At 48.8% G+C, this 57,671-nt stretch carries 35 protein-coding genes (2 of these 35 running past the window's edge); 17 read left to right on the top strand and 18 right to left on the bottom strand.

Annotated features, from left to right (window positions below):
• Both Enr17x_RS19545 and Enr17x_RS19540 read left to right on the top strand, forming a co-directional pair.
• Positions 1 to 1,198, top strand: partial view of an efflux RND transporter permease subunit gene (locus Enr17x_RS19545; protein WP_145311400.1) — the 3' portion only. It extends 1,031 nt beyond the left edge of the window; the window shows 1,198 of its 2,229 coding nt (coding positions 1,032-2,229); its start codon lies beyond the left edge, outside the window; its stop codon occupies positions 1,196 to 1,198.
• Between the two features lie 255 nt (positions 1,199 to 1,453).
• A complete protein-coding gene (locus Enr17x_RS19540; protein ID WP_145311399.1) occupies positions 1,454 to 2,587 on the top strand; it encodes an SDR family oxidoreductase in 1,134 nt (377 codons plus the stop codon).
• On the opposite strand, the gene nusB is transcribed toward Enr17x_RS19540, so the two are convergent.
• From nusB to polA, 5 genes are all read right to left on the bottom strand, one after another.
• The gene (nusB, locus tag Enr17x_RS19535) at positions 2,580 to 3,122 is read right to left on the bottom strand and encodes a transcription antitermination factor NusB (protein ID WP_145311398.1); all 543 of its coding nucleotides are present in this window, start codon (positions 3,120 to 3,122) and stop codon (positions 2,580 to 2,582) included. The genes Enr17x_RS19540 and nusB overlap by 8 nt on opposite strands.
• Before the next feature lie 76 nt (positions 3,123 to 3,198).
• The gene (gene ribH, locus Enr17x_RS19530) at positions 3,199 to 3,681 is read right to left on the bottom strand and encodes a 6,7-dimethyl-8-ribityllumazine synthase (RefSeq protein ID WP_145311397.1); all 483 of its coding nucleotides are present in this window, start codon (positions 3,679 to 3,681) and stop codon (positions 3,199 to 3,201) included.
• A 155-nt stretch (positions 3,682 to 3,836) separates the two neighbouring features.
• The gene (gene rho / locus Enr17x_RS19525; protein ID WP_145311396.1) at positions 3,837 to 5,270 is read right to left on the bottom strand and encodes a transcription termination factor Rho; all 1,434 of its coding nucleotides are present in this window, start codon (positions 5,268 to 5,270) and stop codon (positions 3,837 to 3,839) included.
• Positions 5,271 to 5,486: 216 nt separating this feature from the next.
• Positions 5,487 to 6,131: a dephospho-CoA kinase gene (gene coaE, locus Enr17x_RS19520; RefSeq protein ID WP_145311395.1), complete on the bottom strand. Its 645-nt coding sequence runs from the start codon at positions 6,129 to 6,131 to the stop codon at positions 5,487 to 5,489.
• A 298-nt stretch (positions 6,132 to 6,429) separates the two neighbouring features.
• Positions 6,430 to 9,126, bottom strand: a complete 2,697-nt coding sequence (polA, locus tag Enr17x_RS19515; RefSeq protein WP_145311394.1) for a DNA polymerase I — start codon at positions 9,124 to 9,126, stop codon at positions 6,430 to 6,432.
• Positions 9,127 to 9,612: 486 nt separating this feature from the next.
• Here polA and Enr17x_RS19510 point away from each other — a divergent pair, with 486 nt between their 5' ends.
• Complete coding sequence (locus Enr17x_RS19510; protein ID WP_145311393.1) at positions 9,613 to 11,109, top strand: coiled-coil domain-containing protein; 1,497 nt, start codon at positions 9,613 to 9,615, stop codon at positions 11,107 to 11,109.
• A gap of 84 nt (positions 11,110 to 11,193) precedes the next feature.
• Here Enr17x_RS19510 and Enr17x_RS19505 read toward each other — a convergent pair whose 3' ends face one another.
• Positions 11,194 to 12,963 carry a DEAD/DEAH box helicase gene (locus Enr17x_RS19505; protein WP_145311392.1) on the bottom strand — a complete coding sequence of 590 codons (1,770 nt, stop codon included), beginning with the start codon at positions 12,961 to 12,963 and terminating at the stop codon, positions 11,194 to 11,196.
• 539 nt (positions 12,964 to 13,502) lie between these two features.
• Here Enr17x_RS19505 and Enr17x_RS19500 point away from each other — a divergent pair.
• Complete coding sequence (locus tag Enr17x_RS19500; protein WP_145311391.1) at positions 13,503 to 15,551, top strand: prolyl oligopeptidase family serine peptidase; 2,049 nt, start codon at positions 13,503 to 13,505, stop codon at positions 15,549 to 15,551.
• 143 nt (positions 15,552 to 15,694) lie between these two features.
• Entirely contained in the window at positions 15,695 to 17,059 is a 1,365-nt protein-coding gene (locus tag Enr17x_RS19495) for a sulfatase-like hydrolase/transferase (protein WP_145311390.1), read from the top strand.
• A gap of 30 nt (positions 17,060 to 17,089) precedes the next feature.
• On the opposite strand, the gene Enr17x_RS19490 is transcribed toward Enr17x_RS19495, so the two are convergent.
• Both Enr17x_RS19490 and trpD read right to left on the bottom strand, forming a co-directional pair.
• On the bottom strand, positions 17,090 to 17,563 hold the full coding sequence (locus Enr17x_RS19490) for a DUF2203 domain-containing protein (RefSeq protein WP_145311389.1): 474 nt from the start codon (positions 17,561 to 17,563) through the stop codon (positions 17,090 to 17,092).
• A gap of 181 nt (positions 17,564 to 17,744) precedes the next feature.
• Positions 17,745 to 18,776: an anthranilate phosphoribosyltransferase gene (trpD, locus tag Enr17x_RS19485; protein WP_145311388.1), complete on the bottom strand. Its 1,032-nt coding sequence runs from the start codon at positions 18,774 to 18,776 to the stop codon at positions 17,745 to 17,747.
• 294 nt (positions 18,777 to 19,070) lie between these two features.
• Between trpD and Enr17x_RS19480 the strand changes: the two genes are divergently transcribed.
• The 7 genes from Enr17x_RS19480 (at position 19,071) to Enr17x_RS19450 (ending at position 27,214) form a co-directional block, all read left to right on the top strand.
• The gene (locus Enr17x_RS19480; RefSeq protein WP_145311387.1) at positions 19,071 to 20,216 is read left to right on the top strand and encodes a hypothetical protein; all 1,146 of its coding nucleotides are present in this window, start codon (positions 19,071 to 19,073) and stop codon (positions 20,214 to 20,216) included.
• A 60-nt stretch (positions 20,217 to 20,276) separates the two neighbouring features.
• Positions 20,277 to 21,485: an outer membrane protein assembly factor BamB family protein gene (locus Enr17x_RS19475; RefSeq protein ID WP_145311386.1), complete on the top strand. Its 1,209-nt coding sequence runs from the start codon at positions 20,277 to 20,279 to the stop codon at positions 21,483 to 21,485.
• Positions 21,486 to 21,535: 50 nt separating this feature from the next.
• On the top strand, positions 21,536 to 21,931 hold the full coding sequence (gene crcB / locus Enr17x_RS19470) for a fluoride efflux transporter CrcB (protein ID WP_145311385.1): 396 nt from the start codon (positions 21,536 to 21,538) through the stop codon (positions 21,929 to 21,931).
• Between the two features lie 251 nt (positions 21,932 to 22,182).
• Entirely contained in the window at positions 22,183 to 22,695 is a 513-nt protein-coding gene (locus Enr17x_RS19465; protein ID WP_145311384.1) for a TIGR03546 family protein, read from the top strand.
• Positions 22,692 to 24,428, top strand: coding sequence for a TIGR03545 family protein (locus Enr17x_RS19460; protein WP_145311383.1), 1,737 nt, complete (start codon positions 22,692 to 22,694; stop codon positions 24,426 to 24,428). Before Enr17x_RS19465 ends, Enr17x_RS19460 begins: the two co-directional genes overlap by 4 nt.
• 437 nt (positions 24,429 to 24,865) lie before the next feature.
• A complete protein-coding gene (locus Enr17x_RS19455) occupies positions 24,866 to 26,032 on the top strand; it encodes a M24 family metallopeptidase (RefSeq protein WP_145311382.1) in 1,167 nt (388 codons plus the stop codon).
• A gap of 135 nt (positions 26,033 to 26,167) precedes the next feature.
• On the top strand, positions 26,168 to 27,214 hold the full coding sequence (locus Enr17x_RS19450) for a cation diffusion facilitator family transporter (protein ID WP_232100783.1): 1,047 nt from the start codon (positions 26,168 to 26,170) through the stop codon (positions 27,212 to 27,214).
• 39 nt (positions 27,215 to 27,253) lie between these two features.
• Here Enr17x_RS19450 and Enr17x_RS19445 read toward each other — a convergent pair whose 3' ends face one another.
• A complete protein-coding gene (locus tag Enr17x_RS19445) occupies positions 27,254 to 28,687 on the bottom strand; it encodes a porin (RefSeq protein WP_145311381.1) in 1,434 nt (477 codons plus the stop codon).
• Positions 28,688 to 29,517: 830 nt separating this feature from the next.
• On the opposite strand from Enr17x_RS19445, the gene Enr17x_RS19440 reads away from it, so the two are divergent.
• The 3 genes from Enr17x_RS19440 to Enr17x_RS19430 all read left to right on the top strand — a co-directional run bounded on the left by Enr17x_RS19440 (position 29,518) and on the right by Enr17x_RS19430 (position 46,830).
• Positions 29,518 to 42,825 (top strand): beta strand repeat-containing protein, encoded by a 13,308-nt coding sequence (locus Enr17x_RS19440; protein WP_145311380.1) that lies wholly within the window; start codon positions 29,518 to 29,520, stop codon positions 42,823 to 42,825.
• A gap of 379 nt (positions 42,826 to 43,204) precedes the next feature.
• Positions 43,205 to 43,555 (top strand): DUF3467 domain-containing protein, encoded by a 351-nt coding sequence (locus Enr17x_RS19435; protein WP_145311379.1) that lies wholly within the window; start codon positions 43,205 to 43,207, stop codon positions 43,553 to 43,555.
• 407 nt (positions 43,556 to 43,962) lie between these two features.
• A complete protein-coding gene (locus Enr17x_RS19430) occupies positions 43,963 to 46,830 on the top strand; it encodes a 2-oxoglutarate dehydrogenase E1 component (protein WP_145311378.1) in 2,868 nt (955 codons plus the stop codon).
• A gap of 9 nt (positions 46,831 to 46,839) precedes the next feature.
• On the opposite strand, the gene fhcD is transcribed toward Enr17x_RS19430, so the two are convergent.
• The 4 genes from fhcD to surE all read right to left on the bottom strand — a co-directional run bounded on the left by fhcD (position 46,840) and on the right by surE (position 51,509).
• Positions 46,840 to 47,766: a formylmethanofuran--tetrahydromethanopterin N-formyltransferase gene (gene fhcD, locus Enr17x_RS19425; RefSeq protein WP_198000682.1), complete on the bottom strand. Its 927-nt coding sequence runs from the start codon at positions 47,764 to 47,766 to the stop codon at positions 46,840 to 46,842.
• Between the two features lie 78 nt (positions 47,767 to 47,844).
• The gene (locus Enr17x_RS19420) at positions 47,845 to 48,516 is read right to left on the bottom strand and encodes a response regulator transcription factor (RefSeq protein WP_145311377.1); all 672 of its coding nucleotides are present in this window, start codon (positions 48,514 to 48,516) and stop codon (positions 47,845 to 47,847) included.
• A complete protein-coding gene (locus Enr17x_RS19415) occupies positions 48,491 to 50,539 on the bottom strand; it encodes a PAS domain S-box protein (RefSeq protein ID WP_145311376.1) in 2,049 nt (682 codons plus the stop codon). Before Enr17x_RS19415 ends, Enr17x_RS19420 begins: the two co-directional genes overlap by 26 nt.
• A 166-nt stretch (positions 50,540 to 50,705) precedes the next feature.
• Positions 50,706 to 51,509, bottom strand: a complete 804-nt coding sequence (gene surE, locus Enr17x_RS19410; RefSeq protein ID WP_145311375.1) for a 5'/3'-nucleotidase SurE — start codon at positions 51,507 to 51,509, stop codon at positions 50,706 to 50,708.
• Positions 51,510 to 51,611: 102 nt separating this feature from the next.
• Between surE and Enr17x_RS19405 the strand changes: the two genes are divergently transcribed.
• Complete coding sequence (locus Enr17x_RS19405; RefSeq protein WP_145311374.1) at positions 51,612 to 52,247, top strand: nucleotidyltransferase family protein; 636 nt, start codon at positions 51,612 to 51,614, stop codon at positions 52,245 to 52,247.
• Positions 52,248 to 52,654: 407 nt separating this feature from the next.
• The gene (locus Enr17x_RS19400) at positions 52,655 to 53,986 is read left to right on the top strand and encodes a hypothetical protein (RefSeq protein ID WP_145311373.1); all 1,332 of its coding nucleotides are present in this window, start codon (positions 52,655 to 52,657) and stop codon (positions 53,984 to 53,986) included.
• 166 nt (positions 53,987 to 54,152) lie between these two features.
• Here Enr17x_RS19400 and Enr17x_RS19395 read toward each other — a convergent pair whose 3' ends face one another.
• The 5 genes from Enr17x_RS19395 to Enr17x_RS19375 all read right to left on the bottom strand — a co-directional run.
• Positions 54,153 to 54,488: a hypothetical protein gene (locus tag Enr17x_RS19395; RefSeq protein ID WP_390620949.1), complete on the bottom strand. Its 336-nt coding sequence runs from the start codon at positions 54,486 to 54,488 to the stop codon at positions 54,153 to 54,155.
• 413 nt (positions 54,489 to 54,901) lie between these two features.
• Positions 54,902 to 55,240: a hypothetical protein gene (locus Enr17x_RS19390; RefSeq protein ID WP_145311372.1), complete on the bottom strand. Its 339-nt coding sequence runs from the start codon at positions 55,238 to 55,240 to the stop codon at positions 54,902 to 54,904.
• A gap of 80 nt (positions 55,241 to 55,320) precedes the next feature.
• The gene (locus Enr17x_RS19385; protein WP_145311371.1) at positions 55,321 to 55,650 is read right to left on the bottom strand and encodes a hypothetical protein; all 330 of its coding nucleotides are present in this window, start codon (positions 55,648 to 55,650) and stop codon (positions 55,321 to 55,323) included.
• Positions 55,651 to 56,496: 846 nt separating this feature from the next.
• Entirely contained in the window at positions 56,497 to 56,826 is a 330-nt protein-coding gene (locus tag Enr17x_RS19380) for a hypothetical protein (RefSeq protein WP_145311370.1), read from the bottom strand.
• Positions 56,827 to 57,525: 699 nt separating this feature from the next.
• A protein-coding gene (locus Enr17x_RS19375) for a hypothetical protein (RefSeq protein WP_315853002.1) crosses the window boundary here: on the bottom strand, positions 57,526 to 57,671 show its 3' end. The gene runs 169 nt beyond the window's last position; 146 of the gene's 315 nt are visible here — the last part of the coding sequence; its start codon lies beyond the right edge, outside the window; the stop codon is at positions 57,526 to 57,528.

The following is a 57,671-nucleotide window of genomic DNA, read 5'->3' as shown; positions in this document are numbered from 1 at the left end:
AGGAGCAAGTCGCTGGGATTTCAAACGCTGTGCGAACTGGCTCATTGATCATTCTGGCCGCGTTTCCCTGGCGACGATTGTTCTCGTGCTGGTTACGGGAGTCGGGCTCTTTAGCCTCCGGACAAAAATCGATCCACTTGATTTCCTGCCGGCTGAAGGCAGAGTGATTCAGGACGTGCGTGCGGTACAGGAGAACCTGACCGAACTGGATTCAATCGAAGTCATTGTCGATTTTGGTGAGGAAGAGATTCCCTTCATTCAGAAAATCGATCGGGTTCGCAAGCTGGAAAAAACAATCCAACAACATCCTGCTGTTCGGCATACCATGTCTCTGGGAAGTTTTTTCCCGAACGAGTTTCCGGAAAGTCCGTTTGAGACAGCACGTCTGTTATCGCATGCCCAATCGGCTCACGGTGAAAATGATTTTGTTTCCGATGGTGAACGACTCTGGAGAATTTCCGCTCGAATCAGTAGCGGTGCTGATCTGCCTCAAGATATGATTTATGATCAGCTTACAGCAATGATTGATGATCCGGATGTGATTCTGACAGGTGTTGCTCCTCTACTGAGACGGGCACAAAATCAGATCTTCATCGGATTCTGGGAAAGCTTCTCGATGGCGTTTCTGATTATCACCGTGGTCATGATTGTTTCACTGCGTTCGATCAAGGCTGGTCTGGTGGCGATGGTGCCTAACCTGACTCCCATTTGTATTGTGTTCGGGATCTTAGGCTGGTACCAGATTCCAATCGATATCGGAATTATGATGACGGCCAGTATCGCCCTGGGTATCGCCGTCGATGGAACCTTTCATTTCCTGGTTCGGTATCAGAGCCAATATCGACTGACTAAGAATTCAGCGCAGTCCTCTCGCGATTCACTGCTGATGACCGGAGAGCCTATTTTCACAGCCGCTGTGATTACAGGGGCGGGAATGTTGGCTTTGACCTTAAGCAATTTTGTGCCCACCGCGCGGTTTGGATATATGATGACCTCACTTTTGGGAGCAGCTCTGGTGGGAGATCTGATCTTACTTCCCTGTCTGCTGGCGTTACGGCCGCAGAATTCAGAAGAGAGTGAATCCACTGATCACAATGACAGCGATCGGCAGCAGCAAGGGCGGCATCCTGTTGCCCCGCATTTCCTCAAGCAGGATCATCTCGGAACGAAAGGTCAGTCAGAGAAAGCAGTTGCATAAAGTCTTTCTCTGGAAAACAGGTAATTGCTCCTGCAAACTCTCGGCTTTTCGGTATCCCCTAGATTGATATATGAAGCCAGTTCATTATCATTGATTTTCCCCAACTCAGTCAGCGTCCTCTTTTTGTTTCCTTCCAAGCTGATTCTGTCTCGATACGAAACACAGCAGACGAAGATTTTAAGGGGACAGGTGGAGCAATAATTTCAGGTTAAACGACCTCAACTTTTTATTAATTGAAACACAGCGGAATTCAAAATGGGATATCATCTGATAACAGGTGCTACAGGATTACTGGGACGATATTTAATTCGAGACTTAGCCTCTGCGGGCGTCCCGCTGGCGGTTCTAGTCCGTCCCACACGACGGATGACCGTCGATCAGCGTATCGACATGATCATGGCCTTTTGGGATGATCATTTAGGACGTGAACTACCGCGGCCTGTTGTGCTGGAAGGGAACATTAATGAAGAAAACCTGGGGTTGAGCCAAGAGCAGCTGGAATGGGCGACTGAGAATGTTGACCGGATCATTCACTCCGCCGCCAGCCTTTCATTTTATAGCACCAGTCATGAAAGCGAGCCCTGGCGTTCCAATGTGGGCGGTGTGAAAAAGGTTCTTGAGTTCTGTAAGACAGCGAACATCAAAAAAATGGACCATGTCTCGACTGCCTATGTCTGTGGTTTACGCACGGGCCGAATTATGGAGTCAGACGTTGATGTCGGACAGGAATCCGGCAATGATTATGAACGCAGTAAACTGGATGCCGAGTTGCTGGTGCGGAGTGCCGATCATATTGAGTCGCTGACGGTCTTTCGGCCCGCGATTATCATCGGCGATTCGAAAACCGGATTCACGAACACCTTTCACGGGTTCTATGCCGCTTTACAACTGGGGCATACGTTAACTCAGATGCAGACCCCCGATGAAACAGGACGTCTCTATGCCAACTCTCGTTTTACTCTTGATGGCGATGAATCAAAGAATCTGATTCCCGTTGACTGGGTTTCTGCAGTGATGTCATACATTATTACACACCCCAAACATCATGAGAAAACGTATCACCTGACTCCGTTACATCCGGTTCAGTCCAGACTGGTGCATGATGTACTGGAAGCGACCTGTAATTTTTATGGGTCTATTTTTGCTGGTGCAGGTGTCGAGTTGACAGATCCGACCGAAGCAGAGCGGCTGTTCTATGATCATATCCGCGTGTATAATTCTTATTGGCGAGATGATCCGGTGTTTGACAGCACGAATACTCAGACCGCAGCGCCACATTTACCCTGTCCGCACGTTGATCGTGAGTTATTAACACGACTTTCGCAGGCAGCCATCGACATGAATTTCAGCTGGAATGACCGTACGCCTCATCGGTTTGGCGTTAAGTAGACCAGGGATTCTTCGATTTGCGATAGGGAGATGGAGCACGGGGCGCCATTTCGTCTTTGGCGGGGGGAGCAGCTTCCGGTTCCTGCTTTTCAGCCGGGGGTGGTTCAAGTTGCTCTGCTGCTGATTGCTCTGGTGCTTCCGGTTGATGTAATAATTTGTCGAGAATTCCATTCACAAACTGTGAGGACTGGGCGCTGCCAAACTCGCGTGCCAATTCTACTGCTTCATCAATCACGACAGGCGACGGAGTGTCAGTGTGAAGTAATTCATAGGCACCCAGTCTGAGGATATTACGATCCGTCACCGCCATCCGCTTGAGAGACCAGTTTTCGGCGACACGAACAATATGCTCATCAAGCTGTGGTTTATATTCCATCACCCCAGAAAATAACTCCCAGGCGAAAGTGCGGGTCGTTTTATTGCGACCATGTTCGTCTATCATAGTATGAATGTCCCCTGCAGAAATACCGGGGTTGAGATCAATTTGATAGAGCATTTGCACGACTAACGTTCGTGCCTGTTTTCGGAGAGACATGAGAGCATCACTAACACAGTTGGAGGATATATAAATCAGAGTTTTTCACGACTCTGGTTATGACATTACAGCGTGACTATGACGGATTCTGATCGATTGACTGAAGCAGGTTAATCATCTCAATCGCAGCCAGCACCGCTTCACTCCCTTTATTACCAACTTTTCCGCCGGCGCGATCCAGCGCCTGCTCCATTGTTTCACAAGTCAGAACTCCAAACAGCACAGGTACGCCACTTTCCTGACTGCTGCGCATAATTCCTGCTGCCACCTGATGATTGATATAATCGTGGTGCATCGTACTTCCCTGGATGACTGCACCCAGACAACAGACGGCCTGGTAGCGTCCACTTTTAGCCAGTCGATCTGCAATCAGAGGTAACTCGAACGAACCGGGAACCCAGACGACAGAAACGTTTTCTTCCGAACCACCGTGGCGACGCACCGTTTCCAAAGCGCCCTCCAGCAGGCGGCGGGTAATCAGTTCGTTCCAGCGGGAAACTACGATCGCAAATTTTGCGTCGCGGGCCAGTAAATCGCCTTCAATCAGTTTGTGGTTCATCGAAGTAGTAACTTAATTTAAATGGGAAACGGAAAAACAGACCAGTGAGATGATCGCTGGTCATTCAGGAATGAGAATCGCAGGCATAGCGATTCTGAATCAATTTAGTTTGATTCACGTATGTTTGGAATCCGGGGATCAGGGTTTCAATTACATTACCCCAGATTCATACTCAATAAAAATTCTTCATTGGTTTTGGTGCGACGCATCCGGTTGGTCAGCAGTTCCATGGCATCCACAGGGTTCATATCGTTGAGTACGCGTCTGAGGATCCAGACTCTGCGGAGTTCTTCTTCATCCATTAACAGTTCTTCGCGTCGTGTTCCGGATCGATTCACGTCAATCGCAGGCCAGATCCGTTTTTCGACCATTCTACGATCCAGGTGCAGTTCGGTATTACCGGTTCCTTTGAATTCTTCGAAGATCACTTCGTCCATGCGGCTGCCTGTATCAACCAGGGCTGTGGCGACAATGGTCAGGCTGCCCCCCTCTTCCACATTACGAGCGGCACCGAAGAACCGTTTGGGGTGTTGCAGCGCGTTGGCATCGACACCACCAGACAGGATCTTACCAGAATGTGGGACTTCCGTGTTCCAGGCACGTGCCAATCGGGTAATGGAATCCAGGAAGATGACGACGTCTTCGCCGTATTCGACCATCCGCTTGGCTTTTTCAATCACCATTTCCGATACCTGAATATGACGGCTCGGCGGTTCATCAAACGTACTGCTGACGACTTCGCAGCGATCTCCGCCGACCTGGCGTTCCATGTCGGTGACTTCTTCCGGTCGTTCGTCAATCAGCAGGATAAAGACATACGCACCGGGATGACTCCCCAGCACACATTTTGCCATTTCCTGCAGCATGACTGTTTTACCGGCGCGAGGCGGAGAAACAATCAAACCACGTTGCCCCATTCCGACGGGAGCTACGAGGTCGACAATCCGCGTACTTAAATTACCGGCAGGCGAAGAAAGTCGGAGACGTTCTTTCGGGTGAAGTGGTGTCAGATCGTCAAAGAAAACTTTGGTCGTCAGGATTTCAGGATCACAGCCATTAACGGCTTCGACGCGGAGTAACGCAAAATAACGTTCGTTTTCTTTAGGGGGGCGAATCTGGCCGGCCACGATTGCACCGGTTCGTAAACCAAAGCGGCGGATCTGGCTGGGAGAGACATAAATGTCATCCGGGCAGGGCAGATAGTGATAATCGGGGCTGCGCAGAAATCCAAATCCATCCGGCAGAATCTCCAGCGTGCCTTCACCAAACATCAGGCCGTTGACTTTGGTACGCTCTTTCAGAATCTTGAAGATCAGATCCTGTTTTTTGAGTCCCGTGTATTCGGTCAGATTTTCTTCTTTGGCCAATTGCATGAGATCTTTCATCGTCAGCCGCTGCAGATCGGCGATATGAATCTCACTCTGCTTGATTTTCTCATAGCGTTCATCGGCGGCTCTGGTAATCGCCGATTCGCGTTGATGGCGCGTTTCAACTTTTTCCCGCTTCGCCTTGGGGTCTACCTCTTCGATATTTTTTGAAGCCACAGGTCCGTCATTTTCAGAAGTCTGAAGTTTAATGGATTTGGCCATAGTGATAACTTTCCGAATTACAAAAATAGTGAGATGAAATAGCGTGGAGTTCTTGAATCAATTGAGATGTGTTGAACGCGAAGGTGAAATTAACCTTTGGAAGGTTGTCAAAATAAGTGAAAAGCATCGGTAGATGTTTATGATACGATCTGGGATGAGCCTGCTTTGAAATTCTCGTCTGAACTCAAAGATGTTACTGGAACATCCTGAGCCCGGTCATTTGTCTAATTTATTTCGTTTTAATAAGTCGTCGATGAATCTGGACAACGCAAGTCCGGCAGCATCCAGATCCTGGTCATTTTGAATCACACCGTTTGCGAGTTTTCGTTTTTCTGAGAGGGGCAGTTGGTGGTTTTCCCGTTTCGTTAATTCTGCTGACGACCAGCCTCGGTTCTGAGTCACCCTGTTGAAGCGTTGTTCGAAGGGGCATTCAATAAATACGATCTGATCGCACAAATCTTTCCAGCCCGCTTCCAAAATCACAGCCGCGTCAACCAGGATTGCATCGACCTGTCCTTCAGACCGGGCCAACAAAATTTCCTGCTCAAGTCTCCGATGGATTTCGGGGTGGACTATTTCTTCCAGTTTTTCTAATGATTCCTGATGTTGTTTCTCGTCTCCAAAAACAAGTTTGGCAAGCTTGGAACGGACGATTTCTCCATGTGAATTGAACACCGCAGTTCCAAACTGCTCTCGAATTTTCTGCTGAACTTCTGGAAATATTAGTATCTCATGTCCGATTTGATCGGCATCAATTACCTTTACAGATCGCAAAGTTTTGACTTTATGGGCTACCGCACTTTTGCCAGACCCGATCCCTCCGATCAGCGCAATTGTGGGAATGAATGTATGACAAGACACAAGATGGTTAAAACAACTTGCATTGGTGGAAAATGGTTTTCTTACACATTCCTTCGCAACAGAAACTTACCACACAGGAGGTTTATGATTGCTGAATCCCTTAGCAACTGGTAGATGAGACACATGGGCGTGCATTAATATCGTTACCGATAGCATGCTGGTTGTCAACAAAAAAAAGGAAACTTCGCTATTTTCCCCTTAAAATTGTACATTTCAGTGCGACGACTCTTCCTCAAATATCAGGGGCAATTGATCTGTCGCAGAGCAGATACGGATTTCTGATATAATCATCATAGATTCAGGCCTCCAGTGGAGTCTGTTCGAGCCAGTTTAAACCGGTTGAGATATCGACAATTAACGGGACTTCCAGTTCCATTGCTGCCTCCATTTCGACACGAACCAGTTGGCTCAAGGATCCGAGCTCGGCGACGGGGACTTCAAAAACGAGTTCGTCATGAATCTGCATTAACAGACGTCCCGGATGTTGTTCCTGCTTCAGCCGTTCGCTCAAATTGATCATCGCCTGCTTAATCAAGTCGGCCGCTGATCCCTGAATCACGGTGTTGATGGCGGTTCGCTCGGGCATGTTCAATTGCTTCTGAATGCCTGCACGCACTCCCTGGATATCCCGCTTTCTGCCACAAATCGTCCGCACGAAATGATTCTTCGCACAGTCTTCCAGAATTTGATCCAGAAATTTCCGAACGCCGCTGTAACGATCAAAGTAATCGTCAATGAAACCAGCCGCTTCGGATTGCGGGATGCCGATTGCTTCCGATAATCCAAACGGGCTTTGTCCATAGATCACACCAAAGTTCACTGCTTTCGCGGTACGTCGCATGTCACTGTCTACTTCGTCATGAGAGACGCGAAAGATATCAGAGGCAACGGCAGTATGAATGTCGGCACCTTCACGGAATGCCTGGCTGAGCGCTTCGTCCTGACTCAGGTGTGCCAGGACCCGTAATTCGATTTGAGAATAATCGGCACACAGCAGGTGCCAGTCTTCGTTTTCCGGAATAAAGGCTTTGCGTATCTGTCGGCCTTCTTCTGTTCGGATGGGGATGTTCTGCAGGTTCGGGTCGCTGGAACTTAATCGGCCTGTTGCAGCGACTACCTGATTGAAGCTGGCATGAATCCGCCCCGTTTCCGGATTAACGAGATCGGGCAGGGCATCCAGATAGGTGCTTTTCAATTTTGATAGATGTCGATGTTCGGTGATCCTGGCCGGCAGTTCATGCAACGGCGCTAACTTCTCAAGCACACTCTGGTCAGTACTGGGGCCGGTTTTGGTTTTCTTGAAGACAGGCAGATTCAACTCTTCAAACAAAACTGTGCGCAGCTGCAGCGGAGAAGCGATGTTGAATTCATGACCGGCAATTTCATAGATCTCGCTGATCAGTTCGGTCAGGCGTTCCTGAAGCTGCTCACTCTGCTGCTTTAATTCGACTTTATCTACTTTGATGCCTGTGAATTCCATCTCTGCCAGAATCGGAATTAAGGGACGTTCGAGGTCCCAGTAGAGATCCCACAGACCTTCATGCTTGAGTTTTTCTTTCAGAATGCGTGAGAGTTGCCAGGCGATATCGGCGTCTTCCACCGCATATTCGGCTACTTTTTCAACATCGACTTCAAACATTTTTTTCTGCTGTTTTCCCGAGCCAATCAAATCCGAGATCGGGATCATCGTGTGCTGTAGATAGCGTTCGGCGAGTTTATCCAGGCTATGTCCGCGTTCGCCGGCACTCAACAGATAGCTGGCGACCATCGGATCAATGCTGACTCCCTGCAGAAACACGCCCACTCGCATCAGCACAACCATGTCATATTTGATGTTCTGGTTAGTGATCTGAATTTCCGGATCTTCGAGAAGGGGCTTCATCTGTTCGAGAACATATACTGGATCAAGGGCTTTTTGACCAGCGGGGCCTTCCACGGGGATGTAGTAGCCCTGGTTTTTCTGCCAACTGATGGCCCAGCCCACTATTTCGGCCTCGGCTGGTTTTAAACCTGTCGTTTCCAGATCGACGCAAAATTCATCCTGCTGCTTCAGCAGTGCCATAAATTTTTCGAATGCCGGTTTGGTGTCGATTGTTTCCTGGATTCGTTCTTCGGCAACCTGCGGTTCGCTCTTGTGGGTGAAATCTTCCTTCATTTCATCAGCGAAGCGGCGGAAACCAAATTCGAGAAAGAGTTCGCGCAATCGATCACGATCGGGGTGTGTCAAACGCGAGTCTTCCCAGTCCACTTCCAGTTCCAGATCAGTATTCAGTGTGACCAGTTCGCGGGACATGCGTGCCTGATCAGCAAATTCCTTCAGGTTTTTCTGCAGTTTGGGGCCTTTCGCCTGATCGGCATTGGCCAGCACATTTTCCAGGGAGCCGAATTGCTCAATCAAGGTCTGTGCTTTTTTAGGACCGACCAGAGGAACACCGGGAATATTATCAACACTGTCTCCCACCAGTGACTGGAAGTCGATCACCTGTTCCGGGCGAATGCCCCAGTCCTCTTCGACCGCATCCGCGTCCATGAACTTGTTTTTACGAATATTATAGAGCTTTACGGCATCGTTGATCAGCTGGCGGGCGTCTTTATCATTGGTCACAATGACCGACTCAATTCCCTTTTCCTTCGCTTTTCGGGCAATCGTGGCGAAGACATCGTCTGCTTCCCAGCCGGGGCAATCAATGACCGGTACCTGAAATCCCTGAACCACATCCATAATGTGGGGGATCTGAGGCTTGAGATCCTCGGGCATTTCACTGCGGTTTGCCTTATACTCCGGATAGATCTCGTTTCTGGTTCCCGGACCACTCGAGTCCATGGCGAAGATTAAGTAGTCGGGAGAATGGGTTTTAATGATATTTAGGATATCGCGGGTGATGCCAAAAATGGCATTGGTGGGCTGACCAGTGGGGCTGGTCATGGGCGGTACAGCATGAAAAACCTGAAATACCAGAGAAAACGTATCAATGATGTAAAGTGTTTCTTTCATAAAGATTTAGCTTTACCTGAAATTCTGAAAAGAGATTGCCGAAGTTGGAAACATGTGGAGGTTAACACCACAGTTCGACTGCAGAGTCAGGCTCATTATTGAAGAGACAGGCCCGGATCGCCATCTTTAAGGAAGTCGAACTCAAAACTCGTTGAAATCTTTTATCTGTCTCGGCTGCTTTGGTCGTATGACTGATAGTTTGTGTACTTTTCTGGAGAGGTCAACCCTGCCAGCGATCGTAAAACCAATTGACAGCACAAGACATAGAATGAGAAAGCTTCTTGACACTGCTTTTTCAGCATTTAAAATGGATTGCAGGCAGGATGCCGGTTCTTCAGAATTTTCAGATTCAATTCATCTGTCTTTCCTGTAGTGATTCATGGCTGATTCAGAGCGACGCTAAACTGGTTTTACACATCAGACGATTACCGTCACGGTGCAATCTGCACCTGATTGTCACTTGAAAATCCTTAAGGTTTAAAAATCATGGCTGCCAGTAAACCAACTGCTGTTCACTTTTCACTCATCTTCTTTGTCATGACCACATTGATTGGTGGCGTTGCCGCTTTTCTGGGTTATAAAGATCTGGGAGAAGCGAATGCAAAGTTGGATCAGGCCCAGAAGGACTCGCAGCGGGATAGTGCCGCGGTCCGCAAGCTGGACGAAGAACTGCAGGCACTCAAAAAACTGATCGGCAATGAGCAGGACGATATCGGTCTGGATAATAAAACTCCCAATACTGTCATTGGGGCCACCGAGCAGGATATCAAAACTCATGCAGCTGTTCTGGCTGAGCCAACCATTAAGAATACATTGATCAAGATGTCTGGTCAGCTGAATCAGACTAAAACACAACTCGCACAGGAGCAGACAGCCAAAAATGAGCTGGAAGCAAGATTCCTTGCCTTAAAAGGGGAGTTGGATAAAGTCGTCGATGAGCACAAAAAGGCCCGAGATGGTTCTGAAAAAGACTTGGCTGATACACAGAAAATCAAAGAAGAAGAGGTTTCTGCCAAGGATCAGCAAATTGCGGCTCTGCAGAGAGAAAATGAAGAGATCCTGATCGAACTCGATCAATTGCGTGAAACCGACGCCAAAAAGATTAAAGATCTCGAAAACAAAAACAATCGTTACGCCGGTCTGGTTGACACACTTCGTAGCCGCCTGGATCAGGTACAGAAAGTCAGCTTCGAAAAGCCAGATGGAGTTGTTCGCACCGTGGATAACAGCACGGGCGTTGTCTGGATCAACCTGGGAGAAGCCGATCGCCTTCCCAAACGGATGACATTCAGTGTTTACCGTAAATCCCATCAGGGAATTGGCCGTGGTGAAGAAGACATCATTGGTGCCATTGAAGTGACTAAAATTCTTGGACCGCATCTTTCAGAAGCGCGTATTGTCGGCGATGACATTTACCAGCCTATCAGCCCCGGCGATCCGATTTATACGCCGCTCTGGGGAGTGGGACGACCGGAAACATTCGCCATTTCCGGTATCATCGATCTGGATGGAGACGGCAAATCGGATATGGATCTGCTGCGTGGCATCATTGAAAACGCCAATGCCAAGATCGACAATGAAGTCACAGAAGATGGAGAGCGGCTCGGAAACGGGTTGACCGTTCACACCAAATTCCTCGTGATTGGTGAAACTCCCAATGTGGACGAAGCGAAGACCGATGAGCAACGTGACAAAATGCTGGAACTCATTTCCAAGATGAAAGAAATCAAGGAAGAAGCTCGTCTGAAAGCCGTTCGCGTCGTTGGGATTAACGACTTCTTGAGCTATATCGGCTATAAGCCACAACGTCGTCTGTTTGTTCCTGGTTCCGGTGTACCTTCTAAAATCAAGTTAGGTGCTAAGAAAACAGGCGTGAATGATGTTTCGTCGGGGACTGTTTCTCAGGTCTTCACTCGTAGCAAGCGCCTCAAACAGCAGACGTCCTCAGGCCAGACAAGCAAGGCATTTGGAAACAACAAGTAATAACGAAATCCAAACACAAAAACCGCGGCCGTGAATCACGACCGCGGTTTTTTTATGGTCTGGTCAAGCAGTAAACGACAGAGATCAAACTCGCTGTTGTTTGTGCTTATGCTTGCCTTTGAAGCGTTTGCGTTTGACTGGTGCGCCCGCTTGTTCGAACCGCGAGATTCGTAATTGCTGGCCAGAGACCCAAACGGTTTTCAATGATTGGAAAATATCCCGAGGCATGCCTTCCGGTAGATCAACCGTACTGTAATCATCAAAGATATTGATCCGGCCAATGTACTGGCTATCCAGTTCGGCTTCATTGGCAATCGCACCGACAATATTGCCTGGTTTGACGCCATGACTGTGACCGACCTGAATGCGAAAGCGTTCCATGCCTTCTTCTGGTGCATCTTCGGTTTTTCTGTTGCGGGGACGTTCTTTGTCTTTCTGGAAGCGACGTTCCGGTCTTTCTGGACGTTCGGAATGAGAATGGTCTCTTCCTGGTCCAGATGATGTTTCCCGTTGTTTTCGGGGAGGAGCCTCGGTTAAGAATAGTGGGCGTTTCCCCTGATACATACAGGCAAGGGCAGCTGCGATCTGAAGTTCAGTGTTACCAGATTCGGTCTGATGTTCAGCCAGCAGCTTCTGAAACAGTTCAAAATCGGGCCCCTTCATGGCCTTCGTGATCGATTCTTTGAAACGCTCTTGTCGGCGTTCATTGATTTTGCTGATCGCAGGCAGATCCATTCGCTCGATTTTATGCTTGATCGCACGTTCGATTGTCTGCAGTGAGCGCGTTTCACGGGGAGAAACGAAAGTGATTGCTTCACCCGTACGACCTGCACGACCCGTACGACCGATACGATGCACATAAGCTTCTGAGTCGCCTGGTAAATCGTAATTGATGACGTGGCTGATGCGAGTCACGTCTAACCCGCGAGCCGCAACGTCGGTTGCGATGACAATGTTTACATGGCCCGCTTTGAGCCGGCCTACAGTTCGCTCTCGTTGTTTCTGAGCAATATCTCCATTCAAAGGAGCAGCGAGAAATCCGCGCGACTCCAGTTTTTCAGACAACTCCGTCGTAATCGTCTTGGTTCGCACAAAGACAATGACGCCGTCCACTTCTTCCGCTTCCAGAATACGGGTCAAAGCATCCAGTTTGTGATGACCTTTCGCCAGCCAATACCGTTGATTAATGGTATCTGCGGTTCTGGTTTTGACTTTGACGGTGATTTCTTCCGGAGACTGCAAGTAGGTTACAGCAATGCGGCGGATGGCTTCGGGCATAGTCGCCGAAAACAGGGCGGTTTGATGCTTTGGAGGCATCTGTTCCAGAATCCATTCCACATCATCAATAAAGCCCATTCGCAGCATTTCGTCGGCTTCATCCAGTACCAGGCAACGCAAATCCTCCATTTTGAGTGTGCCACGACGCATATGGTCCATCACACGGCCGGGGGTTCCCACGACAACGTGTACACCCCGTTTTAGAGGCTGTAACTGGCTTTTAAAGTCAGCGCCACCGTAGATCGGAAGGACCTGCAGACCTTTCAGTTTCGAGCCATATTGCTTAAATGACTCAGAAACCTGAATTGCCAGTTCCCGTGTGGGGGCCAGCACCAAAAGTTGAGGTGCTTTGACTTCCAGATCGATTTTCGAAAGTAAAGGGAGTGCAAATGCGGCGGTTTTACCTGTACCAGTTTGGGCCTGGCCAACCAGGTCACGTCCTTCCAGCAGGTGGGGAATCGTCTGTGCCTGAATGGGAGTTGGGGTCTGATATCCCAGCGCTTCCAGTGAATCCAGGACGGGCTGGCAGAGCGCTAAATCCGTAAATTTTGCCTGTGATGGGGCATCCGTTGACATACATTGAACCTTTCGACGAACCTTCAGCCGGGAGGCTGGGCGTATACGTCGTGTTAAAAATAGAAATTGCTCGTGCGAAAAAAGATACAGGTGAGAGTCGGCCATTCCGGACTCAGGGATTCATTTTCAGGTTACTACCTGAAAAGAGCTCTCCTCGAAGCTCTGCTTCGTATCACCCAACTGCTACCCTTGATAGCGGAACCCCGATCAGGGAATTCGGCAAAAAGTAGCCAAAACAACACGAAAAGAACCGCAAACAGCGTATTCTTTATAAAAGAGATTCTGGAGATCAGTCAAAATTGAATCAGGGTTTCATCCAGTGAACCTGATATTTTTTGACTACTCAACGTCGGGAATTATACCAATGCCTCGGTTTAATTGCACGTCCCCTTTTCAGTATTTCGAAGAATATCTGATTTCTCAGGAGGTTCTTCAGGAAAAAAATGACAAATTTATTCTGATCTCTTAAGACGGACTCAAGTTTTCATCTACAATATCGACAGACCCAATCATAGCCCCTTCCTGAACGGAGTTTTAATATGGATTCAGTGAATCGCCCTGCAGAGAACAATACAAATCAGGAAGAGGCTTTGCTCTGGCTGGAGGAGATTGAAGGCGAACAGGCTCTGAACTGGGTCATGCAGCAGAATGACACGACTTTAAAGGCCCTCACCAGTGACCCCCGCTATCAGGAGTACGAGCAGGAAGCCCTGGAGATTCTGACCGCCTCCGATCGTATTACCTATGGAACTCTGCGGGGGGATTTTGTCTATAACTTCTGGCGAGACAAAGAACACGTACGCGGCATCTGGCGGCGAACAAGTCTCAAAAAATTCAGAAGCAAACAGCGAGACTGGGAAACTCTGCTGGATATCGATCAACTGGCGAAAGACGAAAACGAGAACTGGATTTATAAAGGCGTCGATTGTCTGGCCCCTGACTATGATCGTTGTATCATCGAGCTGGCCCCCGGAGGAACAGACACTGCCGTCTATCGTGAGTTTGATATTCCCTCCCGCTCTTTTGTCAAAGAAGGGTTTGAAGTACCGCTGGCGAAAACCAATCTCTGCTGGGAGAACCAGGATCAACTACTGATCGCCACCGATTGGGGCGAAGGGAGTTTGAACACGTCTGGTTATGCTCGTATCCTCAAACGCTGGAAACGGGGAGCGCCTCTCTCTGCAGCCGAAACACTGCTGGAAACAGGCATGGAAGAAACCTTTATTTATCCCGTCGATCTCCACCACGGCGACCGGCAGGTCTGTTTTGTCTTGCGTGGACACGACTTTTATCATTTCAGTTTCTATCTTGTTTTAGAGACAGGCGATTTAAAACAACTGCCGCTTCCAGAGAAGGCCAGTATATCAGGGCTGTTTCAGAGTCAGGTGCTGGTCGAATTAAAAGAGGAGTGGCGCGGCTTCAAGCCAGGGGCTCTGGTCAGTTTTTCGCTGACCGATTTTCAACAGACGGGCAAGATCAACCAGGTACTGCCTCTGTTTGATCCGGGGCAGACAGGAACAATCTCACAGGTCCGGTGTGCCAAAGATGCAGTCTACATCACCGGGATTGAACATGTCTCAAGCCAGATTCGTAAATGCACAATCAAAGAGAACAAATGGCAGGGGCAGGTAATTCCCTGGGGAGTGAACGATGTCATTTCCATTAACTCTTCTGACAGTAACAGCAATCATTTGCTCATATCACGCGATGGTTTTCTGCAGCCAAGCACTCTGTATTACGTTGATTTTTCAAAAGGAGTCGAAGAACCAATTCAATCGACGCCGGCACGCTTTGATACCAGTGGTTTGAAAGTCGAGAAAAACTTTGCGATCAGCAAGGATGGAACTGATGTCCCTTACTTCATTGTCTATCGCGAGGATATCAAGCTCGATCATACAACGCCGGTTCTACAATATGGCTACGGCGGCTTTGAAATATCGATCCTGCCGCACTATAGCCCGCTGTTAGGGAAACTCTGGCTGGAAAAAGGGGGCGCGTATGTGCTGGCAAATATTCGAGGTGGCGGCGAATATGGTCCCCGCTGGCACGATTCTGCGCTGCTCGAAAATCGTCAGCGCGCGTTTGATGATTTTTACGCAGTTGCTGAAGCGGTACAGAGTCGCGGCTTCAGTTCCCCGAGGCATTATGGTGCTATGGGGCGCAGTAATGGAGGGTTGTTGATGGGCGTTGCGTTTACACAACGACCAGAACTGTTTAATGCGATCGTTTGCGGCGTTCCTCTGCTCGATATGAGACGCTTTAACAAGCTTCTGGCCGGTGCCAGCTGGATGGCGGAATATGGGAACCCCGATCTGCCCGAACAGTGGGCCTATCTGCAGAAATATTCGCCGCTGCAGAATTTGAAAGAGGGGCAGGCTTATCCGAAGGTTTATTTCTTTACCTCGACAAAGGATGATCGCGTGCATCCCGGGCATGCCCGCAAAATGGCCGCCCGCATGGAACAGATGGGCTACGATTTTTATTATTATGAAAACATCGAAGGGGGCCACAAAGGAACCGCAAATCAGAAGCAGGAAGCGATGCTCAAATCGCTGGAGTATCTGTATTTAATACAGCAGCTCACTTAGCGGGTGTTTGCTTTAGATTTCGATCATCGTCCTGGAATTGACAGCGGCTCCGGGAATTGTTCAGATGGAACTGAACGATAAGCCGTCTTGCTCGCTGGTAAAAAACGATGACGCTCTGTCTGGAGCTGTTTTGAGGATCTACAATGAATCTCCGCCTGTTGTCCTGTTTGATTGTGACTTATTTCTTCAGTCTGTTTTCTCTCTCGCCGATTTCTGCAAAAGAAAAGCAGACGCGGCAGCGCCCTAATATTTTGCTGATCACGGCCGATAATCTAGGCTACGGCGACCTGGGATGCTACGGCAATCCTGTGATGAAAACGCCGCAATTGGACACGTTAGCAAAGCAGGGAGTCAAACTAACCGATTTTTATACCGCCTCGCCGACGTGTACGGTTTCGCGAGCCACCTTGATGACCGGCCGCTATCCACAACGCATCGGATTGAATCACCAGTTGAGTGCAGATGAGAATTACGCAGATGGTTTAAGACAGAGCGAATTACTGATTCCCGCTTATCTGAAAGCTCAGGGCTATCGCACTGCTTGCTTCGGAAAATGGAACATCGGGTTTTCGCCCGGCAGTCGTCCGACAGAGCGGGGCTTCGACGAATTTTTCGGTTTTGCAGCCGGTAATATTGACTATTACCATCATTACTACGCTGGTCGACACGATTTATGGCGCGGCTTGAAAGAAGTGTTCGTGGAGGGGTATTCCACCGATTTATTCGCCGACGAAGCTTGTAAATTCATCGCCGCGAATCGGCAGCAACCGTTTTTTATCTATCTCCCCTTCAATGCCCCGCATTTCCCCAGTAAACGAAACAAGCAGCCGGGGCAAGGGAACGAATGGCAGGCACCGGACAGTGCGTTCGCTGCCTATGACTATTCGCCGCAAACGAAAAAACCTCAGGAACGCTACCGTGCCGTCGTCACCGCGCTTGATACCGCCATCGGTCGGGTTCTGAAGCAACTGGATCAAAGTGGGCTCAGTGAAAATACGATCGTGATCTGGTATTCGGACAACGGTGCCTTCATGCTCAAGGATCGCGGCTTGGAAGTTGCCAGCAATAAACCGTTGCGCGACGGAGGCGTGACTTTATGGGAAGGGGGAATTCGCGTTCCTGCAATCGTACGCTATCCAGGTCATATCAAACCGGGAACAGTAAATGACGCCCCGCTGATCAGCCTTGATATTCTGCCGACGTTGGTTTCACTTACAGGGGGCACACTTCCCACCGACCGAAAACTGGACGGACAGAATATGTTACCCGTACTTGAATCACCCGAAACAGCGACGCCCCGTACGTTCTTTTTTCAATACCGAAACTATAGCGCCGTTCGCAGAGGTAAATGGAAACTGTTGCGTACGAAGCCGAAACAGCCTTTCCTGCTCTTTGATCTTGAACAGGATCTCGGAGAAACGAACGACGTCGCCGCGAATCACCCGCAGATCGTGAAGGAACTGACATGCGCCTATCAAGAGTGGGAGCGCGAAGCGAGGACCAAATAAAGCGGGTACAGATTTTCTGAAAGCCTCTGATTACATCAATGGTTCATCGCTGTTTTCGTTATCGTGATTCAACGATTCTTCAAACAGCACCTGTCGTTCAGAAAAGCCTTCATCCAGCGTATGCCAGTGAGACACTTCATCTTCTCCCAGTTTCCAGCAGAGATAAATTTCTTTGCCTTCACGCAGGGCAGGGAAGTTCACGACTCCTAGAGCTGGGTCTTCAAGTTCGACACCCAGTTCCAACAACTCGGTGACATAGGCTTTGAGTTGTTCCATATCGTTTTCGATATCAACCTCAGCCTGGAGGAGTTCTTCGCTGTAAGCAGAATCTTCATCGCGGGTGGATGCACCAGGTAACCGTTTGATTTCGGTGATCCGTTCCTGGCGATCATGCAGGTTCTGGTATAACTCGACGATATCTTTGACGATCGCCTGCACGAGTGGTAAACGAAGATTGGCCTCTTCAGGTGTGAAAATCAGCTTGCGTTGTGCTTCAGCATTCATGATGAGACCTTTATTTCCTAATCACAGAAAACAATCACTCAAGCAGCGAGGTTGCTCTTTTGCGAGTTCCTGTTTGAATTGTCATAGTTTTGAAGAATTATAAGAGGATGTTCAGATTCGGCAAGTCAATACGAACGAAGAGACGTGTATTTTCCTGTGACCTGACAGAAATCCTAGATATTCATTCTCCTTTTATTTTACTGGTAAACTCGATGAGATGTTTGAGTTTTTCGAATACTTTTCCTGCATCGATCAATTCGGAGGCTTTTTGAACAGCTTGCTCCAGATTTGAAGCCTTTTCCGCTGCCAATAAGGCAGCTGCGGCATTGGCTACGACCATATCGCGTGCTGCTCCCTGTTCACCATGAAAAACATCCAGAATGATCTGAGCACTTTGCTCTGAGGAGTTGACGGCCAACTGACTTACGTCACATTCTGATAATCCGAAATCAGCGGCTTTCCATTCAAATTGACGTATTTTTGAGCCGGTAATTTCATAAACTGTTGTTTTTCCCCAGAGGCTGATCTCATCCAGTTCTCCGTTCCCACAGACAACCAATGCATGTTTTCGACCTAATTTTAATAAGGCTTGAGCTATTTTTTCAGCCGCCTGTCCCGAGTTTGCACCCAATAACTGGTATTCGGCACTCGCTGGATTCGTTAAAGGCCCGAGGTAATTGAAGATGGTGCGAATTGCCAGTTCCCGGCGAACAGGGGCTACATATTTCATTGCCGAATGTAACAGGGGGGCGAAACAGAAGCCAATCCCTGTTGTTTCCAGGCACTGTCCTATTTGTTCAGGTGTCAAGTCGAGTCGGACTCCCAGGGCTTCCAGCACGTCAGAAGAACCACTGGAACTGGAGACACTCCGGTTACCGTGCTTCGCGACGGGAATCCCGGCTGCAGCCGCTACGATCGCGACGGCGGTACTGATATTGAACGTATGGAGTTGATCTCCTCCCGTTCCACACGTATCCAGCAATCCGGTTGTCTTTGTGGGAATCGCTAGAGCCCGTTCATGCATTGCCCGGGCTGCACCGACCAGTTCGTCGGATGTTTCACCTTTCATCCGCAATGCGGTCAGTAATGCTGCGATTTGCACTTCGCTGCATTCGCCACGCATGATGGATGCGATCGCCTCATAAGCGGCTTCACTCTCCAGGCTTTCGCCTTGAAGTAATCGATCCAGTGTTTCCCTGAGAACTGTAGACATCTGCGTAAATCCAAACACTCAAAAGCCGTTTATCTGGTAATAGACGAAAATTATAACAACATCGCAGACAACATTCAGCCATCGTTTACCGGTTAAATACAGGAAGTTAATATTATTTAATCAAAGTCCCATTCTCATTTTCCAGACTTGAATCGCTCATAAGTTTCCTGTCATACTTGCTGGTACTGAAACGAGATTGGTACAATTCAAGCTCGTACGACGTTCAACTCCACACTGGTCCTCCCGCCCTTAGAGGATCATTCTGATAACTTCGAAGAGCCTCAGGAGACTCCCATGATGCGAAGCCGTTTTTTCCTCTGCCTCATGTTCCTTTTCAGTTCGCTGACGACCCTTCAGGCATATGATGTTGAGCAAGACATCGCCCAAATCAAACAGGTTCAGAAAGAAGGTCAGGGGAATCTGGCAGCTTCCAAAGCCGTCAAGCAACTTTCGCAGTCAGACGCGTCGGCTTTGATTCCGATTCTGAACAGTTTTGAAGGGGCGAATCCACTCGCCGTGAACTGGTTACGCGGTGCATTTGAAACCATCGCGTCCAATGCCATCAAACAGAACAAACTTCCCGTCGATCAGTTGGAAAAATTCATACTGGATAAATCTAAGAATCCACGGGCACGGCGACTGGCTTATGAAACTCTGATCAAAGTCGATTCGAAGGCAGAAGACCGGTTGATTCCCGGCATGATCAACGATCCCAGCGTCACCCTCCGCCGCGACGCCGTACAACGTTTGATTGACGAAGCCAAAAGTCTGGAAAAAGCCGGCAAGAAAGATCAGGCCAAAAAAGTCTATCAGCAGGCACTCTCTGGCGCAACTGATGGCGATCAGGTCAAAGCGATCGTCAAACCGCTGCGAACTCTCGGGCAGAAAATTGATTTGCAGAAACACTTCGGGTTTCTGTCTAACTGGATGATTGTCGGCCCCTTCGATAACAGTGACAAAAAAGGCTACGATACCGCTTACGCTCCGGAAGAAAAAATCGACTTCACTTCCGCTCTGAAAGGCAAAGAGGGGGAAGTCGAATGGAAGTCGGTGAATACCGAAGACGATTACGGCATTTTTGACATTGCCAAGTCGATTTCTCCCTACAAGGGGGCAGTCATGTACTGTACCGCCGATTTTTACAGCCCGGAAGAACAAGAGTTGGAGATTCGTCTGGGCACACCGAATGCCTGGAAAATCTGGGTGAACGGCAAGTTATTGTTTGCACGCAATGAATATCACCGCGGAATGGTGTTGGATCAATACAGTGTGCCTGTAACATTCAAACCCGGCAAGAATGTAATCCTGCTCAAGCTCTGTCAGAACGAACAAACCGAAAGCTGGGCACAGCGCTATCAGTTTCAGCTTCGCATCGCACGTCCTTCGGGAACGGGAGTGCTTTCACAAAAGCCAGAGTCAACGACTCAACTCAGCCCGTAACGTGCGCCCTCATTCCTAAAACATTGATAGAACCGTTTCTTTCCTGAAAAGGATGAACTGATGAAAAACGAATCACTAAAATTGCTGCTTCCTCTGATCGCCGTTGGTTTGTGTTGCGGAGCGGACTGGCCTCAGTTTCGAGGGCCGTTGACCAATAACGTGGCGACATCCGACGCACCTCCTTCAAAAGTGGATCAGGAGAGCATTGCCTGGACTGCCGACCTGGAAGGGCGTGGTGCTTCAGGTCCCATTATTGTCGGCGATAAAGTGTTTATTACCAGCACGACGGGTTTCAAACAGGATCAGCTGCACGTGATGTGTTTTGATATCAAAACAGGGGAACGTCTCTGGGAACGACAGTTCTGGGCAACGGGCCGTACGCAGTGCCATTCGAAAATGTGCGTTGCGACCCCGACTCCGGCCAGCGACGGAAAACGGATTTTTGCGACCTTTTCCAGTAACGATGTCGTGTGCCTCGATCTGGACGGTAATCTACTCTGGATTCGTGGATTGTCTCACGATTTTCCCAATGCCAGTAACAGTCTGGGAATGGCCTCATCTCCCGTTGTTGTGGGGGAAACATTGATCGTACCTGTTGAAAACGATGACGATTCCTTCACCACAGGCCTGGATGTAAAAACCGGCGTTGCACGTTGGAAAATCAAACGTCCGCGAGTCGCCAACTGGACGTCACCGGCGATTCTTAAATCATCTGGTGAGGGTGAAACTCTGGTCTTGCTGCAGTCAAATGACGGCGTTGATGCCATCTATCCTGAAACGGGCGAAACAGCCTGGCAGTACGAAGAAGGCGCCGGTCGAATTCCTTCAACCACAGTAGGGGATAATGTGCTGTATGTTCCTTCCAAAGGATTGACTGCGTTGGCCCCCGGTTCCAGCAGTGAGCCTCCCAAAGTGCTCTGGTCGGAACAGAAACTGTCTCCCTCCACCGCCAGCCCGCTCTTTTATCAAAAACGGCTCTATACGGTGAATCGCGCGGGAGTTTTGACGTGTGCGAATCCGGAAAATGGTGATGTTGTCTGGCGAATGCGTTTGAAAGGTCCTTTCAGTGCCACACCGATTGCCGCCGCCAATCATCTGTATCTGGTCAGTGAAAAAGGATTACTGCAGGTGGTTCAATTGGGAGCAGAGAAAGGGGAACTCACCGGGGAAATCGATTTGAAAGAAACGATTCTGGCTACGCCAGCGATTGCAGACAATTCGCTCTTCCTCCGCAGTGATAAACATCTCTGGAAAATCTCTTCCAAGTAACAAGGCTGCTCACGTTTCGCGTCAAACATGACTGAGTAAAGGACTGATTTGTGTCACAATTGCTGGCTGTCGGGTTGGGAGGCTTTGTCGGTGCGATTGCGCGCTACAGCATCTCAGAATTCATGTGGAGAAAATATCCGGGCTTTCCGGCGGGAACGTTTCTCGTGAATGCCACCGGCTGTTTGTTGATTGGCATTCTGATGGCGATCGTCACGCATAAACAACTGCATCCTTCAATGGCCGTGCATGAGCACGCGAGCCTGTTTTTGATTTCCGGTTTTCTGGGATCACTCACGACTTTCTCCACGTTCGGCCATGAAACGGTCAGTCTGCTCAGAAACTCAGAGATGCATCACGCTTTGTTTAACATCACCGGAAATCTGGTCGTCGGCTTTTTTGCCGTCTGGTTAGGCTGGGCTTCGGTGATGTTCTGGCTGGAAAAGTAATTTCCGTCGTTTTCCGGCTCTCTTTTGCATAGATCAGACATTCCTGATCCCTTTTCAGGTTCAGGGGCATATTCCGCACCGGCATATGGGGAATTTGTGAATGTTAAGATTTTCTGGTTATAACGATTAAGGAGATCATGGATTCAGGCCGATAAAACATCTTAACAGGGGGGATTCTGCCTGACCTTCTCAGGCAGGCAGAATTATTTTTCCATCCCTATTTCCTGACATAGAGCGGAGTTCGCGTCGACATGTCCTATTGGCTTCGATCTCTGCGTTTTCTTGCGAGTGCTCTCAGTAGTGCCTCTTCACCGCGCCAGCTGGCCCTTGGCTTCAGCATGGGCATGGTCATCGGACTGGTTCCCAAAGAGAATTTAATTGCCGTTGTTCTGCTGTTCATTCTCGCCAGTTCCAAGGTCAATCTGTGCTCTGCCTCGTTATCGACGATTCTATTTTCCTGGCTCTCATTGCTGTTCGATCCACTGAGCCATTTGATCGGGCGTGGCGTACTGCTGGCATCCTCCTTACAAAATTTCTGGCAGTCCGTTTATGAATTGCCCCTGGCACCCTGGACTGATTTTAACAATACGATTGTGATGGGCAGTCTGATTCTGGGACTGTTGCTGTTTTATCCGGTGTATTACTTCTCAAAACCTCAGTTTGAAAAATACACGCCGCTGGTGGCAGCGAGATTGAAAAAGTATTGGATCGTGAAAATACTCTGGGGAACGGAAGTCAGTACGATTGTCGGGGAAGTCTCATGAAGTGGAATTACCTGCTCCCTCGATTTGCATTGGCTGGCATTCTCTGGGTCTTTTTTGCCTTCGCTTTTGATCCACTGGTTCGGACCGGGTTAATCGAACTGGGAGAATCACTGACCGGTACGAAAGTGGAAATGGTCAGTCTTCAGACCGGTTTCTTTCCTCCTTCCATTAAAACCGGTCCGATCGCGATCGCCAGTCGCAAAGATAAAAGTTATCTGGCAACCTTCGATCAAGTCGAAATGAAACTGTCCGGCAAACCTCTGTTGCACCGGAATCTGATTGTCGAAGAAGTGACGATCTCCGGGATGGAATTTGATACACCCCGAACTGCAACTGATGAACTATCAGAAAACGGTATGGACCAACCGGGCACCGGCTTCACTCTTGATTCTCGTCGTTTCCGAGAAAAGTCAAGAGAGTTAGGGAAATCCTGGCTGAGTATTTTGAAAGACTCGGCCGCCGAACAGCTCGACCCGAATCGTCTGCAGACCGTCCGTGTTTCCAAAACAATCCAGCAGGAATGGAAGCAGCGGTTTGATCAATATGAGACACGTCTACAGCAGGTAAAGCTGGAAATTGATTCCGTCGAGAATAAAGTGAAGACGGCGGACGGCAAGACAATTGATAAAATCAAGACCTATGCCGAGTCGGCTGAGCGGGTCGATTTGCTTGTGAGAGAAGGCAAGCAGATACGTAGCGAACTGAATGCACTGCCTCAAATTGCACAACAGGATTATCTGCGCATTGAGCGGGCCAAGGAACAGGATCTGGCAAACCTCGATCAGCTGGTGGATTCTGTCTCACCTGATCCTCAGAAAATTCTGCATGCGTTGATTGGTGAAGAATTGTCTCAACAGCTGGAACAGGTTTCCGGCTGGTCTGGCATGGTCTTTGAAACGGTAAAAGCGCTACGTGACGAGCAGGAACCGGAACGGATGCAGGGCGAATGGATTGATTTTCGTCGTGATACTGAGCTGCCGAAGATTCTGTTCAAGAAAATTCGCTTAAGCGGAAACGCTCGCGTCGATCAGCAGAAGTATCCCTTCGTTGGCCTGATCAAAGAACTTTCGTCCTCTCCTTCAATGTATCGTCAACCGATTCAGCTCCAGGCCCAGGTGGAAGCAGAAGCCGAGATTAAATTTGCTGGAGATCTCAAGTTTTATGAAGCCGATCCAACACACGAGTTCGTCGTTCTGTTTCACTTTCCACACCAGAAGAAAATCAGGATCGAAGATTCCGATAAGTTGTCGATGGCTTTGATTGCCGACCAGACGGAATGCAAATCGTATGTCACGTTGAGAGAGCATGATTTTCAATGTCGTCTCGAATTCAATCAGAGTCCGGTTCGATTTGAGGTCTCCACTTCTGACACTGGGAATCAAATGATGGCGGGTATTGTGCAGCAAACGCTCGCTTCGATTGATCATATTACTGCAACCTTGCATTGCTCCGGTTCGTATGAGCGACCGGAAGTCAGGTTGGAATCGGAACTGGGAGAAAAGGTTGCCCAGAGTTTGAAACTCGCGTTCCAGTCACAGTTGGTAAAACAAAAGCAGGACCTCGCACAGCAGATTGAGCATCTGGCAGGACAGGAACGGGAACAGTTGGTGCAAAAGCTGAACCGCCAGTATTCTGAGGTCATCGCACACCTCGAGCAAGAGGAGTCAAAAGTGCAGGCAGTCATTCAAAAAGTATCAAATCGACCTTTGGATATCCGTCGACTACTCCGCTGATGGGAACGCGCATTCACTGAAAAATAGTGAAAATCTTCTCATCCTGTCGCATCGAACCCGTGGGTTCTGCTAAATTCCCCTTGATTTCTCTCACATTGTGATATCATTAATAGATAGGGAACGGAGTGCGATGCAGGAAGCTTTTATTTGCCTTTATTTTGCCTGTTCTGGCTGCACCCTCCTGTCCACTATTTCATCGTTCTTTTCACATCTCACTTTGCAAGTATTCTGGCTTGGAACAGCTGGATTAAAGGCATCGTAGCGACATTCGAGACGAAACCTGGCTTTCTGAGTTAAGATTGGCGAGAAACGCTTGACTTCGACAAATTTCGATACAAAACTCAATAATTGAATCCGCATTTCAACATACAAATTTCAAAGGGTCTGTGACGTGTATTTGGGATGTCGTCTGTAAACATTCGAGTCGGGAGTCTTTTATGACCATCGTGGCAGTCAATGCTCATGCACCTATCTCTTCAGGAGAAATTCCCACGACCGACCCACGACGTGCAACTGATGTAGAATACAAACAGCAGCAGATCATCGATTTTCTGGAACAGAATCAGCTCGATGCGATGCTTCTGCAGTCTCCTGAAAATATCGCCTGGTTTACTTCCGGTGCCGATTTAACGCGCTCTGGATCAGCGGGCGAGAGTTGTGCGGCTGTCTTTATTACACAGGATGCCCGGTTAATTGCTTGCAGCAATGTAGACGCAAATCAGATTTTTGACCGCGCCATCCCAGGTCTCGGTTTTCAAATTAAAACTCGTCCCTGGTACGAGCCGTTATCACAGTTGATTAAAGATCTCTGTAAAGGAAGAAAAGTTGCCAGCGATACCGGGGTGGAACAGACGCAGAATGTCTCGGAAGAACTCAAAGCGTTCCGAGTTCCGTTTACCGAACTGGAAGGCGAGCGCATTCGAACGCTCGGCAAACTGGTTTCTCACGCAGTGGAAGCCACTGCGCGCGGGGTCGAACGCGGTCAGACTGAGCAGGAGATCGCCGGCTGCCTGTCACACCGGCTGTTGAAGCATGGCGTCAGTCCCAAACGGTTGCAGGTAATGGTTGACGGGCAAAGTATTCGTTATCGTCATTGGGGCTATGGCGAAGACCGCTTGGAGCGTTATTGTGTGATCTCGGCGGTCGGCTCGCAAAATGGATTGCATGCTGCGGCAACGCGAACAGTAGCACTGGGGAAACCACCTTCCAGTTTTATCAAGTCTCATCATCTGGCTTTGTTAATGCAGGCGACGGGCATTTATTTCTCTAAACCAGACTGGGCGTTGTTCGATACCTGGAACCGCGTCAAACGGATTTATGAAAAGTATGATTGCCCGGACGAATGGCAGCACGCTGACCAGGCAGATATCATCGGCTACCTGCCCGCTGAAACGTCCATACTGCTGAACAGTAATTTTAAATTCACACCCGGAATGGCGGCGTTCTGGCATCCTTCTGTAGGACCGGCGATGACCGGAGATACGATTCTGATCGAACAGGATCAGACTATACTGATCACCCCGATGGAGCAGTGGCCGACCGCTAAGATTATGGTCAAAGAACATCAAATGTCGTTGCCCGACATTCTGATCCTGCCCGATTAAAACTTCATAATGCATGTGGATGGATTTTAAAAAACTATAAAGATTATTCCATTCCGCCGCCTTCGCTCTTGTCAAATATTGAGCTTCGAATCAAGATGACTCCTGAAACTGAGTCAGTTGAGTCATTGATCAGACATGGATGCAGCAGAGGCATTCTTCTCATTTGTTCGTTATCTTGGCACTCTCATGGCCGCTTCCGATTCATCCGGGGAACCCGATTTACCACCTCAAGCTCCAGTGCTTGACGTATTTCCCGATGCGCTGGAATTATCGGATGATGTAACGCGGATTCGCCGTCGTCGAACCGCACGCTTGATTAAAGTGGCCTGGCTGGGCATTTCGGTTCGACTGTTTGTGATTTTGATGGAGCTGGTCGGACTCTGGTTCCTGGGCCATTCTGTCCTGCTGGTCGATGCGCTGGCAAGCTGTGCCGATGTCTTTACTTCGTTGGCAATTCTATTTGCTATCAGACTGGCGGAACAGCCGCCCGATGAAGATCACCCTTTCGGCCATGGTCGCTATGAACCTCTGGCCGGATTTCAACTGGGTATTCTGATCTTGATCGTGGGAACGGGAACGTTTGGGTATCAGCTGTTTGCCGCCATCAGTCATGCGCAGTCTGAATTGATTGGCTGGGTCAGTTGGACGATTCCCCTGTTCGCTGCGATTTTGCTGGAATTGACCTGCCGCGTTGTGTTGAGAATGGCGCAACAGGAAAAGAGCTCAGCTATGATTGCCGAAGCCTATCATTATCGAGTGGATGCCATCACCAGTTTTGTGGCTGCCTTTGGTTTGATGATAGCCAGTCAGATTCCCAGCTACGGACATCTGATCGATCATATCACAGCGATGATTCTGGCTGTGATTATGGTCTATCTGGGTTGGGTCGCCGCCCGTGAGAACCTGAATGAATTGACGGATAAGATTCCCCATCAGAAATATTTCGATCAGGTCAAAGCGTCTGCGATGAAGGTCGAAGGGGTACTCGACGTAGAAAAGGTCCGCATTCAGACTGCCGGCCCCGATGCCCACGTCAATATTGACATCGAAGTCAATCCCAACGAAACCGTCGATCAGGCCCACTTAACGGCCCAGCAGGTGCGGCACCAGATCCAGCTTGACTGGCCCACCGTCCTGGAAGTGGTGGTCCATGTCGAGCCTTATTACGAAGCGGATCATTAGATTCGCACCTCGTTTTCAGAAGCCGATAGCTGAATCTGCTTAGAAGCGAATAATCACGTCACCACCCAAGAGGACCTGGTAGTCTTCCTGGAAGTTACGGTATGGACCTGGGATATTCGGGACTGTGGAGCTGGTATCAGACCAATCGAACCGGAGTTCTGGTCGGACGGTCACACACTGGTGTGGTCGCCAGTTCGCTCCCACGGTCAACTCGTAATAGTTTCCGCCTGAGGCAAAAGGAGCAGGCAGCTGCAGCACGCGGCTGTAATCCTGATCGCGGAACCATTCAAAGCGGGCACCCACGGCAAACTTTTCGGTGACGTCATAGTACAGGTATTGATTGATTGAGTACCATTTGGCCGGTGTGACCTGAAAGGCGTTATTGATGCTGCCATCTTCCTGGATGCCGAAGTCACTCTGGAAGACATAGGTCAGACAATCGTTGAATTCGTGTGACAGCACAAAGCTGATGATCGTTCGGTTGGCACTGGCGTTATTGAGTGTATCCTGATCACCCGAAGATAAGGCGAGGTTGATGCTGGTCCCTTCATCGTAGCTGGTCCAGCCGATTCCTGCCAACAGTTCCGCATCATCGCTGGGATCTTCCCAGGCATCCCAACCGCGGGCGACACCAGCCAGAAGTTGCAATCGTTCAGAGACCTGGAAGGTCGCCAGCATACCGGTGTGTGTAAACGGTTCGCCGTACTGCATGCTGTAAGAGTGTGAGTAGAAGAAGTTGTCCGGTGCGGTTACTTTTTCATAGCCGATGGGCGTATAGAAGTGACCTGCTTTGATGCTGACACCTTCCAGGAAGGGGACATACAGTTCTGCATAGAGCTGTGGCATCGCCAGTCCGTACATCGCGTATGTGTTGGTCCCAATACGTCGAGGACCATCACCACTGTTCCAGTGAGGAGAGCCGTCGCTGTGTGTTTCCAGGCCGGTTGCTGTTGTATAAAAGTAATCAGTACCGTAAAGCAGGTCGGCACGGAAACCCCAGTCCAGTTCGTCGCCACCAAAATCAACAGCGCGTTCCATGAACAGGTACAGCTGGTTCATTTGATATTCGTTCGAACGGTCATTGAATGTCACGGGCAGATTGAAGTTGTTGGAAGGCTTTTGGAAGTTTCCGGTAAAGCCCTGATCAAGCCAGCCACCGACTTGGATGCGTTGTGATTTCATCGAGGGGTAAATGGGAGAATGGCTCATCAGAAACTGGTCGAGAAAGTTGCAGCATTGGCATTCCGGCAGACAAATCTCATTCACACAACCTTCGGCACACGCCTGATCAGGACTACAGGCAGGTGCTTCTGAATAATTCATTGAAACCGGCTGATAGACAGATTGATCTTCGACTGGTGCGTAGTCAGGCGAAGCAGTCTGCGCGACCTGGTAATCCTGCCCGTAGCTCAGGCAAGGCGTGCAAAGTGCAACTACAACCACAATCCATTGTGAGATTTTATTTATTTGCATCTTATTCCAACTTTTGTGATAGCCTGGCTGAGGAACGGTGATCCTGATATTCACAGAGTGCCTGAATAATCCTCTCAAAACCAGTCAGTGGAATGACTTCCTTTGACGGAGATGGTAGAATTGAAAACTATAAGTTATTTAAAAATAAGTATTTTTATTGCCTGCCTGTTCGGAAGAACGATTACGGCTTCAAGATGACGCCACGGTCCTTCCTCTCCTTTTTTCGGTTTACATGGTCCAAAATGCAGAAACTAATTATTTGTTAAGTGATGTCTTAACAGTGATTTCCCATGGTAAACGTTAAGTTCAGCTATGAATTACCCAGATTGCCAGAGGGTTTTTTGTGTCAGAGCACAATCGGAATGTAAGACGGGAATCGAGGGAGCCCAAGAGGCGTTCTGTTACAAGATTCCACGCCCCTGACTTGTACATAATCTTTTACATATCCGTTCTCTAAGTTGAACAATTATGTTCCTTTAAGACAACAGCCCCCACTATCCCACGTACTGAACAAGATTCGTACTTTAGGGACGACCTTTATGATGGTCCTACAACCTGAACAAGATTGCCTAAAGGTTGTAGATTCTCTTTTTATTAATTGCAATTGGTTAGGGCGTCGGCAAAGATATCCCATAATCCGCATTAATATCTGCATTCTTGAGTCAAAATGGCGTACACAAAAAAGAAATTCCTTTTATTGAACGCTTGGCTCACTGTTAGATTTAATTCGCTTAATCGTCAAAGTAAGTGACTATTTTGACAGTAAATACCCTCGCAACCATACCATTTGTGAATCATCCACTATTCAATCAGTTACGAGTAAAAACACTATGAAGAGCCTGAAGAGATTATTTGGCCGTAAAACGACTCGAAAAGCAAATAGTCGCCGACTCCCATTTCGGATCTCTCGTCCGATTGGATATGCGAGTCATGTCGAGCGACTCGAAGATCGGACCTTATTGGCCAGTAATATTCTGGCTTCGCTCGAAAGTTCGGTAAATAACCCGAATGATACGACCGAACTGGTTCTGAATATTGGTGCCGGCAGCTCTCCCACACTGGGATTTGAGGTCAGAGCATCGGCGAGCTCTTCCTTCAATCCGGCGGCGATTCAAATTCTCGATGCGAATACGAATGCCGTCATTCCGTTGAATCTGGCGGAAAATGATCATCAAGGTCCCAATTCACTGGTTTTGGCGACACTGAATCCCGGGGAATACAAAATCCTGGTTCAAGGGCAAACTCCTGACACAGGTGGATTTATAATTGACGTCTTTCTACCCGGTGATATGGACGGCAGTGGAACCGTCTCTCAGTCGGAATTAGAACATGCAACGGCGGCTTACTATCAGAGTAACTTCGGCTATAATCACTTTACAGCGCAATTAATCCAACAGTTGGGCCTTAATCCCTCTGCGAATTATTATTCCGAAGAGTTGGATGGTGACAAAGATGGTGACATTGATAATCACGATCTGCAGATGGTGACGGGGAATCAGGGGCTGCCACCAATTCAGCTGGAGCTGATCGGTGACCAGGATGCACCCGCGGTCGATGCCGGTCTTGAAGTGGATTCCGGGATTTCAGATTCGGATGGTGTCTCAAACGAATTGACGATTTTGGGTACGGTCACCGATGAAAGCCTGATTACCCAGTTTAAAGTCGCCCTGGACGGGGGCAGCTTTGTGGATATCTTCGGAGAACTCTCCGGCGGTGCCAACGGGGGAACCTTCACGTTAACCCGCGGCTGGCTGGAAACGAACCTGAACAGTGGTGCTTCTCTGGAAGGGGGCATGCACACACTGCACTTTATGACCGCCGATGAGCATGGTAATCTCAGTTCAGCGGGCATGTTCGATGTCAATTTTGAACTGGACACGGTTGCTCCTTCCGTCACGGGGACTCCGATTGGAGACCAGAATCTGAACGAAGACTTCACTCCCGTCAATCTGGGTGCACTTTCGACCTACTTCAATCAGAATGGGGGAACGCCGCTCAACTTCCACGTGGATTCAATCACCGACGCGATCGTTGATGTCGATTTCTCAACCGGCGATCTGATTCTGAATTCGATCTTAGACGCAAACGGAATGACGGACATTGTGATACAGGCGATTGATGTTGCCGGAAATGCCGTTCTTTCAAATACGTTCACCGTAACGATCAATGCGCTCAATGATCCACCTGTCGCCGTAGATGGTGACGCGACTGCATATGAAGATTTTCTGAATAACTTTCCTGCACCGGGTGTACTTGCTTTTGTTACCGATGTGGAGAACGACACTCTGACCGTGACAGAGGTCAATGGTTCCGCAGTGAATGTGGCGATGCCGATTACCATTGGATCCGGTGGAGAACTGAATGTCGCCGCTGATGGCAGTTTCACATTTGATCCTAAAGGATTGTATGAGTATCTGGCTGCTGGTGAATCGACGACCGAGAACTTTACTTACACCGTGAGTGATGGTAACGGCGGAACTGATACCGCCACCGTCACGATCACAATCCATGGAGTCAATGATCCTCCTACTGTGAGTGCGGCGGTCACCACGATGGCGACGGAAGATGACTCGAACTTCAGCCTGGATCTGCTGACGAATGCCAGTGATCCTGATACGACGGACATGCTGAATGTGTCCAGTCTGATGCTGACCGGCGGCGATGACGGTGGTGTGACCGTTAACGGGAACCAGCTGGATATTGACCCGAGTGCTTATAATTATCTGGCGTTCGGTGAATCAGCCGTGATCACTTACAGCTACAATGTGATCGACGGTGAAGGGGGCGTGGTTGCTCAAACCGCGACGATCACAATTACCGGTGTGAATGACAGCCCTGCCGTAAGTGCTGCAGTCTCGACAATGGCAACGGAAGATGATGCGGACTTCAGCCTGGATCTGCTGACGAATGCCAGTGATCCTGATACGACGGACATGCTGAATGTGTCCAATCTGATGCTGACGGGCGGCGATGACAGTGGTGTGACCGTTAACGGGAACCAGCTGGATATTGACCCGAGTGCTTATAACTACTTGGCGTTCGGTGAATCAGCCGTGATCACCTACAGTTACAATGTGATCGACGGTGAAGGTGGTGTTGTGGCTCAGACCGCGACGATCACAATCACCGGTGTAAATGACAGCCCTGCCGTAAGTGCTGCTGTGACCACCACAGTGACGGAAGATGATGCGGACTTCAGCCTGGATCTGCTGACGAATGCCAGTGATCCTGATACGACGGACATGCTGAATGTGTCCAATCTGATGCTGACGGGCGGCGATGACAGTGGTGTGACCGTTAACGGGAACCAGCTGGATATTGACCCGAGTGCTTATAATTATCTGGCGTTCGGTGAATCAGCCGTGATCACTTACAGTTACAATGTGATCGACGGTGAAGGGGGCGTGGTTGCTCAAACTGCCACGATCACAATTACCGGTGTGAATGACAGCCCTGCCGTAAGTGCTGCAGTCTCGACAATGGCGACGGAAGATGATGCGGACTTCAGCCTGGATCTGCTGACGAATGCCAGTGATCCTGATACGACGGACATGCTGAATGTGTCCAGTCTGATGCTGACGGGCGGCGATGACAGTGGTGTGACCGTTAACGGGAACCAGCTGGATATTGACCCGAGTGCTTATAGTTATCTGGCGTTCGGTGAATCAGCCGTGATCACTTACAGCTACAATGTGATCGACGGTGAAGGGGGCGTGGTTGCTCAAACCGCGACGATCACAATTACCGGTGTGAATGACAGCCCTGCCGTAAGTGCTGCAGTCTCGACAATGGCAACGGAAGACGATGCGGACTTCAGCCTGGATCTGCTGACGAATGCCAGTGATCCTGATACGACGGACATGCTGAATGTGTCCAGTCTGATGCTGACCGGCGGCGATGACAGTGGTGTGACCGTTAACGGGAACCAGCTGGATATTGACCCGAGTGCTTATAATTACTTGGCGTTCGGTGAATCAGCCGTGATCACCTACAGTTACAATGTGATCGACGGTGAAGGTGGTGTTGTGGCTCAGACCGCGACGATCACAATCACCGGTGTAAATGACAGCCCTGCCGTGAGTGCTGCTGTGACCACCACAGTGACGGAAGATGATGCGGACTTCAGCCTGGATCTGCTGACGAATGCCAGTGATCCTGATACGACGGACATGCTGAATGTGTCCAATCTGATGCTGACGGGCGGCGATGACGGTGGTGTGACCGTTAACGGGAACCAGCTGGATATTGACCCGAGTGCTTATAATTATCTGGCGTTCGGTGAATCAGCCGTGATCACTTACAGCTACAATGTGATCGACGGTGAAGGGGGCGTTGTGGCTCAGACCGCGACGATCACAATCACCGGTGTAAATGACAGCCCTGCCGTGAGTGCTGCTGTGACCACCACAGTGACGGAAGATGATGCGGACTTCAGCCTGGATCTGCTGACGAATGCCAGTGATCCTGATACGACGGACATGCTGAATGTGTCCAATCTGATGCTGACGGGCGGCGATGACAGTGGTGTGACCGTTAACGGGAACCAGCTGGATATTGACCCGAGTGCTTATAATTATCTGGCGTTCGGTGAATCAGCCGTGATCACTTACAGCTACAATGTGATCGACGGTGAAGGGGGCGTTGTGGCTCAGACCGCGACGATCACAATCACCGGTGTAAATGACAGCCCTGCCGTGAGTGCTGCTGTGACCACCACAGTGACGGAAGATGATGCGGACTTCAGCCTGGATCTGCTGACGAATGCCAGTGATCCTGATACGACGGACATGCTGAATGTGTCCAATCTGATGCTGACGGGCGGCGATGACAGTGGTGTGACCGTTAACGGGAACCAGCTGGATATTGACCCGAGTGCTTATAATTATCTGGCGTTCGGTGAATCAGCCGTGATCACTTACAGCTACAATGTGATCGACGGTGAAGGGGGCGTGGTTGCTCAGACCGCGACGATCACAATTACCGGTGTAAATGACAGCCCTGCCGTGAGTGCTGCTGTGACCACCACAGTGACGGAAGATGATGCGGACTTCAGCCTGGATCTGCTGACGAATGCCAGTGATCCTGATACGACGGACATGCTGAATGTGTCCAATCTGATGCTGACCGGTGGCGATGACAGTGGTGTGACCGTTAACGGGAACCAGCTGGATATTGACCCGAGTGCTTATAATTATCTGGCGTTCGGTGAATCAGCCGTGATCACTTACAGTTACAATGTGATCGACGGTGAAGGGGGCGTGGTTGCTCAGACAGCGACGATCACAATTACCGGTGTGAATGACAGCCCTGCCGTAAGTGCTGCAGTCTCGACAATGGCGACTGAAGATGATGCGGACTTCAGCCTGGATCTGCTGACGAATGCCAGTGATCCTGATACGACGGACATGCTGAATGTGTCCAGTCTGATGCTGACGGGCGGCGATGACGGTGGTGTGACCGTTAACGGGAACCAGCTGGATATTGACCCGAGTGCTTATAATTATCTGGCGTTCGGTGAATCAGCCGTGATCACCTACAGTTACAATGTGATTGACGGTGAAGGGGGCGTGGTTGCTCAGACAGCGACGATCACGATCACCGGTGTAAATGATCCTCCGGTGGCTCAGGCCGATGCCTTTGATGTCAATAAAGATTTTGTTTTTAATGGCAGCGTTTTTGCCGATAACGGTAGTGGTGCCGACAGTGATCCGGATGCTAGTGACACATTTATGGTTTCAGAAGTAGAAAATTCTGCTATGAATGTGAATGCACAAATAGTGCTTTCAACATGGGGCGCATTGCTGACCTTAAATGACGACGGCACATTCAACTATGATCCGAATGGGATGTTTAGTCATCTTTCAGGAACAGCTACGGAAACGGATACGTTTACCTATCAGATCAGTGATGGTGATGGTGGATTTGATACAGCAACCGTGACATTAACCATTTCGGCGAACCAGTTGCCGATCGCCAATTCGGACAACGCCGGTTCGACAGGCGAGGATACTCCTCTCAATGGCATCAACGTTCTCGGCAATGATTCCGACCCCGATGGTGATGATAACAACCTGTTCGTTTCCGGTCTTCCCAGCATGACGTCGGCCGGTGGTGCCATGCTAGCATTGAATGGGAATCTGATTAATTATGATCCGACAGGCGCCTTTGATTATCTGGCAGTCGGGGAAATGACGACGGATACCTTTACTTATACAATACAAGATGAACGTGGTGGTGAAGATACTGGGACCGTCACTGTGACCATTATCGGAGCGAACGACGGTCCGACAGTCAGTGCAGCCGTAACTTCAATGGTGACTGAAGATGACGCGAACTATAGCCTGAATCTGTTAACCAATGCCAGTGATCCTGATACGACGGACATGCTGAATGTAGACAGTCTGATGCTGACTGGCGGCGATGACAGTGGTGTGACCGTTAACGGGAACCAGCTGGATATTGACCCGAGTGCTTATAATTATCTGGCGTTCGGTGAATCAGCCGTGATCACTTACAGCTACAATGTGATTGACGGTGAAGGGGGCGTGATTGCTCAGACGGCGACGATTACGATTACTGGTGTGAATGATCCTCCGACTGTGAGTATGGCTGTACTCTCACTTCCTACAGAAGACGATGTTGCCTTTAATCTGGATCTCCTGTCAAATTCCAGCGATGTGGATGCGACTGACATCTTAATGGTCAGTAATCTGATGAAAACAAGTGGCGACGATAGCGGGATTACCATTAACGGTAATTCGCTGGACATTGATCCGAGTGTGTATAACAGTCTGGCTGCCGGTGAGACAGCCGTGATTGAGTACAGTTATAATGTGGTTGATGGTAAAGGTGGCTCTGTGGCTCAGACGGCCACGATCACGATTAACGGTGTGAATGACGCACCGACTGTGAGTATGGCAACTGTGACTTCGACGGTAACCGAAGACGATGCCAGCTATAGCCTGGATCTGCTGGTCAACGCCAGTGATGTCGATACGACGGACATCTTAATGGTCAGCAATCTGGTCAAGTTCAGTGGCAATAACACAGGTATCACAGTCAACGGGAATCAACTGGACATTGATCCGAGTGCGTATGACTTTCTGGCGGTCGGTGAGTCTGCCGTGATTGTTTATACCTACGACGTGATAGACGGCAATGGTGGCTCTGTGCCCCAGTCCGCCACGATCACGATCACGGGTGTGAATGACAGCCCCGCCGTGAGTGCTGCTGTGACCACCACAGTGACTGAAGATGATGCGGACTTCAGCCTGGATCTGCTGACGAATGCCAGTGATCCTGATACGACGGACATGCTGAATGTGTCCAGTCTGATGCTGACCGGCGGCGATGACAGTGGTGTGACCGTTAACGGGAACCAGCTGGATATTGACCCGAGTGCTTACAACTACCTGGCGTTCGGTGAATCAGCCGTGATCACTTACAGCTACAATGTGATCGACGGTGAAGGTGGTGTTGTGGCTCAAACCGCCACGATCACGATCACGGGTGTGAATGACAGCCCTGCCGTAAGTGCTGCTGTGACCACCACAGTGACGGAAGATGATGCGGACTTCAGCCTGGATCTGCTGACGAATGCCAGTGATCCTGATACGACGGACATGCTGAATGTGTCCAATCTGATGCTGACCGGCGGCGATGACAGTGGTGTGACCGTTAACGGGAACCAGCTGGATATTGACCCGAGTGCTTATAATTATCTGGCGTTCGGTGAATCAGCCGTGATCACCTACAGTTACAATGTGATTGACGGTGAAGGGGGCGTGGTTGCTCAAACTGCCACGATCACGATCACGGGTGTGAATGACAGCCCTGCCGTAAGTGCTGCAGTCTCGACAATGGCGACGGAAGATGATGCGGACTTCAGCCTGGATCTGCTGACGAATGCCAGTGATCCTGATACGACGGACATGCTGAATGTGTCCAGTCTGATGCTGACGGGCGGCGATGACAGTGGTGTGACCGTTAACGGGAACCAGCTGGATATTGACCCGAGTGCTTATAATTATCTGGCGTTCGGTGAATCAGCCGTGATCACTTACAGCTACAATGTGATCGACGGTGAAGGGGGCGTTGTGGCTCAGACCGCGACGATCACAATTACCGGTGTGAATGACAGCCCTGCCGTAAGTGCTGCAGTCTCGACAATGGCAACGGAAGACGATGCGGACTTCAGCCTGGATCTGCTGACGAATGCCAGTGATCCTGATACGACGGACATGCTGAATGTGTCCAGTCTGATGCTGACCGGCGGCGATGACAGTGGTGTGACCGTTAACGGGAACCAGCTGGATATTGACCCGAGTGCTTATAATTACTTGGCGTTCGGTGAATCAGCCGTGATCACCTACAGTTACAATGTGATCGACGGTGAAGGTGGTGTTGTGGCTCAGACCGCGACGATCACAATCACCGGTGTAAATGACAGCCCTGCCGTGAGTGCTGCTGTGACCACCACAGTGACGGAAGATGATGCGGACTTCAGCCTGGATCTGCTGACGAATGCCAGTGATCCTGATACGACGGACATGCTGAATGTGTCCAATCTGATGCTGACGGGCGGCGATGACAGTGGTGTGACCGTCAACGGGAACCAGCTGGATATTGACCCGAGTGCTTACAACTACCTGGCGTTCGGTGAATCAGCCGTGATCACTTACAGCTACAATGTGATCGACGGTGAAGGGGGCGTGGTTGCTCAAACCGCGATGATCACAATTACCGGTGTGAATGACAGCCCCGCCGTAAGTGCTGCAGTCTCGACAATGGCGACTGAAGATGATGCAAACTTCAGCCTGGATCTGCTGACGAATGCCACTGATGTTGATCAGAGCGATACCTTATCTGTTCTCAATTTGATGCAAACGAACGCAGGAGATATTGGTGGAATCACCATGGACACTGCTTCGAGTTGGACGATTGATCCAAGCTACTATAATGATCTGGCTTTCGATGAATCAGAAGTCATCACTTACAGCTACGATGTGAGTGACGGCAATGGGGGAACGGTCTCTCAAACGCTGACGATTACGATTTCGGGTGTGAATGATGCTCCTGTTGCTCAGGCTGATGGATTCTCGACGGGTGAAGATACTGTGCTCGTCGGTGGTGATGTCTTTGCCGACAACGGAAATGGTGCTGACAGTGATGACGATCTGAGTGATTCGTTTACCGTGACCGGCATCAGCGAAGGGATGACAAGCGGTACCGTCGGCGATCCGTTTGTCCTTTCCTCAGGAGCCACCGTCACTCTGACGTCAGGCGGTAATTTTGACTACAATCCGGTTGGTGCCTTTGATTTCCTTGCTGTGGGTGAAACCGCGACTGACGAATTTACCTACACGATCAGTGACGGCAACGGCGGTACTGATACGGCGACGGTGACGATTACGATCACCGGTGTGAATGACCCCGTGATGGCGGCAGATGACGGAGTGACAACGACCAAGGATACTCCGTTGAACTTCGATGTTCGCCTGGATAACGGAAATGGTCCCGATACCGATGCGGATGCGAGTGATACGCTGTCCGTTATTGAAATCACCGACCCAGTACTGGGGACAACTACCGCTACAGTGGGAATGGAGATTCCTCTGGAGTCCGGTGCGACGGTGACTCTGCAAGCAGATGGGACGTTGGTTTATGATCCAAATGGAATGTTTCCAGATCTGTTTGAACCGACTGATTTCGACACAGATATTTTTACCTATAAAATCACTGATGGGGATACGACTGATACTGCAACCGTAACTGTCACTGTGACTGGAAGCAATGAGTTATTGATGCTGACTGACGTACCCTTGGAAAATATTTCCCGCGATGGCCTGACGCCGGAAACGATTGATCTGGATCTCCATTTCAATGATCCTGATGTTGGTGATACTGTGACCTATATGGTGGAAGCACATGTCGAAGGTGGTATGGCAGGAGATGCGTTACCCGCCAACTTCTGGGCCAATGTTGCGATCTCAGGCAGTGATTTAAATATCACTTATACCGACTACGATTCAGAACAGGTGCGTCTGCCTCTGGTGATTACGGTGACTGCTCATTCTGATGATACGCTTTCTGATGATGTGACCAGCACATTTACGCTGACCCCAGTTCCGCAGGCGACAGTGGATATCCGGCTGATTGCCCGGGATGTGGAATCCAGTGGCAGAGACTTCACTTCGTTCCGGGCCGAATTAAATGTCGGTACGGTAGTCCTCGACGAATTGGGGGGGGCTCGGTTCCAGCTGGTCAATGGATTACAGGATCTGACTTATTCGATCTATCTTGGTGATTATGACCTGGATGTTGATGGGACAGCCAATGGTGACTCCACAGATGATTTGAAAGAACTCAGGATCATTGATACCACAAATGATGATGTATTGTTTACCATCTTCAGTAACAGTTCAGCTCATGATAACCCAACCATTGATTCAGTGAATGACATACTGACCGGAACATGGACTCTTGGAGAAGGGCTGTCTAGTGCCATCATTGATAAATTGTATGACGGAGTTCTGGCTGTCGAGGTGATCGAGAATACGGGAGGCGCCGGCACTCCTTCAATTGCCTCGGGGGGAAATATTGTTGTTTCTCCTGAAGTTGCCGATGTGACTGACCTGCCCTCGTCTATCAGCCAGGTGGCTGTAGGTGACCAGTATGTTGTGGAAATCTGGATCAGTGATCAGTTAGCCCAGGTGCTGGCCGGTCAGTCTACAACGACTGCTGGTCTCTCTTCGATTCTAATGGACATGATGTGGGATGTCGCTGATACTTCGCTGGTTGAAGATCTATTTACAATTGATACTTCCGCCTTTGGTTTCCTTACCACAGTGCTCGATGTTGATGCTCCCGGTGGTGTGCTGAATGATATCAGTGCTACGAGCGTGCTTCCCGATCTTGTTTCCAATGGATATGGTCGGGTCGGTTATGCCGTATTTAGTGCAGATAACGTAGCAGATGATGTCGATTTCATGATTGACACGACTGATTTAATCTCTGGAGACGACGGAGTAAACCGAGACAAAACGATAGACTTTAGCCAGCTTTCGATAACCAATACTACAGTGGATCAAGTTACTCCTTCCGAGTTCTTTATTCAGACTGATCTCAGTAACCTGTCCGTGTCGGGGACCATTACAATTGATGGTCAAGAGATTAATCTGCTGCCCCAGTCAGCCGGTTTGAATTCGCCCAGCGTCAGTGGCCGTCTGGATGTGCTTCTGGATGATGTGAATGATCCCGGAACGATTCAGATTGTTGATTCTTACATCGAAGTTAATCCCTCAGGTCTGGCCCGACCGGACCGAGGTGGTACACTAGATTACTCGAGCTTGGATCTGGCGGACTTTGGTCTGGTCGGCGATCAGACTTTTGAGATCACGGTACCTCTTTCAGGTACCTTCGATGCTGAAATAAGTCTGGCGATTCGTGATGCGATTGCCCAGGTGATCTCAAGTCGGCAGGTGTTGGATGGCTCCGGAAACTTTGATATCTCGGAAGACTGGTTACTGGAGAACGGCCTGCTGGATTCAATGGTCTCTGTTCCGAGTGAAGGTAATGGAGTATTTACTACGAATTCAGAGTCGACAGCCGATGAAACGATGTCGTTCTTCGATCCGCTGACGATGGCTCCTACCGGGCTAGCGGCTTGGAGTCAGGCTAACTTAACATTAGTTTCGCCAGGTATTTTTGAGTTGCTGATTCCGATCAGCCGTCGCATCGAATTTACAACTGAAGACGGTAACGATGTGGTACTGAATCTGGTGGGGTCAGCGACTGCCCGTTTCAATGTAAATCAGGATGAAACAGATGAAGCTGGTGACACTCTGGCCACAGCGGAAGTGACCGGTTTGACCTCGGCGGCTCCTGGAACTCAGGTCTACCAGGGAATTATCGGAAACAACACCGTCATTGCTGACCCGTTGCTGGATGTCGACATGTTCGAGATTCAATTGGATGCCGGGGATTCGGTGATTGTGGATATCGATGCCAATATGTTTGAGACGGGACTGGATAGTGTCGTACGCATCTTTGATTCCCTGGGCAATCAAGTTGCCTACTCTGATAATGCTTTGGCGCCGGATGAATTTCTTGTAGACCAGTTAGCATTCCCGTTTGACTCGTATGTTTCATTTACTGCGTCTTCAACCGGGACCTACTATATTGGTGTCAGTGCCTATAATGATTCTGATGATCCGTCAACTTATGACCCAACCAATACTGCGGGTCGACCTACAGGTGTAGACCCCGCCGATGTCGGTAGCTATGACCTGACAATTACCGTCCAGGAAGGGGTAGCACCGTTACATGGTACTCAGGCGATTGAGATTGATACCACACTGGATGAAGGGACAACCATCGATCTGGTCGTCGTTCGAACTCAGACAGAATTGGATGCGTTCGCACAGACTACCGGGTTACCCGCCAGTGATACCTGGATTGATGAATGGAGCTCGTTCTGGGTTGAAGTTTATGTGGAGACTGCAGATGCGAGAGGAATCACTGATGCAGCAGTTGACTTAAACTACAATACGAATTTCTTCTCAGCGACGGAAATTGAATTCAGCAGGGCCTTTGCAGACTCAGGACAGGCTGTGATCGATGATACGACGGGGGTTGTGACTGGACTGAGTGGGACAGCGAACTATGAAAAGGCTGGGAACGGGAATAAAACCCTGCTGGCTCGAGTCAAGTTCGAATCGTTGGCACAGGATGATGTCTCCATTGACTTTGAAGACAAATTCATCGGCCCGCATGCTTTGGGGCTGTCACTCAGTAATGTGAATGTCAATCTGACAAATGGAAGTGATACCACTTTGATTGTCGGTGATGCTCCCGAGACGGATCTATGGGCGATTGCCTATGATGTGAATGATGATGATACGATCAATGCTCGCGATCTGGTTGTCTTGGTTACAATTTATGGTCAGAATGTACTTGATTCAGATTCACCCTATGTCTGGGCATTGGATGCTGATAAAAGTGGTACCGTGGACAATCGGGATTTGAGATATTTCGTATCTAACTACGGTATTCAAAAAGGGGGAGACAAAGATGTTGTTTATCCTGCCAACTTCCTGCAACGCTGGTATGGTAAAACGACCGATATCACTGGTGATTCCTCCATTGATCAGGTGATGGATGAAGCGTTGGGTATCTGGCAGGATGCGTTGGGGCTGGCTGAACCACTGGATATTCAGCTTGTCATTACCAACCTGGGTGGTACTCAACTGGGTGAAGGTCAGATTACCGGAGTTGACTCTGAAGGTCGTCCTGTTTCCGGGATTGTAACTCTAGATGACAATGCCGCCGGCCTGGGCTGGTATTCGGATCTGGACTCTTCTGCCTTCAGTGATACAGATCTGGAAGGTGGCGTGGCTTACACCGCTGATGCCGGTTCCGATGCCGCTGGTCACTATGACTTGTTGACGGTTCTGTTGCACGAAATTGGTCACGTGCTCGGGTTCACTGAAACGTATGCACCGTTTGAAAGCTTCGTGCAAACCGGAGTTGGTGGAACGTTGAGCTTTGTTGGCAGTGGCTTCGAAGCCACTCTGACCGATGATGGCTTGCACCTGGATGATACGGTTCATGCTGGTGATGTCATGAATGCGACACTTGATCCAGGGGTTCGCAAGCTGCCTTCGATTCTGGATGCCTTGATTCTGCAGTCTGCTCACGAAGCTGCTGCTTCAGGCAGCTATGAAATTCTGGTTGGCATGAATGCTCCTCTAATGGCAAATCTGCCTGCTGATGAGCAGCTTGTGGCTGGTAATGAGCCGTTGATGGCTTTGGAATCCAATACGGTTGTGCTTTCCAGCAACGTGACAGAATTGAACGAAAGTGTACTGCCACAGTTCAATCTGACTCGAACTCAGTTGAATCTCAATTCGTCTACACTGAATCAGGACGAGCTTGATTTAACCGTGTTGGAAGGTCTGAATGACGAACAGGTCAGCAACCTGCGGCTCAATGGGCTGTCTATCGTTGACAGCCGCGAACACAGCCCGAACTCCGATGCTGGCCAGACAGAAACCGATTCCGATCTTCTGGGGCTGACTCAAGAGTTCGATGCGGAATTTGACGATGTCTTCTCTGACTGGGCAGGCCCCATTCTGTAAGTCAGGTGAAGTTCATAAGTGAACGACGCGTCCTTATGGGGGCTTTTTAAATCACCATAAGGACGCTTTTTCTCTAATGTAAACTAAATGGCTGCTGTAGGAAAGATGGGGGATGCGTTGCCTTTTAGCAACATGCAGTCAATTTCGTTAATCCAACATGAATGTATTTAAAGACTTTCAAAGTCTGTCCTCTCTTTTCTTGAATACTGAACAATCTGATGTTATGTTTCAGGAGTCTTTGAACAAGTCATGACAAAGCAATCTAACACGGGGGGAAGCTGTTTTTTAAACAGATCGTTTTGATTCCCCATCAGTTCAGGTCCCTATTTCTGGAACCAATTACTTCTTAAGATTTTATAACATTGAGGAGAAACCAAGCGTGAGTGCTAAGAAAGATGAAAAATCAGCTGAAGCTACAACAGAAGCAGCAGGACAGGCGCCAGCTCAACAACAGCAGCAGGTGAAGGTGAACGACGACAACGTCGCAGCCAGCTATGCTAACTTCTGCCGCGTTTCCAGTACTCCAGAAGAATTGATTCTGGACCTGGGTTTAAATCCACAGCCTCTTGATCCTGCGAATACTGAGATCAACGTTGGCCAGCGGATTATTCTGAATCACTACACCGCCAAGCGACTGCTGAGTGCACTTTCAATGGCACTGCAACGTCACGAACAGGCATTCGGAGTTCTGGAAACAGACATTCGTAAACGTGTTGTTCAGAAGTCATAGTACATTCGCAGAATCGCGAATGACAAAGGCTACATCGAAAAGCCGGCCCGATGCGAACTTTTATCGGAGCCGGTTTTTTTGTTGCGCAGTCTGCATTTGTGTTTCGGTATTCAAGGTCTCTGCATTATAATCCAGGCATACATTTGCCTGTTATTCCGGTTTTTCCTGAAATTTTGGATAAAAGATTGGCAGCGGATGAGTAGGAATGCCAAAACGAGTTTGGTAACTTTCACAATGACAGCGCAAGTCAGCTTGAGGAGAGAGCTTTAAAACTCTGATCTTATACAATAGCGTAAAAGAAAACCGTTTAGAACTCGTTTCATCGACAATCCAGTGGTGAATCCCTTGTCTGAGGGGCATCTATGGTATTTTGTCGGTTGTTCGTCTCTAAGCCCGGAGAGGGCACAATGTTAGATAAACCAGATGCAGTTTCATCCCACTTTGACGACAATGGACACTATGAGAGTCAGTTGCCGGAAGAGTTAGTTAACGAAATCAGCTCGGAATCGTTAACGTTCGTTGAAGAGCTGTATGCGAGCTATTTGAAGTCGCCAGGCTCCGTCTCGCAGGAATGGCAGGATTTCTTCGCCCGGTTCCCTCACAAAATCACGCGTAAGCAAAGACCAGGCTTTGGGCCTTCCTTCAAACGTCATACGATGTTCAATCCTCCCGGATCGCAAAAAACGGAAGGAACGGATCGCCAGACAATGAAAATTGCTGATCGACAGGAACGTCTCGATCAGCTGATTCGAAATTATCGAGTCCGGGGACACATTCTGGCATCGCTTGATCCATTGGGGAAAAAACGGTCCACACCTGCCGAGTTAATGCCCGAGTTCTATGATTTTTCCGAACGGGACTATGACCGGATTTTCTCCACATCCACCTTTGGAGGGCCCTCGCAGCGTACGTTGCGAGAAATGATCCAATGGTTAAAGAACACCTACTGCCGATCCATTGGTGCCCAGTTCATGCACATCGACAGTTTGCGCGTTCGCAAGTGGCTGCAAGACCGGATGGAAAGCACCGCGAACTTTCTCAAGTTCGAACGTCCCGAAGCACTGCGGATTTTACGTCGTTTAACAGATTCGGTGGTATTTGAAGAGTTCATTCAGAAGAAATATGTCGGCTTGAAAAGCTTCTCACTGGAAGGAGCAGAAAGCCTGATTCCCCTGCTGGATCTTGCCGTTGAAAAGGCGGGTGAGCAAGGTGTCGATGAGATCGTGTTCGGCATGGCGCACCGTGGCCGCTTGAATGTGCTAACGAATATCATGGGTAAAAAACCGCGTGAAATCTTTCGAGAATATGAAGACTCTGTTCCCGAAATGAGTGTGGGACGCGGCGATGTCAAATATCACTTGGGATATAGTTCTGACTGGATGACCGAATCAGGGCACAATGTCCATCTGACGCTCTGTTTTAACCCGAGCCATTTGGAGTTTGTGAATCCCGTCGCCATGGGCCGGATGCGGGCCAAGCAGGACCGTTGGCAAAATATTGATCGGACCAAAGGTATGGTCCTGTTGATTCACGGTGATGCGGCTTTTGCAGGTGAGGGCGTGGTTCAGGAGAGCCTGAATCTGAGCGAGTTGAAGGGGTATCGAACCGGCGGAACGATTCATGTCGTCGTGAATAATCAGATCGGTTTCACGACAGACCCGGCACAAAGTCGTTCTTCGACCTACGCGACGGATGTCGCGAAAATGCTGCAGATCCCCATCTTCCACGTGAATGGAGAAGATCCGGAAGCAGTCGCTCAGGTCGTCCGACTGGCAATGGACTTCCGTAAGGAATTCCATCGCGATGTTGTCATCGACATGTATTGCTATCGTCGTCGTGGTCATAATGAAGGGGATGAACCTTCTTTCACTCAGCCATTGATGTATGACATTATTAACAATCGTCCCTCTGTACGCGACAGCTTCCTCCAGCGAATGCTGGAACGCAAGTCAGTCACGCAGGAGGACGGAGACCGCCTCCAGGAAGAGAGTATTACCCACCTGGAATCGGAGTTGGCAGCTGCCCGCGTGGATAATTATCCGCATACCGTGGAACTGCCAGCAGGCATCTGGGCCGGATATCGCGGGGGCGAAGAGCTTCCCGCCGATCAGATCGATACGGGAGTTCCGGAAGAAAGTCTGATCAACCTGTTATTAAAACAGACTGAATTTCCAGAGGGTTTCACACCGCATAAGAAAATTCAGCGGTTACTGCGCATTCGTAGGGAAATGGCAGAAGGTGAGCGTAAATTAGATTGGGGTGCAGCGGAATCTCTAGCCTTTGCTTCCTTATTGACCGAAGGCTATCGGATTCGTGTGAGTGGTCAGGATGCACAACGTGGTACATTCAGTCACCGCCATGCCGTGATACATGATGTCAAAACCGGGAAAAAATATACGCCACTCAAACATCTGGTGGCAGGGCAGGGACCGGTCGAGTTTGTCAACAGCCCGCTTTCGGAAGCGGGCGTACTCGGTTTCGATTATGGTTACAGTTTAGACTGTCCCGATGGTCTGATTGTCTGGGAAGCCCAGTTCGGTGATTTCTGTAATGCAGCCCAGGTGATTATCGATCAGTTTATCGTCAGTGCCGAAGATAAATGGCAGCGTTACAGTGGCATCGTGATGCTCTTGCCACACGGATTCGAAGGGCAGGGACCAGAACACTCCAGTGCGCGATATGAACGATTTTTGCAGATGGCTGCGGAAAACAACATTCAAATCGCAGTTCCCACAACGCCCGATCAATTCTTCCACTTGCTCAGACGTCAGATGATTCGCAAATGGCGCAAGCCACTCATTGTGATGACGCCCAAAAGTCTACTGCGCCATCATGACGCCGTCTCCAGCTTTTCTTCAATGAGTTCGGGATCATTTTTCAAGGTCATTGCCAACACGACAGACATTGAACCTCAACAGGTCACCCGGATTTTACTGTGCACCGGAAAGATCTATTACGATTTGAATGAGCATCGAAAACAGGCAGAACGCGATGATATAGCCATTATTCGGATGGAGCAACTCTATCCGATTCCCAAAGCTGAGCTTGAAGAGGCGTTAGCGCCTTATCCGGAAGGAACTCCCGTGTACTGGGTCCAGGAAGAACCGGAAAACATGGGAGCCTGGCAATTCATCTATTGTCGCTTTAAAGGAAATCTGTTTGGCCGCCATCCTCTGCAGGGCGTCTATCGTCAGGCAAGTGCCAGCCCAGCGACTGGGTCCAGCAGGAGCCACCAGTTCGAGCAGGAAATGCTGATCTCAGAAAGTTTCCGCTAAGCGACAATCTTACAGGCCAGAGGTCTTCACGAGGTCCTTCAGGTGAAAATGGTGTTTTCCTAACTTTCCACCATAGTTTCCTGCTGTGATTTCCAGAACCCCTGGTTGTTGGCTGATGGCAATTAAACCAGCCTGCATTGCCTGCTGCACCGCGTCGAATGAGTCTCCATCGATAACGATTTCGTAAACACAGCCGGTACCCTCAGGCAGTTCTGATGTGGTCTGTGCGCGTACCGTCGGGCAGTAGGCATCGTTGGTACTGGCTTTCAGTTTGGTATAGCGTGAGCCGACTTTGCTGCCGCTTCGAACGATCCCTCCGGGGAAAGGCAGAATGATCTGTTCCAATGTCTGCATGGCGGCAACAGCGGCTTCTGTCGCTAGCAGCCCTTTTTTTTGATCCGTCGCACAGATGAGCAGGTTGCCTCCTGCCACTCCTTTGAATGTGCCAACCCGATCTTCACAAACGAATTCCCCATCCATCACGGGTATTCGCCAGAGCCGGCGGTTGCCCCATTTCTTGGAAACCTGAAAGCCATCTCCAAAAAAGCGGAGCTGGCTTCCCAGTGCGATCTCTTTTTCCGGATCAGAGTCGGTCAGCCCGGAATAACAGGCGGTTGTGGGACAGGTGAGAATGCATTGGCCCACCCGGTTCGTGACTGCTTTTTCCAAAGCAGAACGGCTGAATGCGAAAAACATCAGGCTGACCCCTGGCCGTCCATCTGGACTTTCTTCAGGAGTCAGAAATTTTTCGACACCGGCTTCCGCATCACAGGCGATAACACTTGTGGCATAGCCACTGACCTCGGCTGCTGCAATTTTGACCCAGGACTCTGTCAGTGCCGTCACAATAATTCGAGTTCCTACGGTCGTGAATGCTTCTGCAAACGTGTCACAAATGGGAACGCCATTCAATTCCAGTTCAGTTTGAGTATTCAAATTTGTTCCCAGTCGATGTCAAAAAAATTAGATTTCAGTCGAGTCTGCAGGCTGTATTCCGTGTTTTTTAGTACAAAGTCAGAGCTGTCTGGAGCCGGCTGGCGCGGTCCCTTGAATTTGCAAATCCATTTGAATCAGCTTGGGAACGCTTTTGACCTGCATTTTTTTCATGATTTTAGCACGGTGTGCTTCCACTGTTTTAAAGCTGACGGTCAGTTTCTCTGCAATCTCGCGGCTGGAAAGACCGGACACAACATACTCCATCACTTCCCGCTCCCGGCGGGTCAGCGATTCTTTTCGCTCAATGAGCTCTTTGTTTTGTAACCGCGCCTGCTTATTTTTGATATCCTGCTCGATTCCTTTTTGAATGTAATCCAGCAAAACCTGATCACTCACTGGTTTTTCTAAAAAGTCAATTGCGCCCGCTTTCATGGCACGCACTGCCATCGGAACATCGCCGTATCCAGAGACGATAATTACGGGAATATCATATCCCCGTTCGCGGAGTTTCTCCTGGAGTTCCAGGCCGCTCATGCCCGGTATGCGAACGTCCAGAACAAGACAGCCAGGAGAATCGGGAGAATAACTTTCCAGAAACTCGCTGGCCAGTTCATGGGTCTGAACTTTGAGACCGACGGATTCGATAAGCCACCGGAGTGATTTTCGTATTGCCGGATCGTCATCAACTACAAATACAGTCGCTTCCTGATTGATTGTCATAACGTCAGAAACCACGATGATTATCTCCATTGATTGCAGGCAGAGTTATGAAAAAACTCGTCCCTTTTTTATTTCGACGAGGGTGTAGTTTGCCGCCGTGCGCTTCTATAATTGTCTGGCTAATGGACAAGCCTACCCCTAGTCCTTTTTGTTTAGTTGTATAGAACGTTTCGAAGATAGATTTTTCTTCCTCTTTTTTCAAACCTATTCCACTATCAGTTACACAAATAACCAGATTTCCATCCTGGTCCCTATCTGATTGAATGATCAGTTTTCGTTCTTCGACGGGTATCTCCGCCATGGCTTCGATGGCATTTATGATAAGATTGACCAGTACCTGTTCAATTTGAATGGCATCGCCAATTGTCTGCAGTGGGCCCGGACTTAATTCCAGGTGTAATGTCACAAAGTTTCGTTGTATTTCGTGTTCCAGTAATGAAATTGAATTCTGGATCACCCCGTTCAGATCGAGTGGCTTGTGTTCGACATCACTCTTCTGGACATGACGACGCAGGCGTTTGATAGTTTCGCTGGCACGCTGGGCCTGGCGCGACATTTCTTCCAGTGGTTCGATTAACTTATCCAGGCTGGTTGTCCCGGATCGAATCCGGCGGATACAACCATTGGTGTAATTGTTGATGGCCGCGAGTGGCTGATTCAATTCGTGGGACAATTCTGCTGCCAGTTCACCCATGGTCGACAGGCGGGAAAGATGCGCGAGTTCAGCACGACGTCGCACCAGCTCCTGCTCAGCCTGTTTCTGGTGTGTGATATCGGTGGCAATAACCATCGCAGCGATAATGATGCCCCCACTCACCATGGCCCCTACACGACAGGAATAGAGGGCTTTCTTTCCCTCGGTGTTGAGGCCTTCCGTTTCCATGACTTGGGGAGTGCCAGTCTGGAAGACTTCTTGCAGGATCTGTTTAGCTTTAGAGATGTCCTCGGTCTTCATGTATTGGAAGATGGATGACCCAATAATCTCTTCCATTCCCAACGATGCGATCTTGTGGTTGACGTAGAGGATGGTACCATCACGGTCCAGGGTCAAAATCGTATCGGGGGCGTTGGTAACCAGAGAGCGCCATTTGGCTTCAGTCTGCTGTAGTGCACGATAGAGCCGATTCCGTTTTTTATACTCTTCGTTCAGAATGGAATGTGCGTGTTGAAGTTCAGCTGTTCGAGATACGACTCTGGCTTCGAGGTGCTCATTTAATTTTTCCAGGTCTTCCAGTGCCTGATGTTCTCCGGTAACATCTTTAACACAGGAGAGTAGCAGGTTTTCGCCCCGAAAATAAATCTGGACTGCCGACAATAAGGCACAGATTCGGGCGCCTTTCGGGTTCACAAAATCGAAAAACAGTTCCCGCGCTGTGCCCTCCTGTTTTACCTGTTCAATCATTTTCTGGCGTTTGTCTTTGTTCGGCCAGAAACCAATGTCCAAAGCACTTTGTCCCAGGATATCTTCCCGGCTGCATTGCAGGGCAGACAGAAAGCCCTCATTAACTTCAACGAAAATTCCCGTTTCCATTTCCGTGATGCACATCGCAATCGGGTTGACCTGGAAGATTTTACTGAATCGTTCCTCGGAGAGTCGCAGTTCCTCTTGCGAAAGCGTTTTTTCTGTAATATCCGTTGCCACGGACAGAAAACCATCCACATCTCCCTGCTCGTCAAACAGGGGCGTGTATTCTACGTCTAAAATCAGGTTATCAAACGATCTTTCCAAGCGTAATGCTTCACCTCTCAACGTTTTTCTGAAGATAGAGATCAACTCCGGATCATCGGAATACTCTTCAAAGATAGACCTGCCAACCCATTCACCAGGTTGATAGCCTACCTTTCTCAATCCTCCTCCTTCTGAGAAGGTCACAATTCCGTTCCGATCGACGGCCCAGATAATCAACGGCGTATTGGCGAGAATATTCCTGAGCAGTTGATGATCGATTTGCACCAGATTCTGCAAAAAGTCGCTGGTTTTCAACTCCGTAACATTCACTCCCGGAAACGGAGAATCGACCGGGGGATTTTGAAGCGATTTTTTCTGTGTCACTGCTTACCTCTTAATCGCATTGGAAAGAACGTCCTGGAGAGTCGTGGTTAGCAGGAGTAAATTTTGAAACTGAAAAAATCAATCAAATGAAAATGGATTCACTAACGTCAATGGTAACTGGAATTGAAGCCGAATGTCAAATTTTGCACCCCGATTCAGCTGACCGTCATCCTGGATTTTGTAAATCCAGATCGAGTTCTCGGTTAGTCTCTCCGTTTAATGTTTCATTGAGTAATGTATGATCGGTGAGATCAAACTTGAGCGGAGTGACCGTTACAAAGCCTTCGGATAACTCCTGTATGTCGGTGCCTGCTTCCAGTCGGTGGTTACTAATGGGATCCAGACCACTCCAGTAGTAAGGGCGTCCTCGTGGGTCGATGCGTTTTTCCATCACATCAAAGTGTCGTTTGACGCCGAGTGATGTCCATTTCACGCCGCGTGGCCATTCTGGTTTCGTTTCCGGAAAATTCACATTCCAGAGTCTATTGGAACCTGAGTTTTCCTGTAATAGTTTTTTGATGATTGGAATACTCTGTTCTGCATATTGATCATAGTCAGGTTTGATGTCATTCGAAAAACTACTGGCGGCGGAAATGGCGATCGAGGTGATGCCGGCAAAAGCACCTTCAATCGCACCGGCGACGGTTCCCGAATACAGTACATTGATTCCTACGTTCGACCCGGAATTGATCCCGCTCACTATCAGATCGGGGCGTTTAGGGCAGAATTCCAGGATTCCCAGTTTGACACAATCTGCCGGACTGCCGGCAACGGCCCAGCCCCAGTGCTGTTCCTCTTCGAATTCCTGATGTATCATCAGTGGATGAAGATAGGTGATACTTAAGCCGACGCCACTCTGCTCAGATAAAGGGGCAACGACTTCGACATCGCCCAGCTGGGTGAGCGCCTTTTGCAGGCTTCGAATCCCAGGGGCATGAATTCCGTCATCGTTGGTTAATAAGATTTGCACTAAACTACCTCAAGTAATAAGAGAGAGCAGGGGGCTCAGTTTGCGAGCGGCCCTGTGGTTTTCAGTATTTCTGTTTGAACAAGTCATTGATATTTTATCCGAATGAGCAACGTAAATACACCGCCACGACTGTTTGTCATTATTCCGGCTGCTGGCAGGAGCCGCCGCATGGGTACACACAAACTGCTGCTGACACTTGGTAAGGAAACCGTAATCCAGCGACTGGTTCACGGATTAAGTGCGCCGTTTATTACCCGGATTGTGATTGTAACCCGCAAGGATGATGAGCGATTGAAAGATCATCTTTCCGATATGGATCTGGATTTGATTCAACCAGAAGTAGATCCGCCCGATATGAAACAAAGCGTTCAAATTGGTCTGGAGTGGATTGAAGCCCACTATCAACCTGAAGAACAGGACAGCTGGCTGTTAATCCCCGCAGATCATCCGGTCCTCAAGCGTGAGGTGCTTGAAGTACTTTATCAGGCCTGGGAGCAATGCGAGGCAGACGTCATGGTTCCGACCTTTCAGAATCAAAAAGGACATCCCGCATTTTTTCGCTGGTCCGTTTCCAGAGACGTCTTTGCGCTTCAGAATGATGAAGGAATCAATGCATTATGGAAGAATCATGGGATTCAACCCAAATTGTTCGAATGCGATTTTCCGGAAATTCTGATTGATCTGGATACGCCTGCAGATTTCGAATCGGTACAGCAGCAATTTTCTGAAGATTTCTGAACCTGAATGCATCCAACCATTTAGATGCCTGGATGCCAGACGTTTTTGGGTCCCGGTCTACTGTTGTGTTTCGGGCTCATGTTGCTATCTGACAATAGTTTAACGCGCACCTGTGTTGCTTTTGTGAAACTTTGCAGGTGATAACGATTGTAAAGTGAAAGCGCGATCGACCTCTTAACTAAAAAGTTATATCCCCCTTTTTTCCTCAAGTTACCAAAACTATGTGATCTATGCTTGAGTGCTAGATAGAACAATCCGATGCGATTTTGTTTTTTCCATACGAGACGTCAGCTTTTGATTTGCATCTTTTTTCAGGTCATGTCAATAATGCAGGCAGTCATGTATGAAATGGAAATTCGGAAAACGCACACTTTCATCATGTGACGCACTTTTTTGGAGGGGGAAAAATGAGAAAGACTTTAGCCTTGGCATTTGCCGCTGTGGCAATGCTGGCTGTCAGCGATTCAGCACAAGCCTGCAGGTATTTTGGAGCAGCCAGTTATAACTGTTGCCCCACTGTTGCCTGTCAACCAACGGCCTGTTACACCGCTTGTCGTGTTGAGCGGAAAACATGCTACCGTACAGTATACGACCGGGTTTTAGAACCTCAGCAGTATACGGCTTATCGTACTGAATACGAGACAGTCTACGAAGACAAGAAACAAACCTGTTATCGCATGGTGAATGAAACGGTTTACCGCGATGTCGAATATACGGTACAGAAACCGGTATATCAAACATCGGAACGTGAAGAACGTTACACTGTGCGACGCCCTGTTGTCGAGACTAAGTATCGCGATTGCAGTTATCAGGTACAGCGCCCTGTCTGGGAAAATCATGAGCGGGAGTGTCGTCGTACCGTGATGCGACCGGTTGTGGAAACAATCGAGCAGGAATGCCGCCAGACGGTGATGCGTCCTGTTACGGAAACCGTGAACCAGGAACGTTGCTACACGGTGATGAAACCCGTGACCACGTACCGTACCGTGCACCGTTTACGGGGCGTTTGGGAAACCAAACAGATTCAAAAACGGGGCAAATGTCGTCCTTGTTGGACGACGGATGCCTGTGGCGTTCCCCGGATGACCATGGTTCAGGTTCCCGGCAGAACACACTGTCGGAAAGTCTGGCGACTGAAAAGAGTCGCTTGCCAGGTTCCTTGTACGCAATACGTTCCCCAGGTGGTTCGTCAGAGCTGTCCGGTTCAGGTGACACGTTATGTGCCTGAAGTGATCGTTAAAAAGGTTCCTGTCAAAGTCTGTAAAATGGTACCGGAAGTGGTTGTCACCAAGGTTCCTTACCGGACTTGTCGCTGGGTCACGGAAACGGTTGCTCAGAAAGTTCCTTACCAGACCTGTAACTGGGTTTGTGAAGAACGAGTCCGTAAAGTTCCCGTGCAAACCTGTAAAATGGTTTCAGAGAAATGCACCCGCAAAGTTGCTGAGTGCATCACTCGGAAAGTTCCGTTCACAGTCACACACCGTGTTGCTCGTTGCGTACCAAAACAGGTACCAGTTAATTGCACACGCTATGTTTCCAAGTGTGTGGCTCGTAAGGTTCCTTACGAAGTTTGCACAATGGTTCCCCAAACGGTCTGTCCGACGACTGCCTGTGCAACCGGCAATTGTGGGCTGGTACCTCAAAGTCGGGAATCAGCAAAACCAGTGGTTCCGGAACCACTGCCAGAACCAGAAGCAAATCCCAAATCGGCACCAGAAAAACCAGATGTTTCTGCATAGTCGACTTTGCGATTCGCTTGTGAAGTAAACGAATAGAGGCAGGTTTCATTTGAAACTTGCCTCTATTTTTATATTCCCTGCAGGGAATGATCGACGAAAAGCAATCAAACTCTTTTCTGTCTAAATGACTGCCTAAGAATCCAGGCAGTCAATTCAGTGTCAAGGCTTAATAGCCACCTTCAGATCGCAGGCCTTCTGCCCCACAGACGATGTCGCAGCTTGTGTTCAAGTCACAATCGTCAAAGGCATCGTCAAATTCACTGCCCATGTAATAGCTTTTGGTTTTGCCGTGGCTGCCTGACCAGAAACCGGTGAAGGCGTACGTCTGGTTCAGCGCACCAATTGCGTTGGAAACGTCGTTCAATTCCGTGTTCACGGCGACGGCAACTTCGCTTAAGCCAACGATCATTGCCAGGACAGCGATCGTTAAGACCAAAACTAATTCGGCTGAAATGATGAAACCTGCTTCGTCATTGTACAAACGGCGTACGATACCTAACATTTGAGAGTCCCCTTAACTTAGTTGTAGAGCGTGCCTGAACTTCGATTAAACGATGTTCGGCACTGTGAGAGAGTGTTTGTTTTCGTGAGAGAGTGTTTTTACGTTTCAGTCAATTTTGTTTGAACATGCATTCAAAACATCGACCTGACGAAACTAAACGCAGACTGTGTGCCAGAACAGCACCAATGAGGAAATCCGCGTTCGAAAGAGCAGGCTTATCTCTTTTGTTACCCTTTGTTTACGTCTTTTCTGTTAGGGTAAACGCCGGGAAACCAGGGGGAGCGCGATTGGTCCCGGATGTTAAGTGGGTTGAACACATTTTTTAAACAAAGTGTAAGTCTCTCTAATCGTAAAAAAAGAACCGGCGGGGATCCCACCGGTTCTCTGAGAGAGTTGAGTTGTTACAGTTGGAATTACGGAGTGACACTTTCAGAAGCAGTCACGGCGTTTGTTCCTGTCACCAGATCACAGGACGTGTTCAGATCACAGTCATCGACTGCATCATGAAACGCGGAACCAGCGTAGTGACTTTTCGCTTTACCTTCACAGAACGTGCTGGCAGTAAAACCGGTATAAGCATAACTCTGATTCAGTGCCCCGATCGCATTTGAGACATCGTTTAATTCGGTGTTTACAGAAATAGCGACTTCACTCAGTCCGACAATCACAGCCAGCACAACGATGGTCAGCACCAGAACCAGTTCTGCTGAAATTACAAATCCACTTTCATCTTGCCATAAAGCCCGCATCATGATTTTTTATCCCCCATTTGGAAAAAAACTCTGTTCAGGAAGCTCCTGAACAGAGTTTGTGAATTTGATCGTAATCAAAATTACGGAGTAACTGATTCAGAAGCAGTTACAGCAGTTGAACCTGTTACCAGATCGCAAGTGGTGTTCAGGTCGCAGTCATCGACAGCGTCGTTGAAACGTGAACCAGCGTAGTGGCTCTTGTTTTTTCCACCTGTTCCAGCGAAACCAGTGTAAGCATAGCTCTGGTTCAGTGATCCGATTGCGTTTGAAATGTCGTTCAATTCAGTGTTAACAGCAACAGCAACTTCGCTCAGTCCGACGATCATAGCCAGTACAGCGATGGTCAAAACGAGTACTAATTCTGCGGAAATTACGAAACCTGCTTCATCGTTCCAAAGTTGATTTAACATACTAGTGAGTTCCTTGGTTTTTTCTTAAATTTAGTTGAGAGACGATTTGCGGATCGATTTTTCAAAATGAAAAACGGATCCAAAACGAAGAGATCCATATCACAAGAGCAATATTTCTCTCAAAGCCAGAGTCAGAGACAACGCTCCATTCAGGCACATTTGTGAAATTACCGGCCAGTAATTTCACGGTACAAACTGCAGTATTGTTTTCCTAAATATCTTTAAATGCACACGTTATGACCCGCGGAGCAATGGAAGCCCAAAATGGTGCCAATGGCATCATTCGCATTGAATGCTCTCTCACCTTCATGCAATGCAGTTAGCTCCTCTTCTTCTTTCGGGGACAAATCGCAAGAAATAGAAGAAGCCTCAACACGGGTCACAACGCTGCGAATCAATATGTGATCATAAACCAACCAGACGTCCTGGTTTTTTCAATTCGATTCAACTTGTTATGCTCAGCCCATAACGCAGTCGGTGTGCCAGACAAAAAAAGAAACATTGATGCCAGAAGTCCACAAAGCGTGTGGAGAGAAAGAAACACATCTTTGGAATCGCTATAAATGTAATCAAAGATAGAATTTACATAGATAGTCGATGAGAGAGTCATAAAGACGTAGAAAGATTGATTGGTTGTCTTCCGGCAACACAGGCTATCAAAAATCTTGAACAGTCTGTTAAAACGACTGTCAATCAGTTGAGCGAATTATTATACATCGTCTCCGAATCGCCCTGGGTATGGCTTGCCAGGTCGTCAATTCAGAGTGACTAAGTCATTTTGAGAGAACTCTGCTCAGGATGATACCTGAACAGAGTTTTCGTAATTACTATGAACTAAAACTAATACTAAGGAGTAATAGCTTCAGAAGCGGTAACGATGGCAGTACCAGTTACCAGGTCACATGTGGTGTTCAGGTCACAGTCATCAGTAGCGTCGTTAAACCGTGAACCGGCATAAAAGCTCTTGCTTTTTCCACCATTTCCAGTGAAACCAGTATAAGCATAGCTCTGGTTCAGGGCTCCGATTGCGTTTGAAATATCGTTTAATTCAGTGTTTACAGCGACAGCGACTTCGCTCAGTCCAACGATCATGGCCAGAACGGCGATAGTCAGAACGAGAACTAATTCCGCAGAAATTACGAAACCAGCTTCGTCATTCCAAAGTTGTTTCAACATGTTTGAGTTCCTTGTTTTTAAACTTGAGAGTAAAAGGTGTTCGATTCAGATCGAGAAATCTGAATCGAGAGAGACCACGTATGCATGATTTTTCGCATACGCTTCCGCATCTGTTATCAGCCGTCCAGATAAGCAAACTAGTTGCTTGTCAGAATACTTCCAATAACTGAGAATTCAGGAATACCAAACAACGATCTAAGCACCGGTAACTCAAACTGTGTTTGGAGATAGAACCCTCAACATAGGGGCCAATTCATAGAATTCCCATTATGCTCTTGATGATTGCATAGATCATGCCAGAGGAATAATCTTTACAAACCCTCCAATGCACAGATACGGAAATTTGTGCCTAACACCTTTTACCTCTCAAGTTTAACAATCATTCATCCAGATAAACCCTGGATAGAATGTGGAGCAGAACTAATATTTTGTAAGAGATCTTAAACACCGCTTTACATTTTCTGTTTATGATGTCCTACAAATCGATTTATTGATCATAATCTGTTTAATTTGCTTGAAAGCGGGTTGACTCTCAAGTTGAATACAAAAACCAGAGTCAGTCGTAAAACTTGATTTCGCTAATGATTCAGAACTGCCAGAAGAAAAAATGATTGGTTCGAGCAGGGTCTCCGGAAGAGCCGAATCTCTCCCGGAGACCTCGACTAGTTAAGATCAGGTCACTTTCTCGAACGGATCAGCTTACCTTAAGATGCCGCCTTCAGAACTTGATCTGCTTGCTGGTATCAACAAATCACAGGTCGTGTTTAAATCACAGTCATCAATTGTATCAGTGAACTTTGAGCCAAGGTATAAAGATTCATTTCCCTCAAAACCTGTGGCAATGA

The sequence above is a fragment of the Gimesia fumaroli genome, assembly GCF_007754425.1.
Taxonomy (GTDB): domain Bacteria; phylum Planctomycetota; class Planctomycetia; order Planctomycetales; family Planctomycetaceae; genus Gimesia; species Gimesia fumaroli.
This window is presented reverse-complemented; position numbering and strand designations above follow the sequence as displayed.

Bases quoted from the DNA above. Each gene is read 5' to 3' on its own strand.
- Enr17x_RS19500 (WP_145311391.1), top strand. From the start codon at position 13,503: ATGGATTCAGTGAATCGCCCTGCAGAGAACAATACAAATCAGGAAGAG.
- Enr17x_RS19390 (WP_145311372.1), bottom strand. From the start codon at position 55,240: ATGATGCGGGCTTTATGGCAAGATGAAAGTGGATTTGTAATTTCAGCA.
- Enr17x_RS19440 (WP_145311380.1), top strand. From the start codon at position 29,518: ATGAAGAGCCTGAAGAGATTATTTGGCCGTAAAACGACTCGAAAAGCA.
- Enr17x_RS19460 (WP_145311383.1), top strand. From the start codon at position 22,692: ATGAAGTGGAATTACCTGCTCCCTCGATTTGCATTGGCTGGCATTCTC.
- Enr17x_RS19455 (WP_145311382.1), top strand. From the start codon at position 24,866: ATGACCATCGTGGCAGTCAATGCTCATGCACCTATCTCTTCAGGAGAA.
- Enr17x_RS19465 (WP_145311384.1), top strand. From the start codon at position 22,183: ATGTCCTATTGGCTTCGATCTCTGCGTTTTCTTGCGAGTGCTCTCAGT.
- Enr17x_RS19475 (WP_145311386.1), top strand. From the start codon at position 20,277: ATGAAAAACGAATCACTAAAATTGCTGCTTCCTCTGATCGCCGTTGGT.
- ribH (WP_145311397.1), bottom strand. From the start codon at position 3,681: ATGAACCACAAACTGATTGAAGGCGATTTACTGGCCCGCGACGCAAAA.
- Enr17x_RS19380 (WP_145311370.1), bottom strand. From the start codon at position 56,826: ATGTTGAAACAACTTTGGAATGACGAAGCTGGTTTCGTAATTTCTGCG.
- Enr17x_RS19405 (WP_145311374.1), top strand. From the start codon at position 51,612: ATGAGCAACGTAAATACACCGCCACGACTGTTTGTCATTATTCCGGCT.
- nusB (WP_145311398.1), bottom strand. From the start codon at position 3,122: ATGTCTCTCCGAAAACAGGCACGAACGTTAGTCGTGCAAATGCTCTAT.
- Enr17x_RS19395 (WP_390620949.1), bottom strand. From the start codon at position 54,488: ATGTTAGGTATCGTACGCCGTTTGTACAATGACGAAGCAGGTTTCATC.
- Enr17x_RS19490 (WP_145311389.1), bottom strand. From the start codon at position 17,563: ATGAATGCTGAAGCACAACGCAAGCTGATTTTCACACCTGAAGAGGCC.
- Enr17x_RS19505 (WP_145311392.1), bottom strand. From the start codon at position 12,963: ATGTCAACGGATGCCCCATCACAGGCAAAATTTACGGATTTAGCGCTC.
- Enr17x_RS19480 (WP_145311387.1), top strand. From the start codon at position 19,071: ATGATGCGAAGCCGTTTTTTCCTCTGCCTCATGTTCCTTTTCAGTTCG.
- Enr17x_RS19400 (WP_145311373.1), top strand. From the start codon at position 52,655: ATGAGAAAGACTTTAGCCTTGGCATTTGCCGCTGTGGCAATGCTGGCT.
- Enr17x_RS19420 (WP_145311377.1), bottom strand. From the start codon at position 48,516: ATGGAGATAATCATCGTGGTTTCTGACGTTATGACAATCAATCAGGAA.
- Enr17x_RS19510 (WP_145311393.1), top strand. From the start codon at position 9,613: ATGGCTGCCAGTAAACCAACTGCTGTTCACTTTTCACTCATCTTCTTT.
- Enr17x_RS19495 (WP_145311390.1), top strand. From the start codon at position 15,695: ATGAATCTCCGCCTGTTGTCCTGTTTGATTGTGACTTATTTCTTCAGT.
- rho (WP_145311396.1), bottom strand. From the start codon at position 5,270: ATGGCCAAATCCATTAAACTTCAGACTTCTGAAAATGACGGACCTGTG.
- trpD (WP_145311388.1), bottom strand. From the start codon at position 18,776: ATGTCTACAGTTCTCAGGGAAACACTGGATCGATTACTTCAAGGCGAA.
- polA (WP_145311394.1), bottom strand. From the start codon at position 9,126: ATGAAAGAAACACTTTACATCATTGATACGTTTTCTCTGGTATTTCAG.
- Enr17x_RS19540 (WP_145311399.1), top strand. From the start codon at position 1,454: ATGGGATATCATCTGATAACAGGTGCTACAGGATTACTGGGACGATAT.
- Enr17x_RS19445 (WP_145311381.1), bottom strand. From the start codon at position 28,687: ATGCAAATAAATAAAATCTCACAATGGATTGTGGTTGTAGTTGCACTT.
- Enr17x_RS19450 (WP_232100783.1), top strand. From the start codon at position 26,168: ATGGATGCAGCAGAGGCATTCTTCTCATTTGTTCGTTATCTTGGCACT.
- Enr17x_RS19385 (WP_145311371.1), bottom strand. From the start codon at position 55,650: ATGTTAAATCAACTTTGGAACGATGAAGCAGGTTTCGTAATTTCCGCA.
- Enr17x_RS19430 (WP_145311378.1), top strand. From the start codon at position 43,963: ATGTTAGATAAACCAGATGCAGTTTCATCCCACTTTGACGACAATGGA.